This is a genomic window from Chromobacterium sp. Ag138 (assembly GCF_055181315.1).
The window spans coordinates 4,492,620-4,548,209 of record NZ_JBUPWA010000001.1 but is presented as its reverse complement, the minus strand read 5'-3'; the positions used below and the strand labels follow the sequence as shown (position 1 = coordinate 4,548,209).

Annotated in this window: 52 protein-coding genes (1 of these 52 cut by a window edge); 24 read left to right on the top strand and 28 right to left on the bottom strand. The window is 67.1% G+C overall.

The annotated features are described in order from the left end of the window. The 3 genes from astA to ACY3GB_RS21215 all read right to left on the bottom strand — a co-directional run. Positions 1-135, bottom strand: partial view of an arginine N-succinyltransferase gene (gene astA, locus ACY3GB_RS21225; protein ID WP_463090480.1) — the beginning only. 909 nt of this gene lie to the left of the window's left edge; 135 of the gene's 1,044 nt are visible here — the first part of the coding sequence; the start codon lies at positions 133-135; its stop codon lies beyond the left edge, outside the window. Between the two features lie 12 nt (positions 136-147). Then, complete coding sequence (gene aruF / locus ACY3GB_RS21220) at positions 148-1,167, bottom strand: arginine/ornithine succinyltransferase subunit alpha (RefSeq protein WP_463090479.1); 1,020 nt, start codon at positions 1,165-1,167, stop codon at positions 148-150. 140 nt (positions 1,168-1,307) lie between these two features. Continuing rightward, on the bottom strand, positions 1,308-2,522 hold the full coding sequence (locus ACY3GB_RS21215) for an aspartate aminotransferase family protein (protein ID WP_463090478.1): 1,215 nt from the start codon (positions 2,520-2,522) through the stop codon (positions 1,308-1,310). Positions 2,523-2,929: 407 nt separating this feature from the next. On the opposite strand from ACY3GB_RS21215, the gene ACY3GB_RS21210 reads away from it, so the two are divergent. From ACY3GB_RS21210 to ACY3GB_RS21185, 6 genes are read left to right on the top strand one after another with little or no spacing between them, the layout of a single operon-like run. Continuing rightward, positions 2,930-4,423 (top strand): carbohydrate porin, encoded by a 1,494-nt coding sequence (locus ACY3GB_RS21210; protein ID WP_463090477.1) that lies wholly within the window; start codon positions 2,930-2,932, stop codon positions 4,421-4,423. A gap of 33 nt (positions 4,424-4,456) precedes the next feature. Beyond that, positions 4,457-5,578, top strand: coding sequence for an NHL repeat-containing protein (locus tag ACY3GB_RS21205; protein ID WP_463090476.1), 1,122 nt, complete (start codon positions 4,457-4,459; stop codon positions 5,576-5,578). After that, entirely contained in the window at positions 5,575-6,864 is a 1,290-nt protein-coding gene (gene efeB, locus ACY3GB_RS21200) for an iron uptake transporter deferrochelatase/peroxidase subunit (protein WP_463090475.1), read from the top strand. The genes ACY3GB_RS21205 and efeB overlap by 4 nt, the downstream gene beginning before the upstream one ends. A gap of 24 nt (positions 6,865-6,888) precedes the next feature. Continuing rightward, positions 6,889-7,893 (top strand): iron ABC transporter substrate-binding protein, encoded by a 1,005-nt coding sequence (locus tag ACY3GB_RS21195; protein ID WP_463090474.1) that lies wholly within the window; start codon positions 6,889-6,891, stop codon positions 7,891-7,893. Next, complete coding sequence (locus tag ACY3GB_RS21190) at positions 7,894-9,513, top strand: ABC transporter permease (protein WP_463090473.1); 1,620 nt, start codon at positions 7,894-7,896, stop codon at positions 9,511-9,513. Then, on the top strand, positions 9,501-10,610 hold the full coding sequence (locus ACY3GB_RS21185) for an ABC transporter ATP-binding protein (protein ID WP_463090472.1): 1,110 nt from the start codon (positions 9,501-9,503) through the stop codon (positions 10,608-10,610). Before ACY3GB_RS21190 ends, ACY3GB_RS21185 begins: the two co-directional genes overlap by 13 nt. A 150-nt stretch (positions 10,611-10,760) precedes the next feature. Here the strand turns inward: ACY3GB_RS21185 and ACY3GB_RS21180 are convergent, their stop codons facing one another. From ACY3GB_RS21180 to ACY3GB_RS21165, 4 genes are all read right to left on the bottom strand, one after another. Then, complete coding sequence (locus ACY3GB_RS21180; RefSeq protein ID WP_463090471.1) at positions 10,761-11,528, bottom strand: substrate-binding periplasmic protein; 768 nt, start codon at positions 11,526-11,528, stop codon at positions 10,761-10,763. A gap of 150 nt (positions 11,529-11,678) precedes the next feature. Beyond that, positions 11,679-12,014 carry a lipocalin-like domain-containing protein gene (locus ACY3GB_RS21175; RefSeq protein WP_463090971.1) on the bottom strand — a complete coding sequence of 112 codons (336 nt, stop codon included), beginning with the start codon at positions 12,012-12,014 and terminating at the stop codon, positions 11,679-11,681. A gap of 220 nt (positions 12,015-12,234) precedes the next feature. Then, complete coding sequence (locus ACY3GB_RS21170; RefSeq protein WP_463090470.1) at positions 12,235-12,711, bottom strand: c-type cytochrome; 477 nt, start codon at positions 12,709-12,711, stop codon at positions 12,235-12,237. Between the two features lie 233 nt (positions 12,712-12,944). Further along, positions 12,945-15,575, bottom strand: a complete 2,631-nt coding sequence (locus tag ACY3GB_RS21165; protein WP_463090469.1) for a family 20 glycosylhydrolase — start codon at positions 15,573-15,575, stop codon at positions 12,945-12,947. A 492-nt stretch (positions 15,576-16,067) separates the two neighbouring features. Between ACY3GB_RS21165 and ACY3GB_RS21160 the strand changes: the two genes are divergently transcribed. The 12 genes from ACY3GB_RS21160 to ACY3GB_RS21105 all read left to right on the top strand — a co-directional run bounded on the left by ACY3GB_RS21160 (position 16,068) and on the right by ACY3GB_RS21105 (position 31,459). Next, on the top strand, positions 16,068-18,170 hold the full coding sequence (locus tag ACY3GB_RS21160) for a TonB-dependent receptor domain-containing protein (RefSeq protein ID WP_463090468.1): 2,103 nt from the start codon (positions 16,068-16,070) through the stop codon (positions 18,168-18,170). A gap of 115 nt (positions 18,171-18,285) precedes the next feature. Beyond that, positions 18,286-18,567: a DUF2218 domain-containing protein gene (locus tag ACY3GB_RS21155; protein ID WP_463090467.1), complete on the top strand. Its 282-nt coding sequence runs from the start codon at positions 18,286-18,288 to the stop codon at positions 18,565-18,567. A gap of 10 nt (positions 18,568-18,577) precedes the next feature. Continuing rightward, a complete protein-coding gene (locus ACY3GB_RS21150; RefSeq protein WP_463090466.1) occupies positions 18,578-19,687 on the top strand; it encodes an ABC transporter substrate-binding protein in 1,110 nt (369 codons plus the stop codon). Continuing rightward, entirely contained in the window at positions 19,684-20,751 is a 1,068-nt protein-coding gene (locus ACY3GB_RS21145) for a FecCD family ABC transporter permease (protein ID WP_463090465.1), read from the top strand. The genes ACY3GB_RS21150 and ACY3GB_RS21145 overlap by 4 nt, the downstream gene beginning before the upstream one ends. Further along, positions 20,748-21,515 (top strand): ABC transporter ATP-binding protein, encoded by a 768-nt coding sequence (locus ACY3GB_RS21140; RefSeq protein ID WP_463090464.1) that lies wholly within the window; start codon positions 20,748-20,750, stop codon positions 21,513-21,515. The genes ACY3GB_RS21145 and ACY3GB_RS21140 overlap by 4 nt, the downstream gene beginning before the upstream one ends. A 156-nt stretch (positions 21,516-21,671) precedes the next feature. After that, positions 21,672-25,574 carry an amino acid adenylation domain-containing protein gene (locus ACY3GB_RS21135; RefSeq protein ID WP_463090463.1) on the top strand — a complete coding sequence of 1,301 codons (3,903 nt, stop codon included), beginning with the start codon at positions 21,672-21,674 and terminating at the stop codon, positions 25,572-25,574. A 196-nt stretch (positions 25,575-25,770) separates the two neighbouring features. Next, complete coding sequence (locus ACY3GB_RS21130; RefSeq protein ID WP_463090462.1) at positions 25,771-26,949, top strand: isochorismate synthase; 1,179 nt, start codon at positions 25,771-25,773, stop codon at positions 26,947-26,949. Beyond that, positions 26,946-27,398 carry an AMP-binding protein gene (locus ACY3GB_RS21125; protein ID WP_463090461.1) on the top strand — a complete coding sequence of 151 codons (453 nt, stop codon included), beginning with the start codon at positions 26,946-26,948 and terminating at the stop codon, positions 27,396-27,398. Before ACY3GB_RS21130 ends, ACY3GB_RS21125 begins: the two co-directional genes overlap by 4 nt. A 2-nt stretch (positions 27,399-27,400) precedes the next feature. Then, on the top strand, positions 27,401-28,552 hold the full coding sequence (locus ACY3GB_RS21120; RefSeq protein WP_463090460.1) for an AMP-binding protein: 1,152 nt from the start codon (positions 27,401-27,403) through the stop codon (positions 28,550-28,552). Between the two features lie 5 nt (positions 28,553-28,557). Further along, positions 28,558-29,436, top strand: a complete 879-nt coding sequence (locus ACY3GB_RS21115; protein ID WP_463090459.1) for an isochorismatase — start codon at positions 28,558-28,560, stop codon at positions 29,434-29,436. Between the two features lie 2 nt (positions 29,437-29,438). Further along, positions 29,439-30,203, top strand: a complete 765-nt coding sequence (dhbA, locus tag ACY3GB_RS21110) for a 2,3-dihydro-2,3-dihydroxybenzoate dehydrogenase (protein ID WP_463090458.1) — start codon at positions 29,439-29,441, stop codon at positions 30,201-30,203. Between the two features lie 152 nt (positions 30,204-30,355). After that, positions 30,356-31,459, top strand: a complete 1,104-nt coding sequence (locus ACY3GB_RS21105) for a 3-deoxy-7-phosphoheptulonate synthase (RefSeq protein ID WP_463090457.1) — start codon at positions 30,356-30,358, stop codon at positions 31,457-31,459. 32 nt (positions 31,460-31,491) lie between these two features. Here the strand turns inward: ACY3GB_RS21105 and ACY3GB_RS21100 are convergent, their stop codons facing one another. The 13 genes from ACY3GB_RS21100 to ACY3GB_RS21040 form a co-directional block, all read right to left on the bottom strand. Then, complete coding sequence (locus ACY3GB_RS21100) at positions 31,492-32,682, bottom strand: anthrax toxin-like adenylyl cyclase domain-containing protein (protein ID WP_463090456.1); 1,191 nt, start codon at positions 32,680-32,682, stop codon at positions 31,492-31,494. A gap of 188 nt (positions 32,683-32,870) precedes the next feature. Next, positions 32,871-33,911, bottom strand: a complete 1,041-nt coding sequence (locus ACY3GB_RS21095; RefSeq protein ID WP_463090455.1) for a TyeA family type III secretion system gatekeeper subunit — start codon at positions 33,909-33,911, stop codon at positions 32,871-32,873. Then, complete coding sequence (locus tag ACY3GB_RS21090; protein ID WP_463090454.1) at positions 33,904-34,569, bottom strand: hypothetical protein; 666 nt, start codon at positions 34,567-34,569, stop codon at positions 33,904-33,906. The genes ACY3GB_RS21095 and ACY3GB_RS21090 overlap by 8 nt, the downstream gene beginning before the upstream one ends. Next, positions 34,566-35,120 carry a type III secretion system domain-containing protein gene (locus ACY3GB_RS21085; protein WP_463090453.1) on the bottom strand — a complete coding sequence of 185 codons (555 nt, stop codon included), beginning with the start codon at positions 35,118-35,120 and terminating at the stop codon, positions 34,566-34,568. Before ACY3GB_RS21085 ends, ACY3GB_RS21090 begins: the two co-directional genes overlap by 4 nt. Further along, a complete protein-coding gene (gene sctJ, locus ACY3GB_RS21080; RefSeq protein ID WP_463090452.1) occupies positions 35,117-35,818 on the bottom strand; it encodes a type III secretion system inner membrane ring lipoprotein SctJ in 702 nt (233 codons plus the stop codon). Before sctJ ends, ACY3GB_RS21085 begins: the two co-directional genes overlap by 4 nt. Beyond that, positions 35,815-36,066, bottom strand: coding sequence for a type III secretion system inner rod subunit SctI (gene sctI, locus ACY3GB_RS21075; RefSeq protein WP_463090451.1), 252 nt, complete (start codon positions 36,064-36,066; stop codon positions 35,815-35,817). Before sctI ends, sctJ begins: the two co-directional genes overlap by 4 nt. Next, entirely contained in the window at positions 36,063-36,332 is a 270-nt protein-coding gene (locus tag ACY3GB_RS21070) for an EscG/YscG/SsaH family type III secretion system needle protein co-chaperone (protein WP_346789821.1), read from the bottom strand. The genes sctI and ACY3GB_RS21070 overlap by 4 nt, the downstream gene beginning before the upstream one ends. Before the next feature lie 5 nt (positions 36,333-36,337). Continuing rightward, on the bottom strand, positions 36,338-36,556 hold the full coding sequence (gene sctF, locus ACY3GB_RS21065) for a type III secretion system needle filament subunit SctF (RefSeq protein WP_463090450.1): 219 nt from the start codon (positions 36,554-36,556) through the stop codon (positions 36,338-36,340). 15 nt (positions 36,557-36,571) lie between these two features. Next, entirely contained in the window at positions 36,572-37,291 is a 720-nt protein-coding gene (locus ACY3GB_RS21060; protein WP_463090449.1) for a helix-turn-helix domain-containing protein, read from the bottom strand. A 66-nt stretch (positions 37,292-37,357) separates the two neighbouring features. Beyond that, entirely contained in the window at positions 37,358-37,597 is a 240-nt protein-coding gene (locus ACY3GB_RS21055) for an EscE/YscE/SsaE family type III secretion system needle protein co-chaperone (protein ID WP_463090448.1), read from the bottom strand. A 13-nt stretch (positions 37,598-37,610) separates the two neighbouring features. Then, entirely contained in the window at positions 37,611-38,795 is a 1,185-nt protein-coding gene (gene sctD / locus ACY3GB_RS21050) for a type III secretion system inner membrane ring subunit SctD (protein ID WP_463090447.1), read from the bottom strand. An 11-nt stretch (positions 38,796-38,806) separates the two neighbouring features. Continuing rightward, positions 38,807-40,285, bottom strand: a complete 1,479-nt coding sequence (locus ACY3GB_RS21045) for an EscC/YscC/HrcC family type III secretion system outer membrane ring protein (protein WP_463090446.1) — start codon at positions 40,283-40,285, stop codon at positions 38,807-38,809. Further along, a complete protein-coding gene (locus tag ACY3GB_RS21040; protein ID WP_463090445.1) occupies positions 40,282-40,683 on the bottom strand; it encodes a hypothetical protein in 402 nt (133 codons plus the stop codon). Before ACY3GB_RS21040 ends, ACY3GB_RS21045 begins: the two co-directional genes overlap by 4 nt. A gap of 273 nt (positions 40,684-40,956) precedes the next feature. On the opposite strand from ACY3GB_RS21040, the gene ACY3GB_RS21035 reads away from it, so the two are divergent. After that, positions 40,957-41,595: a two component system response regulator gene (locus ACY3GB_RS21035; RefSeq protein ID WP_463090444.1), complete on the top strand. Its 639-nt coding sequence runs from the start codon at positions 40,957-40,959 to the stop codon at positions 41,593-41,595. Positions 41,596-41,598: 3 nt separating this feature from the next. On the opposite strand, the gene ACY3GB_RS21030 is transcribed toward ACY3GB_RS21035, so the two are convergent. From ACY3GB_RS21030 to sctR, 6 genes are read right to left on the bottom strand one after another with little or no spacing between them, the layout of a single operon-like run. Further along, positions 41,599-44,340 carry a two component system sensor kinase gene (locus tag ACY3GB_RS21030; protein ID WP_463090443.1) on the bottom strand — a complete coding sequence of 914 codons (2,742 nt, stop codon included), beginning with the start codon at positions 44,338-44,340 and terminating at the stop codon, positions 41,599-41,601. An 11-nt stretch (positions 44,341-44,351) separates the two neighbouring features. After that, positions 44,352-45,050 carry a lytic transglycosylase domain-containing protein gene (locus ACY3GB_RS21025; RefSeq protein ID WP_463090442.1) on the bottom strand — a complete coding sequence of 233 codons (699 nt, stop codon included), beginning with the start codon at positions 45,048-45,050 and terminating at the stop codon, positions 44,352-44,354. Continuing rightward, entirely contained in the window at positions 45,034-46,098 is a 1,065-nt protein-coding gene (locus ACY3GB_RS21020; RefSeq protein ID WP_463090441.1) for an EscU/YscU/HrcU family type III secretion system export apparatus switch protein, read from the bottom strand. Before ACY3GB_RS21020 ends, ACY3GB_RS21025 begins: the two co-directional genes overlap by 17 nt. Beyond that, positions 46,095-46,874: a type III secretion system export apparatus subunit SctT gene (sctT, locus tag ACY3GB_RS21015; protein ID WP_463090440.1), complete on the bottom strand. Its 780-nt coding sequence runs from the start codon at positions 46,872-46,874 to the stop codon at positions 46,095-46,097. Before sctT ends, ACY3GB_RS21020 begins: the two co-directional genes overlap by 4 nt. A 2-nt stretch (positions 46,875-46,876) precedes the next feature. Further along, a complete protein-coding gene (gene sctS, locus ACY3GB_RS21010) occupies positions 46,877-47,146 on the bottom strand; it encodes a type III secretion system export apparatus subunit SctS (protein ID WP_231153623.1) in 270 nt (89 codons plus the stop codon). 10 nt (positions 47,147-47,156) lie between these two features. Beyond that, positions 47,157-47,804, bottom strand: coding sequence for a type III secretion system export apparatus subunit SctR (gene sctR / locus ACY3GB_RS21005; RefSeq protein ID WP_463090439.1), 648 nt, complete (start codon positions 47,802-47,804; stop codon positions 47,157-47,159). A gap of 248 nt (positions 47,805-48,052) precedes the next feature. Here sctR and ACY3GB_RS21000 point away from each other — a divergent pair, with 248 nt between their 5' ends. Continuing rightward, complete coding sequence (locus tag ACY3GB_RS21000) at positions 48,053-48,493, top strand: type III secretion system chaperone (RefSeq protein WP_463090438.1); 441 nt, start codon at positions 48,053-48,055, stop codon at positions 48,491-48,493. Between the two features lie 14 nt (positions 48,494-48,507). Beyond that, positions 48,508-49,623, top strand: a complete 1,116-nt coding sequence (locus ACY3GB_RS20995; protein ID WP_463090437.1) for a hypothetical protein — start codon at positions 48,508-48,510, stop codon at positions 49,621-49,623. Between the two features lie 418 nt (positions 49,624-50,041). On the opposite strand, the gene ACY3GB_RS20990 is transcribed toward ACY3GB_RS20995, so the two are convergent. Both ACY3GB_RS20990 and ACY3GB_RS20985 read right to left on the bottom strand, forming a co-directional pair. Then, complete coding sequence (locus ACY3GB_RS20990) at positions 50,042-51,283, bottom strand: cytotoxic necrotizing factor Rho-activating domain-containing protein (RefSeq protein ID WP_463090436.1); 1,242 nt, start codon at positions 51,281-51,283, stop codon at positions 50,042-50,044. A 170-nt stretch (positions 51,284-51,453) separates the two neighbouring features. Then, the gene (locus ACY3GB_RS20985; RefSeq protein WP_463090435.1) at positions 51,454-51,711 is read right to left on the bottom strand and encodes a CesT family type III secretion system chaperone; all 258 of its coding nucleotides are present in this window, start codon (positions 51,709-51,711) and stop codon (positions 51,454-51,456) included. A gap of 281 nt (positions 51,712-51,992) precedes the next feature. On the opposite strand from ACY3GB_RS20985, the gene ACY3GB_RS20980 reads away from it, so the two are divergent. From ACY3GB_RS20980 to ACY3GB_RS20970, 3 genes are all read left to right on the top strand, one after another. Next, positions 51,993-52,370, top strand: coding sequence for a hypothetical protein (locus ACY3GB_RS20980; RefSeq protein WP_463090434.1), 378 nt, complete (start codon positions 51,993-51,995; stop codon positions 52,368-52,370). Further along, positions 52,357-54,417, top strand: coding sequence for an EscV/YscV/HrcV family type III secretion system export apparatus protein (locus ACY3GB_RS20975; RefSeq protein ID WP_463090433.1), 2,061 nt, complete (start codon positions 52,357-52,359; stop codon positions 54,415-54,417). Before ACY3GB_RS20980 ends, ACY3GB_RS20975 begins: the two co-directional genes overlap by 14 nt. Continuing rightward, a partial coding sequence (locus ACY3GB_RS20970; RefSeq protein WP_463090432.1) for a FliI/YscN family ATPase occupies positions 54,404-55,590 on the top strand: 1,187 nt, incomplete at its 3' end. The genes ACY3GB_RS20975 and ACY3GB_RS20970, both read left to right, overlap by 14 nt.

Genomic DNA, 55,590 nt, shown 5'->3' with positions numbered 1-55,590 from the left:
ACGGGCGATGCGCTTCTGCAGCCGGTCTTCGTTGATCGGCAGCGAGGTCAGGCCCACGCCGCCGCTGGCGGCGCTCCTGGCCAGCTCCATCAAGCCCGGCAGATCCTTGTGTTCAACGGGACGGATAAACATCATGGCCAGGCCTCCTTAGTCTTGCTGCAAACCGGCGACGCGCACCATGTCGCCGCTGGATACGCCGAGCGCCTTGGCCGCGTCGGGATTGATGAAGGCCACGCCGTCCACCACCGCCACGCGGGCGGCGGTGGCGGCGAAGCCGGCCAGGCGCTGGTTGCTGACCAGCTGCAGGCTGGCCTGCGCCGGCAGGCTGGCCTGGATTTCCACCGGGTAGCTGCGGCTGTGCTCCACCGTTTTCAGGCGGTCCAGCTCGGCAGTCAGCACCGCGCCGCCGTCGAAGATGTCCAGATAGTTGTCGGCTTCGAAGCCTTCCTTGCACAGCAATTGGCACACGCGCTCGAAGTGCGGATGAATCTGGCCGATCGCCTGCTGCGCCTCGTCCGGCAGCAGCGGCACGTAGATCGGGTAGCTGGGCATCAGCTCGGCGATGAAGGTCTTGCTGTGGCTGACGAAGGCCTGCTCCACCTGCAGGAAATCCAGGTTGAAGAAGCGGCGGCCGATGGCGTTCCAGAACGGCGACTGGCCGGCGTCGTCATGCACGCCCTGCATCTCGGCGATGATGCGGCGGCCGAAGCGCTCGCGCTCGCCGGCGATGAACAGCAGCCGGGCGCGCGACATCAGCTCGGCGGCGATGGCCTCCAGCCCGCTGTCGACAAAGAAGCCGCACAGCTGCACGGTGCCGGTCAGGTCGTGGCAGATGTTGAGCACGTGGACGCGGTTGTTGACCTTCAGCGCGCGGGAGGCGTGGACGGCGGTTTCGCTGCGATAGCTGTAGAACGGCTCGTCGAAGCCGGCCGACGCGCAGATCGACGCGGTGCCCACCACCGCGCCGCCCTGCTCCAGCGCGAACATGTAGTAGTCGCGGCTGGACTCGCCGCTGGCTTCGTGCTCGAAGGCGCTGACCGATTGCTGGATGCGTTCGAACAGCTTCTCGCGGTTGCTCGGCAAGCTGGTGACTCCGATGCCGCTGGCCTGGGCCAGCCGCTCGATCGCCGGCAAATCCGAAGTGCGGACGGGACGCACGGTAAACATGGGACTACCTCCCTGGGTTGGGGGCGGCCGCGCGAATCGCGGGCGCAGCCGCAGCCGCGACCCGGCCGAAGCGGGGTCGTGGCGTTGAGTCTGGGTCTAGAGAGCCGGGCGGCGCAGCCGCCCGGCAGGCCTTGCCTGGCTTACTTGGCGGACTGCAGATCGGCGATGGCGGCGTCGAGGCGCTTCAGGCCCTCGTCGATGTCCGTATCGCTGATCACCAGCGACGGCGCCAGGCGCAACACGCTCAGGCCCGCCACCAGAATCATCAGCTGCTGCTTCTCGGCAGCCTTCAGGAATTCGCGCGCGCGCCCGTTGTATTCGTCGGTCAGCACGCAGCCGATCAACAGACCCTTGCCGCGCACCAGCTTGAACACCTTGTATTTGGCGTTGATCGCTTCCAGACCGGCCACCAGGCGGTTGTGGCGCGCCTCGACGCCGGCGAGCACCTCGGGAGAGCTGACGATGGACACCACCTTGTGGGCCACCGCACAGGCCAGCGGATTGCCGCCGTAGGTGGAGCCGTGGCTGCCGATGCCGAAGCTCTTGGCCACTTTCTCGGTAGTCAGCATCGCGCCGATCGGGAAGCCGCCGCCGATGCCCTTGGCGGAGGACAGGATGTCCGGCGTCACGCCGTACTGCTGGTAGGCGTAAAGCGCGCCGGTGCGGCCCATGCCGCTTTGCACTTCGTCGAAGATCAGCAGCGCGTTGTGCTGGTCGCACAGCGCGCGCGCGGCCTTCAGGAAGGCCGGATCGGCCGGCAGCACGCCGCTCTCGCCCTGGATGGGCTCGATCACCACCGCGCAGGTCTTGTCGGAAATGGCCGCCTTCAGCGATTCGATATTGTTGAATTCGAAATGATCGATGCCGCCCGGCACCGGGCCGAAGCCTTCGGTGTACTTGGGCTGGCCGCCCACGCTGACGGTGAACAGCGTGCGGCCGTGGAAGGAGTTGACGCAGGACAGGATCTGGTTCTTGTCCGCGCCGAAGTTGTCATGAGCGTATTTGCGCGCCAGCTTGAACGCGGCCTCGTTGGCCTCGGCGCCGGAGTTGCAGAAGAACACGCGCTCGGCGAAGGTCTTCTCCACCAGCAGGCTGGCCAGCTTCAGCGCCGGCTCGTTGGTGAACACATTGGACACGTGCCACAGCTTGCCCGCCTGCTCGGTCAGCGCGGACACCAGCTCGGGGTGGCAGTGGCCCAGCGAGTTGACGGCGATGCCGCCGGCCAGGTCGACGAATTCGCGGCCGTCCTGGTCCCAGACGCGGGAGCCTTCGCCGCGAACCGGAATGAAACCGGCCGGGCCGTAGTTGGGCACCATGACCTGGTCGAAATCAGCGCGGGTTACCGAATTGCTCATTGATGGTTTTCCTTCCTTGTTCTGTCTTGCGCCAACGCTTTTTCCGCGCGGCTGTTTTTACATGCTCGATCGATTCTAAAGGAAGCGGACGAGAAGTCACTATCCTGTTTGCGACACCGCCGTACAAAAAGCATTCATTAAAACATGGTTTCGTGTTTGACAATCAGCAATATCCATTTCTTGCGCCACTCTTACGCCCCATCCGCCGCCTCGACGGCTGTTTGACAAAAAAAACCAGAAATGCAGTCAACCATTGAGAATGATTTTCGTTTTTCTATGCTGAAACAGTCCACTGCCGTACAACGGCGGCGGTCATGGCTTCGCGGCCGGCGCGCTCCGGCCGAATAACGAGAACGATACGCATTAATCAGGATGCAATGGAACCCCTGTTAGGGAGAAGTGACACTGTGAAACGATACGCACCACCCCGCCGCCGGTTGCTGGCCTGCGCCGTCGCCTCCAGCCTGCTGCTGGCCGGCCACGCCCGCGCCGCCGACAGCGCCGACGCCGACGTCAATCCCGCCGACCTGCCCGAAGCCGACCAGGCGATCACGGCCAAGCCCGATAGCCAGTGGACCGGCTGGTGGAACCGCTCCACGCTGCTGGGCGACATGGGCGGCCTGCGCTCCGCGCTGGGCCGCAACGGCGTCACGCTGGGCCTGGCGGAAAGCAGCGAATACCTGCGCAACGTCAGCGGCGGCACGCGATACGGCGGCGCCTACCAGGGCCTGTCCACGCTGACGCTGGGCTTGGATACCCAGCGCGCCGGCTGGTGGAACGGCGGCAGCTTCAACGTCAGCGTGCTGGATATCCACGGCAAGCCGTTCAGCGCCGACCACGTCGGCAGCATCCAGAGCGCCAGCGGCATCGAGGCCGACCGCGCCACCCGGCTGTGGGAGGCCTGGTTCCAGCAGCAGCTGGACGGCGAGCGGCTGGATGTGAAGATCGGCCAACAGAGCCTGGACCAGGAATTCATGGCCACCCAGTACGGCGGCGCCTTCATCGGCACCATGTTCGGCTGGCCGGCGGTGCCGTCCGCCGACTTGCCCGCCGGCGGCCCCGCCTACCCGCTGTCCGGCCTGGGCGTGCGCTTGCGCGGCAAGATAGGCGACAACCTCACCTGGCTGGGCGGCGCCTTCGCCGGCGACCCGACCCGAGACGTCAGCCAGAATCCGGCCGATCCGCAGCAGTTGAACAAGCACGGCACCACCTTCAGCCGCCACGGCGGCACGCTGTTCATCGGCGAGCTGCAATATGGCCGCAACCTGCCGTCCAACGGCGCGCTGGAAACCCCGCGCCCGCTGAACGGCATCGGCGGCCTGCCCGGCACCTACAAGATCGGCTTCTGGTATCTGAACCAGAAAACCGCCGATACCCGTTGGGACGTCAACGGCCAGCCGCTGGCGCTCAACCTGGCCAGCCCGCAGCTGCACAGCGGCAACTACAGCGTTTACGCGGTGGCCGACCAAACCGTGTGGCGGCCGGCCGAGGACAGCGCGCGGACGCTGAACGTGTTCGCCCGCGTGATGGGCGCGCCCGGCGACCGCAACCTGGTCAGTTTCTCCGCCAACGCCGGCGTGACGCTGACCGCGCCGTTCGCCGGCCGCGACAACGACACCGTCGGCCTGGCCTTCGGCTACGTCAAAGTGGGCAACCACGCCGCCGGCAACGACGCCGACACCGGCATCGCCAACGGCAACCCGGCCTATCCGGCGCGCGGCGATGAAACCCAGGTCGAAGCCACCTATATCTATCAATTGACCCCGTGGTGGCAATGGCAGGCCGACGTGCAGTACGTGCGCAACGTCGGCGCCGGCGTGGTGTCGCCGAACGACCCGAGCCAAACCCAGCGCATCCCCAACAGCTGGGTGGTGGGCCTGAAGACCAACATCACCTTCTGAGCGCGGGCCTCCGCCCCATTGGAGAATGCAACGATGAAACTGGAATTTCCGCAGCGCAAGCTGCTCGCCGCCGCCTGCGCCCTGCTGGCGCTGGCGGGCGGCGCCCAGGCCGGCGACGCCTTCCTGGCCGGCATCAAGCGCCACACCGTCTTGACCAACACCGTGCCGGACAACGGCGACCAGAACCCGTACGCCATCGTCGTCTCGCCGATCACTTCCGGCAAGATCAAGGCCGGCGACGTGCTGGTGGACAACTTCAACAACGCCGCCAACCTGCAAGGCATGGGCAGCACCATCGTCGACTACCACCCGGACAGCAAGAACCTGACGCTGTTCGCGCAGATTCCGCGCACGCTGGCGCAGTGCCCGGGCGGCGTCGGCCTGTCCACCGCGATGGCGGTGCTGAAGAGCGGCTGGGTGATCGTCGGCAGCACGCCCAGCAACGACGGCACCACCGACACCAAGGGCGCCGGCTGCCTGATGGTGCTGGACACCGAAGGCAAGCTGGTGGACGTGTGGTCCGGCCCGGACATCAACGATCCCTGGGGCAATATGGCGGTGATAGACAACGGCGACAAAGCCACGCTGTTCGTCAGCAACGCCGGCTTCGGCGTCGGCAGCGCCAAGGGCGCGCCGCCGGTGATCAACCAGGCCACCGTGCTCAGGCTGGATCTGGAGATCCCGGCCGGCAAGCCGCCCAGGATCGCGGGCCGCACCGTCGTCGCCAGCGGCTTCGGCGAGCAGGCCGACAAGGGCGTGTTCCTGATCGGCCCCACCGGCCTGGTCTACGGCAAAGACGACAAGCTCTACGTGTCCGACGCGCTGGGCAACCGCATCAGCGAGATCTGGGACGCCGCCAGCCGCACCACCAGCGCCGGCGTCGGCCGCACGCTGACCCACGACGGCCTGCTGCTGCGCCCGCTGGCGCTGACCGCCACGCCGCAGGGCCACCTGTTGGCCACCAACGGCTCTAACGGCAAGGTGGTGGAAATCGACCCGGCCACCGGCGAACAGCTGGGCGCGCGCTGGATAGACGCCAACAAGGCGCAGACCCCGCCCGGCAACGGCGACCTGTTCGGCATCGCCTTGACGCCGGAGGGCGACGGCTTCTACTACGTCACCGACGACAACAACAATCTGGTGCTGGCGAAATGAGCGATAGCAAAGCGCCCAAGCAATCGACCCGGCGCGGTTTTCTCGCCGGCGGCGGCGCGCTGGCGCTGGCCGGCTGGCTGGGCGGCGCGCCGGGCATCGCCCGCGCGGCGGCCGTCCGCGCCAAGGCCGCGCCGGCCAAGGACCAGGAGCCCTTCTACGGCCCGCACCAGGGCGGCATCCTCACCCCCCAGCAGCAGAACAGCTACTTCGCCGCCTTCGACCTGGCCGACACAGCCAAGCGCGAAGACGTGATCGCGCTCTTGAAAGCCTGGACCGAGGCCGCCGGCCGCCTGACGCGCGGCCAGCCGGCTCGCGCACTGAGCGGCCAGGCCGACAAAGCGCCGCTGGACTCCGGCGAAGCGGTCGGCCTCGCCGCCGCGCGGCTGACCCTCACCTTCGGCTTCGGCCCCGGCCTGTTCAGCAAGAACGGCGTCGACCGCTACGGCCTGGCCGCGCGCCGGCCGGAAGCGCTGGTGGACCTGCCCAAGTTCAACGGCGACCAGCTGGTGCCGGAGAAGAGCGGCGGCGACTTGTCGATCCAGGCCTGCGCCGACGATCCGCAGGTGGCCTTCCACGCGGTGCGGCAGCTGGCCGCGCTGGCCGACGGCGTCGCCGCCGTGCGCTGGGTGCAGACCGGCTTCGCCAGCGGCGCGCCCGGCGGCGGCACCCCGCGCAACCTGATGGGCTTCAAGGACGGCACCAACAATCCGTCGCCGAAAGACCCGGCGCTGATGAGCCAGTTCGTCTGGGTCGGCGACGAAGGCGGCTGGATGAAGGGCGGCAGCTACCTGGTGGCGCGCCGCATCCGCATCGCGCTGGAGCACTGGGACAAGACCGAGCTGGGCTTCCAGCAGGAAGTGGTGGGCCGCTACAAGGACAGCGGCGCGCCGCTGGGCCAGCGGCATGAGTTCGAGCCGCTGAAGCTGGACGCGACGGACAAGGACGGCAACCCGGTGATTCCGGACACCGCCCACTCGCGCGTGGCCTCGCCGCAGGAGAACGACGGCGCCCGCATCCTGCGCCGCGCCTACTCGTACAACGACGGCGCCAACTTCACCGCCGAGCGCTGGCCGCCCTGGCGCCAGGGCATCGAATACGATGCCGGCCTGTTCTTCCTCGCCTACCAGCGCGACCCGCGCACCGGCTTCATCCGCATCAACAAGAAGCTGGCGGCGATGGACATGATGAACCAGTACATCACCCACGTGGCCAGCGCCATCTTCGCCTGCCCGCCCGGCGCGCGCCCCGGCGGCTATATCGGCGAAACGCTGTTCGCCGGCCTGTAACCCCCGCTTGCAAAGGAAAGACAAATGAACACGAAAAAACTGATCGCCGCGCTGCTCGCCGGCGGCCTGCTGGCTGCCAGCCAGCTCTCTCTCGCCGCCAGCCTGGTGCTGTACAACGCCCAGCACCCGCAGACGGTGAAGCTCTTGGCGGACGACTTCGAGAAGATGAGCGGCATCGGCGTCAAGATCCGCTCCGGCGAGGGCCCGGAGCTGTCTGCCCAGCTGCTGGCCGAGGGCAAGGCCTCGCCGGCCGACGTCTACTTCGCCTCCAACTCGCCGGAGCTGATGCTGCTGGAAGGCAAGCAGATGCTGGCCAAGCTGCCGGCCGCCACCCTGTCGCCCATCCCCGCGCGCTTCAGCTCGCCGCAGGGCGAGTGGGTGGGCGTGATGGCGCGCGAAAACGTGCTGGTCTTCAACACCAAGCTGGCCGCCGGCGCCCAGATGCCGGCCTCGCTGATGGATCTGGCCAAGCCGCAATGGAAGGGCAAGCTGGCCATCGCCCCGTCCGACGGCGACTTCCTGCCGTTGGTCAGCGCGGTGCGCGCGCTGAAGGGCGAGCCGGCGACGCTGGCCTGGCTGAAGGGCCTGCGCGACAATGCCCAGACCTTCGACGACAACGAAGGCGTGGTGGCGGCGGTGAACCGCGGCGGCGTGGCCGTCGGCATCATCAACAACTACTACTGGACCCGCCTGCAGATGCAACTGGGCAGCAAGGGCATGCGCAGCCAGCTCTACCACTTCGGCAACGCCGACGTCGGCGCGCTGATCAACGTGTCCGGCGCCGGCATCCTGAAAACCGCGCATAACGCCGACGCGGCGCACAAGTTCCTGGCTTACCTGGTCAGCCCGCGCGCCCAGCAGCTGATCGCCAAGAGCAACATCTCGTTTGAATACCCGCTGCTGCCGAGCGTGGCGCCGGCTCCGCAGCTGAAGCCCTTCAACCAGCTGAACCCGCCGCCGCTGGACATGCAGAAGCTGGGCGACGACAGCCAGTCGGCCAAGCTGCTGCGCCAGGCGGGGCTGCTGTAAATGAACGCCGCGGTCCTGCGCCTGGCCGCCGGCGCCCGCCGGCGGCCGCTGGGCCTCACCGCCTGCGCCGCGCTGGTGGCCGCGCTGGTGCTGCTGCCGCTGGGCTTCACGCTGTGGCAGGCGATCAGCTACGGCGGCGGCGCCGCCGCCGAGCTGCTGTTCCGCCCCATCGTCGCGCGGCTGGCCGGCAACACCGTCTTGATCGTGCTGGCCAGCACCGCCAGCTGCGCCGCGGCCGGCACCGCCTCGGCCTGGCTGGTGGAGCGCACCCGGCTGCCGGGCCACAAGCTGTGGGCGCTGCTGTGCGTCGCGCCGCTGGCCATCCCGCCCTTCATCACCAGCTTCGCCTGGGTGTCGATCAGCCCGGAGCTGCAGGGCTTCTGGGGCGCCTGGCTGGTGCTGACCACCGCCTACACGCCGCTGGTCTATCTGCCGGTGTCGGCGGTGCTGCGCAATATGGACCCGGCGCTGGAGGAAACCGCGCGCGCGCTGGGCTTGTCGCCATGGTCCTGTTTCCTGCGGGTGACGCTGCCGCAGTTGAAGCCGGCGCTGTTGGGCGGCATGCTGCTGGTGGCGCTGTCCACGCTGTCCGAGTTCGGCGCCTTCATGCTGCTGCACTTTCACACCTTCACCACCGAGATCTACGCCGAATACCGCGCCAGCTTCGACAGCGCCGGCGCTTCGCTGTTGGCCAGCGTGCTGATGGCGGCAGGCGTGCTGATCCTGCTGGCCGAGCTGCGCGTGCGCGGCCAGGGCCGCTACCAGCGGCTGGACCGCGGCGCGCGCCGCGCCGCCGGCCGGCTGGAGCTGGGCTGGAAACGCTGGCCGGCGCTGGCCTGGCTGCTGCTGCAAGCTTCCGCCACGCTGCTGGCGCCGATCGCCACCATCCTGTACTGGACGCTGCAGCCGGGCGCGGACGCGGTGACGCCGGCCGAGGTGTCGCCGCAGTTGCTGCTGTCCGCCGCCGCCTCTTCGCTGGGCCTGGGCCTGTCCGCCGCCGCGCTGACCACGCTGCTGGCGCTGCCGCTGGGCTACCTGCTGGCGCGCCATCCGGGCCGGCTGGCACACCTGCTGGAACGGGTGGTGTATCTGGCTCAGGGCGTGCCCGGCATCGTCATCGCGCTGGCCCTGGTCAACCTGGCCATCCAGTGGCTGAAGCCGCTGTACCAGACCGCGGCCATGCTGGCCCTGGCCTACGCCATCATGTTCCTGCCGCTGGCCCTGGTCAGCGTCAGGAGCGCGCTGCTGCAGGCGGAAAGCCGGCTGGAGGAGCTGGCGCGCTCGCTGGGGCTCAACTGGTGGCAGGCGCTGTGGCGGGTGGTGCTGCCGCTGGCCGCCCCTGGCCTGGGTGCCGCCGCCAGCCTGGTGTTCATCTCGGTGATCACCGAACTGACCGCCACGCTGCTGCTGGCGCCGATAGGCACCGAGACGCTGGCCACCCAGGTATGGGCCGACACCGCCGCGCTGGCCTTCGCCGCCGCCGCGCCGTACGCGGCCATCCTGATCGCGCTGTCGCTGTCCGCCACCTGGCTCTTGATGTCCTGCCTGGGACGCGGCGCGGTGCTGGGCGGCCAGGCGCAACCATGGAATCAACAGGAAGAGCCGCCATGTCGGAACTGAAGATAGAGAATCTGGGCAAGCGCTTCGGCGCGCACCGGGTGCTGGACGACATCAGCCTCACCGTGGAGCAAGGCTCGCTGCTGGCGCTGCTGGGCCCGTCCGGCAGCGGCAAGACCACGCTGCTGCGGCTGTTGTGCGGCTTCGAGCGCTGCGACGAAGGCAGCATCGTCATCGGCGGCAAGCTGGTCAGCAGCCCGCAAGTCCACCTGCCGCCGGAAAAACGCCAGATCGGCTACGTGCCGCAGGAAGGCGCGCTGTTTCCCCACCTGTCGGTGGCCGACAACATCGTGTTCGGCCTGCCGCGCGCCGAGCGCCGCGAACGGCGCCGGGTGGCGGAGCTGTTGGACATGGTGGGCCTGCCGGCCGATTTCGCCGGCCGCGCGCCGCAGCAGCTGTCAGGCGGCCAGCAACAGCGGGTCGCCTTGGCGCGCGCGCTGGCCCCCAAGCCGGCGCTGGTGCTGCTGGATGAGCCGTTCTCCGCGCTGGACGCCGCGCTGCGCGCCGAAACCCGCCAGGCGGTGGCCGACGCGCTGGCCGCCAGCGGCACCACCGCGCTGATGGTCACCCACGACCAGGCCGAGGCGCTGACCATGGGCCGCCGGGTGGCGGTGCTGTGGCAAGGCCGGCTGCTGCAGGTGGCCGCGCCGCTGGCGCTGTACCAGCGCCCGGCCAGCCCCGAGCTGGCGGACTTCGTCGGCGACGCGGTGCTGCTGCCCGGCCGCGCCCACGGCGGCGAGGCGCAATGCGCGCTGGGACGGTTGCCGTTGCTGGACGGCATGCCGCAGGGAGACGTGACCGTGCTGCTGCGGCCGGAGCAGATCAGCCTGCTGCCGGCCGGCGACGCCGGCGTCCAGGCCAGGGTGCTGGATGTCAGCTTCTACGGCCACGACGCCAGCGTGCGGCTGGCGCTGGAAGACGGCTGCCTGCTCGCCGCCCGCGTCCCCGGCCACCGCTGCCCGCAGCCGGGCGAGGCTGTCGCCTTGCAGGTGGAAGGCGCGGCGGCCTGTTTCGCGGCGGCCGGCGGCTCAAGCAGCGGCGGCGGCATCGCTACTGCCCGGCTGCAGCACAGCACGGCATTGTTTCGGCAGAGGGAGTGAGGCTTTCACTCTCTACCGAGAACGAAGCCAACGCTCGTAAAAAAAGCCTTCCCGATGGGAAGGCTTTTTCATTTCTGCCGCTAGAGTGTAAAGAGGGTTCCTCCAAGAGCGCAGCTTGGGCTTTGCAAGCTCAGCGCAACAGCACTTAATTCATTGAGCTGTTTTGTCAGTCAGTCTGTACTTTCTCTTGAGCTCCATAACCAAAGACTGGTTTTTTTCAAGAAATCCATTGAATTGCTTGATCACATCGCCTTGCCGAATGCTGGAAAGCGAGAAATCATTGCTTTCAAAGGGAAGCTTTCTATCAAAGACCAGCGCGCCTGGCTTGTGAACAATCTCATCAAGGTAGTAATTGATCACTATCGGGCTGGCATAGATGGCGTCGTAGTGTCCGGTCATCCCCAAGCTGATCACCTTGCTGAATGAATCCTCCTGATAGACTCGAATCCTTCCATTATTGACCTTTTGCCGCATGGCCTGCTCAAGAGGCCAAGGCGTGAATCCTCTCATGGTCACGATAGCTTGAAGGGACGCCTCTGATAGCTGATTGACTTTCTCTGGCTTGACTAGCAACCCTTCAATGACATTGATGACTGGATCGCTATAGATAACAGATTTCCCTTTTTTCAGGTCGGCTTGCCAGTGCGGATTATCTGGATATTTAAAATCAATCGAACTGTCGTTCAAAAAGGTATGAAACAGTCTGGAGACCGGAAGTGACACGTAAGTCAATGTATGGCCGGATTGCTTGGCAAACGCATCAAGCAAATCCCTGCCATACCCGGAAAATTTTCCATTGATGCAGCTATGCAGCGGATAATAGTCAATCTCTTCGACGCCCACGACAAAGGAGCTGGCAGCAGCGGTGCCAATGAATGCCATACAAAAGAGTGCCATCGATATTAATGTCAATTTCATCTTCATCTTCATACCGCACAGTCACATCCATTTGCATTAAACAACGCGAACAACCCTACCAGCTTAGAGCTTGCTTATTGCTTATCACTTTAGTGCAAACGGCCAAACGCTGGCCCAGAAAATAGCTGGTGGCCCACTCAGCGCAGCCAGCTACTCACTCGCAAACCCAAGCACGCCTCGTCGCATTGCATTGCCCGCCGCCAAGGGATTCGGCATCCTGGCGGCGAAGACTTCCAGCGCGTCGCCAACGAGCTGGTAAAAACGCCGCTGCTCGGTGCCGTTCCAGGCTTCGTTCCAGCAGGCATCCACCTTGACGATGAAGCTGTTCCCGTACATCCAATGCCGTCCGGTATAGGCCATCAAGGTGCGGCTCAGCGCCGCCTGTTGCGCGTCGAGATTACTCGGCTCCCGCGTCTGAGCGGTCATCAGCGCCATCATCCACCCGTCGACGCCGAAAATCAGGTAGCCATTGGGGTCCGCGCCCAGGGCTGGACACGCTCCTGGGAATCCTGCGACCCCATCTCGAAAGAAACCAACCGCCAGCTGCCGTGCAGCTTGATGCCGAGCTCAGACATATTATTTCCCCCTCGCCGCTCGCCTGAGCGTGCCCATCCGTCGACCGTCCCTCAACATCCGCAATCCCCCAGCCGCCATTCAATGATGCGGGCGCTCAAACTTGAGGCTAGTCCAAAGCGCCTTGAACGCCTCATTTCTTTGCAATCAGGGCCGCCATGTATTCATTCAAGTCGCGCAGATCGTTAATCATCCAGGCGTGCGGCGGCAGCCTGACGCCATTCTCCCGCAAAGTTCTTGGAATCAAGTCGCCGTTTGGACGCAGTATGACTGACGAAACGATAACGCCAGGGTAGTCATTGAGCCGTTTTCTGAAAGCGGGCGTGGCAAGATTGGGCGTGGGAGGATTGCTCTTATTGGCCAACGGCCCTGTGCCCTTCGCGCTCTCTCCATGGCACATCGCGCATCTCGTCAAATAAATACTCTTCCCATTATTAGCATTCGCAAAAGATAACGATGTCTGGAAAAACAAAAAGCCTGATAAAGCAATAAGGATTATGTTCGCCTTCACGTCTAACTCTTCCTGACAGTTTTTAATAATGCATCCAGCCACGGCCTGCGCACTGGAAACCCCATTCGGAGCGCAAGCATGAGGCGATTTCCATCTCATGAACCCTATCCTCATCTCGCTTCTGACTGAGCGCCGCCCATATTAGCACAAAGGCATAATAGGATTCTTTGACCCGAAACCCTTGCCGACAGCCTGGCTAAGCCGATGCTGAACACCCATGCCAATGAAAACGGCGAGCCCGAGGCCCGCCGTTTTTCTTTTCAAGCCGCCCAGGCATTCAAACCGCATCGGCGCGAAAAGCCACTGCCTTCAAATGCCCGCGTCCATGTCGCTCACTGTCCGGACAGAACCTCCGCCCTGCCGGCGCGGCGGCCGTCCTGAGTGATGCCGCGCCAATAGCGCGCCTGCACTTGCAGGCCGGGTAGATAGTTCTGCCAGCTGTGGCCATCGGACGAATACTGCAGGCGCGCGCCCGGCCATTCGGTCGTCACCGAGATGCCGTTGGCGTCCGGCAGCACCGCTGGCATCGATACCCGGTAGCCGATGCCGGCGCGCTCCAGCTTGCCGGCCTCGCGCCAGCCCAGCACCGCGGCGAACTGCTGCCAGTCGGCGTTCAGCGCCGCCTTGTCCACCAGTTTGGTGACGCCCAGTTGGTAGGTCTCGCCCACCTTGTACGGCCGCTCCCATCCGGCCTTGTGCCAGGCGCGCTCGGCCAGCGCCAACAGCCGCGGATAGACCATGGTTTCGAACTCGGCGTCGGTGCGCATCACCTCGGTCCAGGCCTGCCCCTGGATGCCGGCGTACTGCGCCGGCGCGGCGGAGCTGGTCACCGCGAACGGCTGGCCCTGGCGGTCCGGCATCACTTCGGCGTTTTGCGGCAGGTTGTCCGGCGCGAAGCTGAACACCTTGTAGCTGTCGGTATCGCGCGAGGCCCAGTAATAGCCGTGTTCGCGCGGGTTCAGCTCGTAGGGGAAGTCGAAGTACAGGTAGTCCGGCAGCGCCAGCACGGTCTTGAAGCCCTTGGCGGCATAGCCGTTCACCGCCTGCGCCGCGCCCCAGTACAGCGTGTCCCATTCGGTGACCATGGTGTTGCGGGTAGCGAAATCGGACGCGCCGCTGGAGCCGGCCACCCCGTCCTGCCACGCCGCCATCGTCGGGATGCCCTGCTGGGAGACGATGCGGCTGGCCTCGCGCGCGAAGCGCAGCGGCAGGTCGTCCACGCTCTTCAACTTGCCTTTGGCGATCTGCGCCTGGCAGGCCGGCGAGCGGCCCCAGGGCTTGTCCTGCTGCGCCATATTGACCTTGCCCTTGGCCGGATCGCTGCCGCTGGCGTCCTGGAAGCCGGAGCCCAGCAGGATGTTCTTGGCTTCGTCGCCGCCGAAGTGCCAGGTCTGCAACGGCTGGCCGGCCTCGCGGTGCATCTGCGCCACCTCGGCCACCAGCTTGGACACGAAGCGCCCGCTGCCCGGCACGCAGGGATTGAAATAGGTGCGGCGGTCATAGAATTGCACCGACAGCGTGTTGGACTGGTCTTGCGGGTCCAGCAGCCGGTATTCGGCCGCCGCCTGCGGCTGGCCCTGGGCCATCAGCTTGCGGTAGCGCGCCTCCATAGCCACCACCGCGGCGCGGGCGTGCGCCGGCATGTCGAACTCCGGAATCACCTCGATGAAACGCGCCTGGGCGTAGCTCACCAGCGCGATGTAGTCGGCGCGGGTCAGATAGCCGCCGCCGGACTGGTTGGTCGGGCCCGAGCCCAGCTGCGGCACCAGGCACTGGGTTTCGCTCAAGTCATGGCAGCGGCGCGCGCCGACGTCGGTCAGCTCCGGCAAGCCGGGAATCTGCAGCCGCCAGCCTTCGTCGTCGGACAAGTGCAGATGCAGCTTGTTGAGCTTGTAGGCAGCCATCTGGTCTATCAGGCGGCGCACCGTGGCCGGCTGCTTGAAATTGCGCGCCAGGTCGGCCATGAAGCCGCGATGGGCATAGCGCGGCGCGTCCTCCACCGTCATCCAGCGCGCCTGGCCGCCGCCCTGCGGCAGCAGGCCCAGCAGCGTCTGCACGCCGTAGAACACGCCGGCGGCGTCGAAGCCTTCCACCTTCACGCCCTGCTGGCCGATCAGCAGCCGGTAGCCGCCGGACACCGCGATGTCGGCCGGCAAGCGGGCGCCGACCACCCCGCCGCTGACATTGACGCCCTCGTTGCGCAGGCCCAGCTGCGCCGTGCGCTGCGCCAGCGCGTCCCGCTGCGCCGGGCTGACGCCGGACAGGTTCAGGTTGAGGCCGCGGACCAGCAGCTCGCCGCCGCCCAGTTGCTGGCGCAATGTGGCCGGGATGACGCGATTGGCCGCCTGCGCGGCGGACAGCTGCGGGCCGCGCTGGCTGAAGGCGCGGTAGCGCTGTTCCGGCGTGGCCAGCGGCCGCAGCTCGCCGGCCGGATTTTTCCAGTTGTCGCCGGCCAGGGGCAGCAGATAACTGGCCTCGTCGCTGCTGTCGTGCTGCAACAGCGCCGGCGGCTGGCCGTCCACCGTCACATAGGGGCGGGGCAGCACGTCGCTTTCCTGCAGGATCCAGTATTCGTCTATCAGCGGCAGTTCGAGCTTCTGGCCGGGCGCCAGACCCTGGAAGGCGGCGGTGGGGGTGATCTGGTAAAGGTCGCCGGTGATGTGGCGGAGGGAGAACTGCGGCGTGTCCAGCTTCAGGATGCGGCGGATGCTGTGCAGATACAGATTCCAGCCGCCGCCCGGCGCCACTGTCTGCCCGCCCTTGTTCTCCAGGATCAGCCTCCCCTTCAGGCAGGACGCCCAGTCCGCCCCCAGGTCGGAGCACGGCGCGCCGGCGGCCGCGCCCTTATTGGTGTCCACCGCAATCTTCAGCGACAGGCTCTGCCCCAGCGCCGCCGCATCCGGCTCGGCCCACGCCCATGCCGACAAGGCGGCCAGCACGGCCGCGCCCAGTAATCGCTTCATGCTCATCGTCCACTCCCTTGCTGTCCACCATGGCGTTCCGGGCGCGCGCGTCCGGAGTTCACGCCGCTGCCCTGCCATGCGCGATGCAAACGGCATTGGTATTTAATTGGTATTCTCAATGGCGCGCAAGCGGTACTGCCAATTAGGACTGCTGCAATGCAAACTTTGCGCAATGGGCTTGCGCGGATTCAGCAAAAACGCCGTTGCGATGTCATCTTCTTGCAACACGGTGGAATTTCACGCCGATCGCCAACAAATTCATGCGCTTGCGCGCGATCGATGCGCTTGCTAGGCCCATCATGCGCGATCTTCATGAGAATAAAAACGATTCCTATTTGTGTTGAGAATAAGTCGATGTGATAATGGTCCGCTCAATTGACATTCATTGCGCAAATCTAATCCGGCGTCATGATCGGAACGGCTAGCGACGCGCCAGCCGGCTTGCCAATTGGATATGCGTTCCGTGATGAACACTCTGGGTATGACTAGATAATGAAAAACAAACGCTCTCCGCACCTCGCGCGCCCGGCATTCCGCCTGGCCATGCTGTCCGCGGCCGTCGGCGCCCTCTATCTGCCCGCCGCGCACGCCGCCGAAACGGTGCTGCCCTCGGTGGTGGTGACCGCCACCGGCTACGAGCAGAAAATCAAGGAAGCCCCGGCCAGCATCTCGGTGATCACCCGCGAGGACCTGGAAAAGAAACCGTTCACCAATTTGGCCGACGCGATCCAGGATCTGGAAGGCGTCAGCATCAACGGTTCCGGTCCTGGGGACAAGGACATCTCCATCCGCGGCCTGCCCGGCGAATACACGCTGATCCTGGTGGATGGCCGCCGCCAGAACACTCGCGAAGCCCGCAGCCGCGGCACCAGCGGCTTCCAGCAATTCCAGATTCCGCCGATGGAGGCGATCGAGCGCATCGAAGTGGTGCGCGGCCCGATGTCGTCGCTGTACGGCTCCGACGCGATGGGCGGCGTGATCAACATCATCACTCGCAAGTCGCCCAAGGAGTGGCACGGCTCGATGACGCTGGGCGGCACCATTACCGAACACTCCGCTGAAGGCAATACTGGCCAGAGCAGCTTCTGGGTCGGCGGCCCGCTGATGAAAGACGTGCTGTCACTGCAAGTCTATGGCGCGCTGAGCAACCAGGCCGAAGACAACATCTTTTATGCCAATAGCGGCGACGGCGGCAAAGTGGGCACCCACTTGTCCGACATCAATGCCAAGCTGAGCTTCACGCCCAATAAAGATCACGAGATCATTTTTGAAGCCGGCCACAACAAACTGCGCCAAACCACTACACCGGGCAAGAGTGTTGCATTCGATGACACCAAGGACGATTACTTCGATGTTCGCGACCATTGGAGCCTGAGCCATAACAGCAAGTACGGCATCGTGCGATCCAATCTGGCGCTGTATCAGGAAATCGAAAAACCCAACCACAGTGTCAACAATATCGATGATGGCAAGGGCATCAAGCTAACGAATACCACGCTGGATGGACAGCTCACCTTTCTGTTTGATCGCCATACTTTCAAGGTGGGCAGCCAGATCGGCCAGCAGGTTGGCGATAACATGGCCGCGCAGGAAGCATTGCTGCCGCCGCTCAAATACACCGGCGCGCCCAATCCGAACAAAGTCACGGTCAACACCTGGGCGCTGTTCGCCGAGGATACCTACGACATCACCGACAGCCTGAAACTGACCGGTGGCGGCCGCCTCGACCACCACAGCGTATTCGGCAGCCACTTCACGCCGCGCATGTACCTGGTTGAGCAACTGAACTCGCAATGGACGCTGAAAGGCGGCATCGGCAAGGGCTTCAAGGCCCCGACCATCCGCCAGAGCACCGACGGTTACTGCATGCGCACCGGCAAGCAACTCGAAACCGGCCTGCTATGCGGCAATTCCAAGTTGAAACCGGAAGAAAGCACCTCCTACGAGGCCAGCCTGCATTTCGACAACAACCAGAATCTAAGCGCCAACGCCACGCTGTTTTATAACCAGTTCAAGAACAAGGTTGTCAGCTACGGCACGGACCAGTTCTCAACGGAGCTGATCGGCAAAGGCGGCAAGCCTGCTCGAATTTATGTTTACGACAACGTGGACAACGTTAACATCCACGGTCTGGAGCTTTCCGGCAACTGGACATTCGCGCCGCGCTGGACCGTATCCGGCAACTACACCTACACCAAGTCCAAACGCCATGGCGGCAAGGAAACCAGCTACTCCGGCCAATCGCTGGAAGGCATGCCGCTGGACAAGACGCCGGAGCACGCCGGCAACGTCAAGCTGGCCTGGAACCCGGTAGAGAAGCTGGATCTGTACACTCGCCTGAACTTCGAAGGCAAGCAGTACTACACCGGCTTCCGCAATGGCGCCAACGTCGCCCGCACCCGCGGCGGCTCCAGCACCTGGGATCTGGGCGGCACTTACCGCATCAACAAGACCTTCGACGTCAATTTCGCCGTGTTCAACGTCGGCGACCGCAAGGTAGCCATCGACGACCGTGCCCGAGATGGCGGTCTGGACGGCAACTGGATGGTCGACGAGGGCCGCCGCTATTGGCTGACCCTGACCGGCAAGTTCTAAACCCCGCGCTCCCCGTCCGCCCCGCAAAAGCGGGCGGGAAGCTACGCACGGCAGTTGCCGGACCCCTTTGGTCCGCCAACTGCCTGTTCCCGTTTAAAAGAATGGAGAAAACATCATGCTCAGCAGCCGCGCTTCCCTCACCACCGCCAACGCCGACAAGGTGCTGTACAAGCTGTGCAAGCACTACGCGCTGAAGGTGCCGGTGGATTTCGACACCGAGCGCGCCCACGTGCAGTTCCCCATCGGCACCTGCGACATCCTACGCGCGGGCGACACGCTGGACATGGTGTGCGCGGCGGACGCGGCCGACAAGCTGGCCAAGATCGAATTCATCATGGACGAGCACCTGGGCCTGATGGCCAAGCAGCCGGAACTCAAGCTCGACTGGCAAAAGTAAAGGACGCCCGATGAAGACCGTATTCTCCCGTCTGCTGGCCGCCGCGCTGATCGCCGCGGCCGCGCTGTCGGCCCAGGCCGCGACCGTCACCGACATCGCCGGCCGCAAAGTGGAAGTGCCGGCCAAGGTGAACCGCATCCTGCTGGGCGAAGGCCGGCTGTTCTATTCCCTGGCGCTGCTGGAAGGCAAGCAGCCGCTGGCCCGCGTCGCCGGCTGGCAGGGCGACTTCCGCCAGCTGGACCCGCAAACCTACGCCCAGTACAAGAAACGCTTTCCCGAGATCGACCGCATCCCGCTGATCGGCAAGACCAGCGAGAACTCGGTCAGCGCCGAGAAGGTGCTGACGCTGAAGCCGGACATCGCCATCTTCAGCATTTCCGGCCACGGCCCAGGCCTGAACAACCCCATCGTCCAGCAGCTGCAGGCGGCCAAGGTGCCGGTGGTGTTCGTCGATTTCCGCAACGCGCCGCTGGAGCACACCGTGCCCAGCCTGCGCATCATGGGCAAGGCCCTGCAGCGCGAGGCCGAGGCCGAGCGTTTCATCCGCTTCTACCAAAGCCGGATCGACGCCATCCGCAAGACGGTGGCCGCCATCCCCGCGCAGCAGAAGCCCAAGGTCTTCCTCGATCTGCGCGCCGCCGCCTTCCCCAACGTCACCAGCGCCGGCAAGGGCAGCCTGGGCGAGCTGGTGGACGCCGCCGGCGGCGTCAACATCGGCGACAAGCTGATTCCCGGCGCGGTGGGCGAGGTGAACATGGAGCATGTGCTGGCGTCCAGACCCGACTGGTACATCGGCACCGGCACCGCCGACGCGGCCGACAAGATCGGCGTCCAGTTCGGCGCCGACATCTCGCCGGCGCAAGCACGCGCATCGCTGGCCCGCGCCGCCGCGCGCAAGCCGGTGGGCGCGCTCGACGCCGTGCGCGACGGCCGCACCTTCGGCGCCTGGCACCACTTCTATAACACGCCCTACCACATCGTGCTGCTGGAGGCCTTCGCCAAGACGCTGCAGCCGACGCGCTTCGCCAAGCTGGACCCGGACGCCAGCTGGCGGCAGCTGCACCGCGACTTCCTGGCGATAGCGCCGCAGGGCACCTACTGGGTCAAGGGAGGCAAATGAGCGAGTCCGCCCTGCCCCCGCTCACCGCCGCCGCGGTGAGCGGCGACTACCGCCGCGCGCTGCTGCGCCGGCTGCTGCTGGTGGCCGGCCTGCTGGCGCTGCTGGCGCTGTCGCTGTCGCTGGACGTCACCACCGGCGCCAGCGGCATGCCGCTGGCCGAGTTCTGGCGCACGCTGCTGGAGCCGTCCGCCGCCGATCCGGCCACCGCCGTCATCGTCTGGGACATCCGCCTGCCTTACGCGCTGATCGCCGTCGGCGCCGGCCTGGCGCTGGGCCTGGCCGGCGCGGAGATGCAGACCGTGCTGCACAACCCGCTGGCCGACCCGTTCACGCTGGGCCTGCAGCCGGCCGCCGCCTTCGGCGCGGCGCTGGCGCTGCTGCTGGGCATCAGCCTGCCCGGTGTGCCGGCGTCGTGGATGCTGCCGGTCAACGCCTTCGTGTTCGCGCTGGGTTCGGCGCTGCTGCTCGACCTGGTGGCGCGCTGGACGCGGATGGCGGCTAGCGGCGTGGTGCTGTTCGGCATCGCGCTGTTCTTCAGCTTCAACGCGCTGGTGTCGCTGCTGCAATTCGTGTCCACCGCCGACGCGCTGCAAGACCTGGTGTTCTGGCTGATGGGCAGCCTGTCGCGAGCCGACTGGCCCAAGATCGGCCTGATCTTCGCCGCCTTCGCGCTGATCCTGCCGTGGTCGCTGGCCAATTCCTGGCGGCTGACCGCGCTGCGCCTGGGCGAGGACCGCGCCGCCAGCTTCGGCATCAATGTGCGCCGACTGCGGCTGACGTCCTTGCTGCGCGCCAGCCTGCTCACCTCGCTGGCGGTGGCCTTCGTCGGCACCATAGGCTTCATCGGCCTGATCGCGCCGCACATCGCCCGCAAGCTGGTGGGCGAGGACCACCGCTTCTACCTGCCGGTGAGCGCGCTGACCGGCGCGGCCATCCTGTCGATGGCCTCGGTGGTGACCAAGAACCTGATTCCCGGCGTCATCGTGCCGGTGGGCATCGTCACCGCGCTGGTGGGCATTCCCTTCTTCATCGTCATCGTCTTGCGCAACGGAGGCCGGACATGAGCGAGCAGCTGTCCATCGAGAACCTGTCGGTCAGCTACGGCAAGCGCCGCGTCATCCATCAATTGTCCGTCCCCTGTATGCGGGCGGGCGAGGTCACCGCCCTGCTCGGCCCCAACGGCAGCGGCAAGTCCACCCTGCTGCGCGCGCTGGCCGGCCTGCAGGATGGCGACGGCCTGGTCCGCCTGCGCGGCAGCCCGCTCAGCCGCCAGCGCGGCGAGGTGGCCTACCTGCCGCAGACGCTGCCGCCCTGCGTGCATCTGACGGTGTTCGAATCGCTGATGGTGGCCGGCCAGGCCACCGCCGCCGGCCTGTTCCGCCGCCACGACGACCAGCAGGTGTTCGCGCTGCTGCAGTCGCTGGGAATCGACCACCTGGCGCTGCACTTCCTCGACCAGCTCTCCGGCGGCCAGCGCCAGCTGGTGGGCATCGCCCAGGCGCTGATCCGCGAGCCCGCGGTGCTGCTGCTGGACGAGCCGCTGTCGGCGCTGGACCTGAACTACCAGTTCCACGTGATGGACCTGCTGCGCCGCGAGACCCGCCGCCGCGGCATGGTGACGGTGATCGTGCTGCACGATCTGAACGCGGCGCTGCGCCACGCCGACCGGGCGCTGATGCTGAAGGCCGGCCAGCTGCTGGCCAACGGCGATCCGGACCAGGTGATAGACGCCGCCACGCTGCAAGCGGTCTACGGCGTAAACGGCCGGGTGGAGCGCTGCTCGCAAGGCGTGCCCCACGTGCTGGTGGACGGCCTGGCACCAGGCTGACCCTGCCGGCGGGGCGGCCAGCGCCGTCCCGCTGGATTGAATTCTCCCTTTTTCTCACGCGATGCGATTGAAACTGATACTCAATCGCATTTATGATGTCAGCCTTCGCCCACGCGCCGGCCAGCCGGCCGGAAACAATAACAGGCAGACATCCTCATGACCGAGACCTCCACCCGCCTTCCCGTCAGCTACGCCCAGCACGGCATCTGGATGGGCCAGCGCCTGGCGCCCGACAATCCCAGCTACTGGACCGCCGAGGCCATCGAGCTGAAAGGCCCGCTGGACGCCGGCATCCTGCGCGCCTGCGCCGCCGAGGCGCTTGCCCATTGTCCGGCGCTGAACATGCGCTTCGAATTCGACGGTGAGACGCTGTGGCAGCATCCGCGGCGCAGCTCCCCGCAGCCGCTGCCCTGGCACGACCTGAGCGGCGAATCCGATCCCGAAGCCGCGGCCGCCGCCTGGATGCGCGGGGCGCTGTCCCAGCCCTGCGATCCGGCCGTCGATCCGCTGTACCGCAGCGCGCTGCTCCAGCTGGGGCCGCGCCATTTCCTGTGGTACGTGCAAACCCATCACATCGCGCTGGACGGCTTCGCCTACGGCCTGCTGAGCAAGGTCGTGGCCGCGCGCTACAACGCCGCGCTGCGCGGACAGGACGCGCCGCCGCTGCCCGATTGGCGGCTGGAGCCGGTGCTGGCGGAAGACCAGGCTTACCAGGTGTCCGAACAGCGCGAGCGGGACCAGGCGTTCTGGACCGCGCGGCAGCAAGCCTTTCCCGCCGCCGCCACCCTGGCCCCGCCCCAGCCGCTGGCCGACGGCGTGCGCAAGGCTGGCCGCGCGCTGACTTCCGGCCAGATCGACGCCTGGCAGCGCGCGGCCAAGGCCTGCGGCGTCAACTGGGCCGCCTGGCTGATGGCGGCGGCGGCCGCCTGGCTGGCGCGGCACGGCGGCCAGCGCGCCATCACGCTGGGCCTGCCGGTGATGAACCGCATGGGCTCGGCCGCGCTGGCCGTGCCCTGCATGGCGATGAACATCGCGCCGCTCAGCCTGAGGCTGGACCCGGCCCGCAGCCTGGGAGAGCTGGCCCGGCAGGCCGCCGCCGGCCTGCGCGACATCCGCCCCCACCAGCGTTACCGCTACGAATGGCTGCGCGGCGATCTGGGCCGGCTGGACGGCCGCCAGCGGCTGTTCGGCCCGGTGCTCAACCTGATGCCTTTCGACCGCCACGCGCCGTTCGACGGCCTAGCAACCCGCATCCGGCCGATCAGCTCCGGCCCGGTGGAAGACCTGTCGATCAACATCAGCCTGCTCAACACCGAATGGCGGCTCAGCCTGGAAGCCCATCCGGACGCCTATCCGGCCGAGCGGCTGGACGCGCTATGGCATGACCTGCCGCAGTGGCTGGACCAACTGGCCCATGCCGAGCCCGGTACGCCGCTGGCGAGCTTGCTGCCGGACTTGCCGCCGCTGTCCATCTTGCAAGGCCCGGCGCTGGAGCAGCCCGCGGTCCCGGTGATGGAGCGGCTGGCCGCGCAGGCCGCCGCCCAACCCGATGCGATCGCGCTGGAAGGCGAAGGCCAGGCCCTCAGCTACCGCGCGCTGCTGGACCGCGCCCGCGCGCTGGCCGGCCGCTTGAAGGCCCAGGGCTTGGAGGACGGCGAGCGCGTCGCCATCCTGCTGCCGCGCTCGGTGGACGCCATCGTCGCCATCCTCGGCACGCTGTGGGCCGGCGGCTGCTACGTCCCGCTCGATCCGCTCGGTCCATCGGCCCGCCTGGCCATGGTCCTGGACGACGCCCGCCCCAGGCTGGCGCTGACCCATCGCCGCTGGGCGGCGCTGTGCGGCGACGCGCCGGCGCTGTGCCTGGACGAAGCGCCGGGCGAAGACGCGCCGCGTCTGGACGCCTGCGCCGCCGGCGTCGACAGCCCGGCCTACCTGCTCTACACCTCCGGCTCCACCGGCAAGCCCAACGGCGTGCTGGTCGGCCACCGCGCGCTCGCCCACTTCGTCTCCAGCGCCGGGCAGTTCTACCGCGTCCAGGCCGGCGAGCGCATCCTGCAGTTCGCGCCGCTGCACTTCGACGCCAGCATCGAAGAGATCTTCCTGGCGCTGTGCCACGGCGGCACGCTGGCGCTGCGCGACGACGCGATGCTGGAATCGATGCCGGCCTTCGCCGACGCCGTCGCGCGGCTGAAGATAGACGTGCTGGATCTGCCCACCGCCTTCTGGCACGAGCTCGCTTACGCGCTGACGCCGGAATTGGCCGGCCGGCTGTCCCGCGTCCGCCTCGCCATCATCGGCGGCGAGGCCGCGCTGCCCGAGCGCGCGCGCCGCTGGCGCGAGCTGCTGCCGAACGCCACGCTGCTCAACAGCTACGGCCCCACCGAGGCCTCCATCATCGCCACCGGCGCCGCGCTGACGGGCCCGGACGCGGTGTGGGACGGCGGCGACGACATCCCCATCGGCCTGCCGCGCCCCGGCGTGGCCGCCGCCATCGTCGACGCCGGCCTGCAGCCGGTGGCTCAGGGCGAGGAAGGCGAGCTGTGCCTGCTGGGCGACGCGCTGGCCATCGGCTACCTGGGCCGCGACGAGCTGACCGCCCGCCGCTTCGTGGCGCTGGACGCGCTGCCCGGCGCGCCGCGCGCCTACCGCACCGGCGACCGGGCCGTCTGGCGCGATGGCCAGCTGCGCTTCCTCGGCCGGCTGGACCACGAGCTGAAGATCAGCGGCCTGCGCATCGACCCGGCCGAAGTGGAAAACGCGCTGCTCGCCTGCCCCGGCGTGCGCGAGGCCGCGGTGATCGGCCTGCCGCTGGCCGGCGGCGGCTACGCGCTGGCCGCCTTCCTCGCCTCGGACGCGGAACGCGACGCCAGCGGGCTGCGGCGCCAGCTTGCCGAACGGCTGCCCGCCGCCGCCATTCCCGACCGCTGGCAATGGCTGGAGCAGCTGCCGCGCAACGTCAACGGCAAGATAGACCGCAAGCAACTGGCCGCGCAGGACGACGCGCCGGGCCTCAACGCGTCCCCGGCCGCCGAGGCCACGCCGCTGGAGCGGCAGATCATGGAAGTGTGGAGCCAGGTGCTGGGCCGCATGCCGGAAGGCCCGCACGCCAACTTCTTCGCGCTGGGCGGCAAGTCGCTGCAGGCGATCCAGGCCGCCAACCGGCTGGCCCAGCTGCTGCAGCGCGAAGTCGCCGTATCGGCGCTGTTCAGCTACAACACCGTCGCCGCGCTGGCCCAGGCGCTGAGCGCGCCGGCCGCCCACCGCCCGCCGGCGGCCAGCCAGGGCGGGGAGTTCGCGCCGCTGCTGACCATCCAGCCCGGCGCGCTGCCGGCGCTGTTCTGCCTGCACCCCGCGGAAGGCTTGTCCTGGTGCTACCTGGGACTGGCGCGCCACCTGCCGGACACCGCCATCTACGGCCTGCAAGCCGCCGGCATCCAGGGCGAGCCGCCCGCCAGCTTCGACGCGATGGTGGCCGACTACGTCGCCCGCATGCGCGCCGTCCAGCCGCGCGGCCCATACCGGCTGCTGGGCTGGTCGCTGGGCGGCGCGCTGGCGCAGGCGATGGCCGCCGCGCTCGCCGACGCCGGCGAAACCGTTGAGCTGCTGGCGCTGATGGACAGCTACCCGGTCAGCAGTTGGCAAGGCCGGCCCGAGCCGACCCTCCACGACGCCTTGGTGACGGTGCTCAGCGTCAACGGCGAGGTGGACGCCGACGCCGACGGCCTGCCGCTGGACAACGACGCCATCTACCAGCGCCTGCTGCGCGCCGGCAGCCCGCTGGCGCCGCTGGGCCGCGCCGCGCTGGAAAAGCTGGGCCAGGCCTCGCTGCACGGCATGCGGCTGTTCCGCGACAGCCGCACGCCGGCCTACGCGGGCGACATGCTGCTGTTCCGAGCCGGCCGGCACCTGGCCAACGCGCCGAAGGTTGCCGACTGGCAACCCTATCTGCAGGGCCGCCTGGACTGCGTCGAACTGGATTGCGACCACTTCGGCATGAGCGATCCGGAACCAATGCGCCGCATCGGCGAGGAACTGTCGCGCCGGCTGAACCGCGCCTGAAGCCCCACGCCCGGCGCGCGCGCCGGGCTTCGCCCCTCCCCTGTGTCGGCAAAATGGATTTTATTTTCCATTCAAGCCCGATTGCGCAATTTTTCGATATTCCCAAGGCATGAACAGGGGTATTCGGCGATTGACAGGCGATTACTTTGAATATACATTGAACGATAATTATTATCATTATCATCGGAGTTAAGCCATGCACACCCAGTCGGCCACGACCGGCAACGCCGAAGACGGCGAGTTTTATTTCATGTCGTCTCACCGCAGCCTGAAGGCCGGCGGTGTACATGCCCGCATCCATACTCCGGCCCGCGGCGCGCTCGATCCGGACAGCGCCTTCTCCCGCGAAGTGGCGGAAGCCTTCGCCCGCGCCCGCGCCGACGGCATCGCCTCTCCGGTGCTGATGGGCGCCATTCCCTTCGACATCGACCAGCCCTCCGAACTGTTCATCCCCGCCCGCCACGCCTTCTTCGACCGCCAAGAACGCTTGCAGGCGGCCGCCCAGCGCGCCGGCGACGGCGGCAAGGTGGTCGGTTCGCGCAGCATCCCTGACGAGCAAGGCTTCAAGGCCGCCGTCAGCCAAGCCATAGAGCGCTTCGGCCGCGGCGAGATCCGCAAGGCGGTGCTGTCCCGCGTGCTGGAAGTGGACTTCGACCGCCCGGTGTCGGCGGAACGCGTGTTCGACGCCGTGTGCGCGCAAAACCCCAACGGCTACCAGTTCCAGCTGCCGCTGGCCGACGGCGGCCGCCTGGTGGGCGTCAGCCCCGAGCTGCTGCTGCAAAAGGAAGGCGCGCGCGTGCGCACTTTCCCGCTGGCCGGCTCCGCCAAGCGCCAGAGCGAGCCGGCGGCCGACGCCGCCGCCAGCGCCAGGCTGCTGGATTCGTCCAAAGACCATTACGAGCACAGCCTGGTCATCGACGACATCCAGAACGTGCTGGGCCCCTATTGCGCCGAGCTGTCCATCCCGTCCGCGCCGTCGCTGCTCAGCACCCGCGCGATGTGGCACCTGGGCTCGCAGATAGACGGCGTGCTCGCCGACGCCTCGCTGCCGATCTTGCAGCTGGCCTGCCGCCTGCACCCGACGCCGGCGATCTGCGGCTTTCCCACCCAGGCTTCCCGCCAGCTGATCCGCGAGATCGAGCCGTTCGAGCGCGGCGTGTTCAGCGGCATCGTCGGCTGGTGCGACGAGCATGGCAACGGCGAATGGGCGGTGACCATACGCTGCGCCACCGTGGCCGATACCCGCGTGCGGCTGTTCGCCGGCGCCGGCATCGTCGCCGCCTCCACTCCGGAATCGGAATGGGCGGAAACCCAGGCCAAGCTGGGCACCATGCTGGGCGCCTTCGGCCTGTCCGGCCAGGAGGCGGCGGCATGAGCGTAGCCTTCACCCGCTGGCCCGACGACCTGGCGGCGCGCTACCGCGCCGCCGGCTACTGGAACGACCAGCCGATGACCGAGATGCTGGCGCGGCAATGCCGCGAGCGTCCCGACGCGCCGGCCGTGCTGTGCGGCGAGCGCGAGATCAGCTACGCCGAGCTGGACCGCCGCTCCGACAACCTGGCCGCCTGGCTGCTGGCGCGCGGCGTGGCCCGCCACGACACCGCGCTGGTGCAGCTGCCCAATGTCGCCGAGTTCTACATCGCGCTGTTCGCGCTGTTCAAGATCGGCGCCGCCCCGGTCAACGCGCTGTTCAGCCACCAGAAGCTGGAGCTGTCGGCCTACGCCCGCCAGATCCAGCCCAAGCTGCTGATCGCCGACCGCCGCCACCCGCTGTTCGGCGACGACGCGATGGCGGCCAGCTGGCCGCCATCTCGCCGGCGCTGAGCGTGCGCCTGTTCGCCCACGACGAGCTGGAAGCCGTGCTGGAGCGGGACTGCGGCGGCCTGCCGGAACAAGCCGGCCCCAGCGCCGCCGACGAAGTGGCCTTCTTCCAGCTGTCCGGCGGCAGCACCGGCACGCCCAAGCTGATTCCGCGCACCCACAACGACTACTTCTACAGCGTGCGCCGCAGCGCCGAGATCTGCGAGCTCGGCCCGCATACCCGCTTCCTGTGCGCGCTGCCGGCGCCGCACAACTTCCCGCTCAGCTCGCCGGGCGCGCTAGGCGTGTTCCACGCCGGCGGCGCGGTGGTGCTGGCGCCCAATCCGGAGGCGCTGGCCTGCTTCGCGCTGGTGGAGCGCCACCAGGTGGACATCGCCGCGCTGGTGCCGCCGGCCGTCGCGCTGTGGCTGCAAGCCGCCCCCGGCCGCGAGGCCCAGCTGAAGAGCCTGAAGCTGCTGCAGGTCGGCGGCGCCAGCTTCGCCGAAGCCACCGCCCGCCAGGTGCCGGAAGTGCTGGGCTGCAAGCTGCAGCAGGTGTTCGGCATGGCCGAAGGCCTGGTCAACTACACCCGCCTGGACGACGGCGACGACATCGTCTATGGCTGCCAGGGCCGGCCGATGAGCGACGCCGACGAAGTGAAGGTGGTGGACGAAGCCGGCCATCCGGTGCCGACCGGCACGCCGGGCATGCTGGCCACCCGCGGCCCCTACACCTTCCGCGGCTACTACCTGGCCCCGGAACACAACGCCCGCGTGTTCGACAACGAGGGCTTCTATTACTCGGGCGACGTGGTGGTGGCCGACGAGCGCGGCTACCTGCGCGTGGTCGGCCGGGTGAAAGACCAGATCAACCGCGGCGGCGAGAAGATCGCCGCCGAGGAAATCGAACACCTGCTGCTGCAACACCCGAACGTAGCCCAGGCCGCGCTGGTGGCGATGCCCGACGCGATGCTGGGGGAGAAGAGCTGCGCCTTCATCGTGCCGCATGGCGACGGTCTGAAGTCGGTGGCGCTGCGCCGCTTCCTGCGCGAGCAGAGCGTGGCCGACTACAAGCTGCCCGACCGTTTCGAACTACTAGACACCCTGCCGCTGACCCACGTCGGCAAAATAGACAAACAAGCGCTGCGCGGCATGCTGGCCGCCGCGGCCGGAGCCTGAACACCATGAGCATTCCCAAGCTGAACGCCTACCCGCTGCCGCAAGCGGCCGACTTCCCCGCCAACAAGACCGCCTGGCGCGTGGAGCCCAAGCGCGCCGCGCTGCTGATCCACGACATGCAGCGCTACTTCCTCGCCTTCTACGGCGAGGACAGCGCGCTGGTCGAGGAACTGGTATCCAAGGTGGAGGCGCTGCGCCGCTGGGCCGACAGCCACGGCGTGCCGGTGATCTACACCGCGCAGCCCACCGAACAGAAACCGGAAGACCGCGCGCTGCTGAACGATATGTGGGGGCCGGGCCTGACCACCGCTGATCCGGCGGTGCAAGTGGTGACACCGCGGCTAGCCCCGCGCGAGCAGGACACCGTGCTGGTCAAATGGCGCTACAGCGCCTTCCAGCGCAGCGACCTGCAGGAAAGAATGCGGGCCTGGGGCCGCGACCAGCTGGTGATCTGCGGCGTCTACGCCCACATCGGCTGCATGATGACCGCCTGCGACGCCTTCATGCGCGACATCCAGGCCTTCATGGTCGGCGACGCGGTGGCGGACTTCAGCGAGGAAGAGCACAAGATGGCGCTGCGCTACGTGGCCACCCGCTGCGGCGCGGTGATCGCGCAGTCCGACCTGGCGGTTGCCGGCGGCGACGCCGCGCTGACCCGGGAATGGCTGAAGGCCCAGGTGCTGACCGTGCTGGAAGACGGCGACGACAGCCTGGCCGGCGGCGACAACCTGCTGGATTACGGCCTGGACTCCATCCGCGTGATGGAGCTGGTGGCGCAATGGCAGAAGCTGGGCCTGGAAATCGGCTTTGAAGATTTGGCGCAGGACCTGACGCTGGACGGCTGGTGGGCCGCCATCCAGGCCAAGCTGCCGCAGGAGGCCTGATCATGGTCGGACTGGATTTCACCGGCCAATGCGTGTGGGTGACCGGCGCGGCCCAGGGCATAGGCCAGGAAGTGGCGCGCCGCTTCGTCGAGGCCGGCGCGCGCGTCGTGGCGCTGGACTTGCAGTTCCAACAACCGGCCGCCCATTGCGGCGTGATGCGCGAGCTGCCGCTGGACATCCGCGACGCCGACGCCGTGGCCGCGCTGTGCCGCCGGCTGGCTGAAGAGGACGCGCTGCCGGACGTGCTGGTCAACGCCGCCGGCGTGCTGCGCCTGGGCGCGTTCGACGCGCTGTCGGTCGACGACTGGCAGCAGTGCTTGGCCGTCAACGTCAGCGGCCCGTTCTACCTGCTGCGCGCGCTGATGCCGCACTTCAAGGCGCGCCGCGCCGGCGCCATCGTCAACGTCGCCTCCAACGCCGCCCACGTGCCGCGCATCGACATGGCCGCCTACGGCGCGTCCAAGGCGGCGATGGCCAGCCTCAGCCACAATGCCGCGCTGGAGCTGGCACCGTACTGCGTGCGCTGCAACGTGGTCTCGCCCGGCTCCACCGACACGCCGATGCTGCGCGGCATGTGGCAGGACGAGCACGGCGCCGCCCGCACCATCGCCGGCAAGCCGGAAGCGTTCCGCCTGGGCATCCCGCTGGGCAAGTTGGCCACCCCGGCCGACGTCGCCGGCGCGGTGCTGTACCTGGCTTCCGACCTGGCCGGCCACGTCACGATGCAGGACATCGTGGTGGACGGCGGCGCCACCCTGGCCGCCTGAGCATGCGGCCCGCACGACAGGGAGAGGCTGGACGCGCCGTCGGCGCGCGGCCGCCCTGTCGCCGACATCGGGGCCAGGCCTTGACGCCGGCCCTGCCGCAAACGACGGGCTGAATCCGCGGCTCGTTTGCGGATCATCCTGTGGAGAACATCATGACAACGCTTGCCAGGCCGGACCACGGCCTACTCGCGCCCGAACACGGCCACGCGCCGCCATCCAGCCAGGCCGATTACCGCTCGATGGCCAGCCCCGCCGAACTGCTGCGCAGCCTGCCGGCCAGCGCGCGCGCCAGCGCCTCGGTCCACGCCGGCCGCGACGCGGTGAAGCGCGTGCTGAGCGGCGACGACCCGCGCTGGCTGGTGGTGGTGGGGCCCTGCTCCATCCACGACCCGCGCGCCGGACTGGACTACGCCGCCCGGCTGGCTGAGCTGGCCGCCGAACTGAACGACACGCTGCTGATCGTGATGCGGGCCTACTTCGAAAAACCGCGCACCAGCGTGGGCTGGAAGGGCCTGATCAACGACCCCTACATGGACGACAGCTACTGCGTGGACGAGGGCATGCACATCGCCCGCCGCTTCCTACTGGCCGCCGCCGAGCTGGGCCTGCCGCTGGCCGGCGAGGCGCTGGACCCGATGTCGCCGCTGTATCTGGCCGACCTGTACAGCTGGATGGCCATCGGCGCGCGCACCACCGAATCGCAGATCCACCGCGAGCTGGCGTCGGCGCTGGACAGCGCGGTGGGCTTCAAGAACAGCACCGACGGCTCGCTGGACGCGGCGCTGAACGCCATCGTCTCCGCCAGCGCCCCGCACGCCTACCTGGGCATGGGCAAGGACGGCCGGGTGGCGGTGGTGAACAGCCGCGGCAACCCGCACTGCCACCTGGTGCTGCGCGGCGGCGGCGGCCGGCCCAACTATGATTCGGTGAGCATTGCGCTGGCCGAACAGGCGATGAAGAAGCACGACATCCCGCCGGCCATCATGGTGGACTGCGCGCACGCCAACTCGTGGAAGCAGCACGCGCTGCAGCCGCGCGTGCTGGCAGACGCGGTATCCCAGATCCGCCACGGCAACCGCAGCATCCGCGCCTTCATGCTGGAAAGCTTCATCGAGCCCGGCAACCAGGCCATCCCGGCCGATCTGTCGCAGCTGCGCTACGGCTGCTCGGTGACCGACCCCTGCGTGGACTGGCACACCACCGCCGACATCCTGCGCGACGCCCGCGCCAAGCTGCGGCCGCTGCTGGCCGGCTGAGCCCCGCCCGCCTGTCCGATGCCGGCGTCCGCTCACTCTCCGCCCAAGCGGCGGCGGGCGTCGACAAAGCTTTCGCGCCTGACGCCGCTCACTTCTTTTTCCCACAACGGGTTCAAGGGCAGATGGTAGCCGCTGTCCTTGGCTTGCTTCACCAGCTCGGCCAGCTCCTCCTTGTTCGCGATCACGCATATTTCGTCGAAGCGGCCGATCCTGGCCGGCAAGGCGAAGGTGGCGGGGTAATTCGCGTCCGGGTCCGTCGCCGGGCTGCCGGAATCGGCATTGTGGTGCACCACGCGCTCGCCATCGCCGACCAAGGCCTGGTTGATGACGGGAATCATGTCGCGGATGCGCGCCGAGGCATTGCCGATTTCCGCATCCTCGCGGCGATAAAAGCTCTTGGGATTCAGATAAGCGTCCAGCAGGCCGGCATTGGCCGGAATCCCGCGGTAATGGTCGATCCGGTCGCGGAAGACCTGATGCGCGACATCCGGCACCGGCAGATTGTCCTGCGGCCCGACATCGCTCAAATGCGGGCCGATGAGCAACAAGTCGTAATCGGCGGTGAGGGGTTTCGCATCGGCGTTGGGCGCCAACACTTCAATCGGCGCGCCATCGTGGCGGATCTCATACGCCTCCTCGCCGCCGGACTTGCGCGCCGCCTCGAAGACATATTCCTTGCCGCTGGGCGCTTTCGCGGTGAACGTGCGCACGCCTTCAGCGTTTTCCCGCGACAGATCGTTCAGCACGCCGGCCTGCAGCAGGCTGGACAGGCGCGAAGCGGAGATCGTCAACGGCACCGCCGCCGCGTCGCCGTCGCGGATGCACTGCCGGGTTTGGGAGTTGAATTTGGCGATGCGGTCGGCTGAAGCGTTTTCCAGCTTGCTGAAGCGCTGGTCGACGCAGATCAATCCGGCCTGCGCGCCCCAGGACGCGCTTTTGCCCTTGATGTGAAAGCCCTTGGTGGGATGCCCGGTTTCGATCAGCTCGGTGGCCAGCCTATCCACCGGCCGGATGCCGATGATGCAGTTATGCTCGCGCGCGACCTGCTGCAGCGGAATCAGGTGCGAGGCGACCATCCCGGTTTTGTCCTTCACCGCCTCAACCAGCCCTCCCAGGCCCAGCGGCTCGCCGCTTGCGCCCGGCGCCTGGTTCGAAATGGAATCCAGCTGGGATTGGCCGACATTGCCCGGCGTGATCGCCGCGCGATTGAATTGAATGGTCATGTGGTTTGGACTCGCAAATTGCCGACAACTCGATGGGACATGGCGCGCGCCGCCAGCCGACCGGCTTGGCCGGAAGCCGCCGCGCGCCAGCGGAGACAATGGCGGCAACATATCAGCCGGCGCGGCGACCGGCTTTCAGAAAACCGCATATCCTTCGGTTTTTGACACTGCGATGCCGCGCGGGCCGGCTATTCCAGGCTGCGGTCGCGCAGCTCCGCCACCGCGGCCTCCAATTGCGCCTTCTGCTCGGCGTCGCCGAAACAGTCTTCCGGCAGCAGCTGCGCCAGCCGGCCAAGCGCGTGGGCAAGCCGATACTGCTGCTCGGGAGCCACCGGCGGCAGCGCTTCCGCCACGCTGTCCGCGTTCACCCATACCTGCTCCAGCAGCGACACCACGCCGCGCAGCAGGGTCTCGCCGTCCAGGGTCGGCAAGTCCAGCGCCGCAGCGGCCTGGTCGCAATGGGCCTCCAGGCCCAGGATGCGCAACAGCTGCCGGAGGTCGCCGATCACCGCGGCCAGATGGCTGCCGACGATGGCCTGGCCGCTGGCCGACAGCTCGTAGGACAGCACCCGCAGCATGGTGCGCAGCTTGCGTTGCCGCCCATCCCGCTCGCCCAGCGACGCCAGCCACTGCGACAGTTTCTGCCGGGACGCTCCGGCGCGGTGGTAAAGCCGCAGCAGTTCCTGGCGCAAGGCCGGCGTCGTCGCGCCGTACTCCAGCGCGCCGAATAGGGACAAGGCCAGGGTGTCGTCGGCGGTCAGCGCCGCCAGCGCCTCTTCCATGCGGCGGCGCAGCTTGGCGTCCGGCCTGCCCTTGGCCAGCCAGGCGGCCAGCTGCAGGGCCATGCGGCCCGGGTCCGGGGTCTGCGCCTGCATCGCGGCCAACAGTTGCGGCGCGCGCTGCCAGTCTTGCGGGCCGCTCAACAGGCTGTCCAGATCGGCGGCCTCCACCGCGGCCAGCTCCGCCACCAGCTTCTGTGCCAGCACCCGGCCGCGCGCGCCGTCCTGGCCGATGCCGCCGCGCCGGTTGTCGCGCAAGCGTCCTCCCAAGGCGAAGCCCAGGTCTTCCTGGGTCTCGGTCAGCGCGTCGCTCTGAAATTCCAGCAGCTCGGCCTGCGCCAGCGCCAGCACCGACTCCGCCGCCGGCGGCCTGCCCATCGGCTGGGCGGCGATGCCGTCGTCCACCCCGCCCAGCGCCGTTCCCGCCGTCACCTGGTCCAGCCTAAGCATGGGCCGCCTCCCGGGCATCGCCCCTCAGTTGCTCCAGCACCCGCGCCTGATGCGCGGGCGTGTCCAGGTGGATGCGCACCAAGCCGTTGTCCAGCCTGGCCTGCCCGACGGACAGCGCGGCGTCAGCCAGCACCGCCACCCCAGGCACGTCGGCGTAGGCCTGCTCCGCCGCCCTCAACGCCTGCGGCGCGACATGCAGATTGACGCTGCCGCGCGGCAGCAGCCGCGCCACCTGGCGCTCCACCCGGCGCAGCAGCAGCTCGCTTTGATCACAGTTTCCCAACAATGCCTCCAGCACTCCGGCAGTGATGCCGCGCCAGCGCAGGGCCAGCTGGCGCGCGATCAAGCCTTCCATTTCCTGTTCGCAGCACAGCCAGCGCACCGCGTCGGCCACCGCCTCTTCCCGCGCCAGGACCGCTTGGCGCTCGCCCTCGCGCCTGGCGGCCTCGCGCAGCGCGTCCGCGTCGAGCCGGGCCTGTTCCAGTTCGGCCTGGGCCTGGCGGCGCAGGGCATCGGCGTCGTCGCGCGCCGCCGCCCTCTCCGCCTCCAGCGCGGCGGAGATGTCCTGCCTGGCCGCCAGCTCGGCGGCCGAAATCACGGTTGCCGCCGGCAATGGCCCCGGCAGAACCGCCACGGGGATTTGCAGCGGATTATTCATAGCCACCTCGACAATTTTTGCAGCGCCGGCTCAAGCGGCGCCGCCGGCGCGGCCTGCGCGGAAGGCGCCCACAGCAGGCGGCACAAGCGCAGCGACGGCTCGGCCGCGTCCGCCAGCCAGGCGGCGCCCAACGCGCGGGCGGCAGCCGGCAGTTCGGCCGGCGCCAGCTCCGCGGCGGCTGCGCCCCGGGGCAGCAGCGCCTGCAACTGCGTCTGCGCGCGCGCGTCCAGCACAGCCGACAGCGCCTCGCGGTAAGGCTTCAACAGCAGATAATCGGGGCAGCGCAAGGCCCACAGGCCCAACGCCGCGCACAGCGCTTCGCGGCGCATGTCGTCCTCCAGCAACGCCTCCGCCAATGGCGACCGCTCGGGCGCGCCGCCCGCATGGCCCAGGCGGCTGGCGATCAGGCGGTCCAGCGCCGGCCGCGTCAGCGCCTGGCCGGCATAGGCGGCCCGCCAGCCGGCCAGGCCCAGCTTGTCCCACCAGCCATCGGCCATTTCCCGGCCCGGCCGCCGCCACAGCGCGTGCAGCCGCCGCAGAGCCGGACTCATCCGACGGCCTCCGGCCGGCGCCGCCACCACAGCGCGGCGAGACACAGGCCGCCCAGCGCAAGGGTTCCCCCTCCCGCGGCGATGGGCAGCCAGGGAATGGACCGCGCCTTCGGCTCTGCCGCGGGCTGGTAGCGATATTCCGCCCGTTGCAGGGTGATGCTGATGCGATCGGCGGCCAGGCCGGGGATGCCGTCCCGCACCAGCGCGCGGATTTCCGGCTCGCGCGCGGCCAGGTTGACCTCCGGGCTGTACTTGATGAACACCGCGGCCGACGCCGGCGGCGGCGCTTCGCCGTCGACGCCGCGCGGCTCGGCCACCGACACTTCGGCTGCGACCACGCCGTCCATGCTGGACAGCATCTTTTCCAGTTGCTGGCTCTTCAGATAGCTGAGCTTGGCTTCCTCCTGCTCCGGCGACGACACCAGCTGGCCGCTGGGGAACAGGTCCTGCATGGTCACCGTCTTGCGCCGCGGCAGGCCGTTCTGGCGCAGCACCTCCACCGCGTCGACGAAGCGGTCGCGCTCCACCTTCAGCGTCACGCCGTCCTTGGCCGTTTCCTTGTCGGCGGGGATGTGGTTGTACATCAGCAGCGCCAGCATCTGGTTGGCCTCGCTCTCGTCCAGCTTGCTGTAGAGCTCGCTCTTGCAGCCGGCCAGCAGCAAGACGCTCAGCAGCAGGACCCAAGGCGCGATTTTCATTGCATGCTGACCAGCTTGTTGATCGACTGGGTCAGCGAGCCCGCCACTTTGGCGGTCAGCTCGGAGCCGACGGTGAGCTCGCTGAGCGCGCTCTGGGCGGCGAACAGCGCATCCGGCGAATCGGCGGCTTTCTGGCTGTCCAGCAAGGCCGCGAAACGCTGCTGGGAAGAGGCGTCGGGCGCCGGCGCCTCGCTCTGCCCCAGCGGAGTAAGGGCGGCGAGGGCGTGGGAAATGGCTTCTATGCTCATGATTTTTCCTCCGAGGAAGTCGCGTTCAGCAAGGCGCGCAACGGGGCGCAATCGTCGTCCGGCAAGGCGGCCAGCCGGGCGGCGGCGGCCCGGCGGCGGCCCAGGCCGAACAGCAATACGGCCTCGCAGCGCGCCAGTTGGGCTGGGTCGTCCAGCCAGTCGGGCAAGGCGGCCAGGATGTCGTGCATCTCGGCCCGCAGGCCATGGTTGACGGCGGCGAAGCCGGCCTCGATCACCAGGCGGGAAATGGGGGGTTCTGCGCGCATGCTCGTCATCCGATCTTGGAGATGATGCCCATCATCATGTCCTTGACCGCCTTCATCACCGAGCTTTCGTAACCGATCATCACCGAGTACTGCTGCAGCGCGTACTGCGACTTGAGCATGCTTTCCGGGTTGTTCTGCACATCGCTGTTCATGGCGGCCTCCGCGTTGCTGGCCGCCTGCGATATCTGTCCGCCGATCTGGGAGACGATGGAATCGATGTTCATGGAGGGCTCCTTGGCTCAAAACAGCAGGGACGGCGCGAGCGGCACCGTCGGCGCCTCCCGCCTGACGTCGCTGGGCGACATGCGGAAATGGCGGCGGAAGCTGTCGGAAAAGTGCGCCGGATTGCCGAAGCCGGACTCCAGCGCCACGTCGATCACTTTTTTGGTGGTGGTTTCCAGCAAGCCCCTCGCGTACTCCAGCCGCTGCGCCAGCAGCCAGTGCTTGGCCGACACGCCGTACTTTTCCTTGAACAGCTGGTTGAACTTGCGCAGCGGCAGCCCCAGCGCGTCGGCGTAGCGGGCCACCGGCCACGGCTGCAGCCGGTGGCGGTGGATGAAATCGAACAGGTCCAGGTCGGCGGCCACCAGGTAGCGCAGCAGGGCCGCGCAGTATTCGCCGTCCACCGCCAGGCAATACGACAGCACGAAGCGCAGCATCGCGCAGCGGTCGGCCTCGGCCAGCTGCCCCGCCGCGCGCAGCACCCCTTCTTCGGCGGGGATGTTGCGGGGGATGTCCAGCATCGCGCCGCGGCCGCCGGCCGGCAGCAGCTGCTGCATGTCGCGGTAAACCAGTTGCAGCTCCATGGCGGAAACGGGGTAGGCCCGCCCCGCCGCCGACAGCTGCGGCGTCGCCGTTCCCGCCATCAGCAACAGGCTGGGGCCGAGAACCGGATAGCTTTGCCCGGCAACGCGTACCATGTCGTCTTCCGTTGTCAGGATGATGTGCAGACAAGTCATCGCGCGCTCCTTTTGTTCACCATGTGGCCATCATCGCGCCGGGATCCAGCCAGCTCCATCAGGTCATCACCTGAGTTGGGCGGCCGCGCGATGCCGCCTATGCCAGACGGTGTCGACCACCCGCATCGCCGCCAGGCAGGCCAGCCGCTGGCGCTCCAGCTTGGCGTAGGCGGCGGCGCTTTGCGGCTGGCGCTGCCTCAGTCCCAGATCGGCGGCCTCCGCGGCCAGCGCGGCCAGCAGTCGTCCCAGATCGCGGCCGTTCGGGTCGGCCGCCAATGTGTCTTCCAGTTCGGTCAAGGTATGCATGCAAACTCTCCGTTCAGCCGTGCAAGGGCAGGAACACCAGTTGTCGATTGCCGGCGATGGAGACGCCGGCCGGCGTGATCGCGACGATGCGCATGCCGCGCTTGAGCGGGCTGCCGGGCTGCAAGCGCATGCCGTTGGCCAGCTCCAGATAGGGCGCCCGGGCATTGCCGCCCACCCCGGAGATGGCGGCGGGCAGGTAGTCGGCCGGCTGGGCGGTGCTGGCGGCGCTGATGAAGCGGAAGCGCCCGCTCTTGCCGGCTTCGGCGTTGAACCGCCCCAGCAGCGCGTCCAGAGCGGCCTGGCGCGCGGCGTCCAGCTGTCCGGACAGCACCCAGCCCTGATCGGTTCTGGCCGCGCTCAACCCGGACAGCAACCCGGCCTGCCGCAAGCGGGCCAGCAGCGCCGCCAGGGCGTCGGCGCCGCGATCGGTGAAGCGCCAGCCCTGCAGGCCCGGCAATTGATCCAGCGCGGCGGAAAGCTCGGCGAAACGGGCGTCGCTCTCCACCTGGCCGTCGATATCCGCCCGCCCCTGCGCGTCCAGCGACACCGTGACGTCCGGATAGCCGTAGCTGCCCAGCAGCGCGCGCACCGAGCGCCGCAATTCGTCGTCGCACACCGTTTCCTGGCGCAGGCGCACGCCTGCGGCGCGCAGCCTGGCGGTCAGCGCGGACAGCTTCTCGCTGCTGCGGCAGCGCCCGGACAGCCGCAGCCCGCCGCCGTCCAGCCAGCGCGCCGACAATCCCGGCTCGGCGGCCAGCGCCTGCGGCAGCCAGACCCGCGGCCCGGGGGCCGCCGGCGGATCGGCGGGCATCGCCGCCCAGGCCAGGGCCGCGGCCAGCGCCAGCGTGGCGGCCAGGATGATGGCGGCGGAACGCTTCAGGTTCCCGCGCGGCGACGCCTTCGGCGCGCCCAATTCGGCGTCGGCCGGCCCCAGCACGAAATGCAGCCCCGCCATGTCTATCGCCGCATTCGGCGGCAAAGGTCCGGGCGGATGGCTGCGGCCGCCTACCCAGCAAGGGGTCCGGCTGCCGAGGCTGACCGCGTCGGCCGAGACTTCCAGCGTGGCGACGGCGCCGCCTTCCAGCGGCAGCGAGAGGTCGCTGTCGCCGCCGCCTACCGTGAACGGGCCGAGCGGCAGAAACAGCTCGCGTCCGGCCAGCGGGCCGTTCAGCAGCTTGAGCTTGAAACTGGCGTCCATGATCGTTTCCCCTATAGCTGCCGCGGCTCGGCCTTGATCAGGAACAGACGCACCACATTGCGCTCGCTCTTGGTCGTGCTGCGGAACAGGCCGCCGATCAGCGGCAGATCGCCCAGCAATGGAATCTTGCGCACGCCCTCCACGCTTTCGTCCTGGACAAAGCCGCCCAGCAGCAGCGCCTGGCCCAGATTGAGCCTGGCCTGGGTGGCGATCTCGGCGTTCTGCACCTGCGGCAGCGATTCGGCGCGGCTGATCGGCTTGTCCTGGCGGCCATCCTGGATGTTGAGGGTGAGCAGAACCTTGTCGCCGTCGGTTTCGTGGATCAGCCGCGGCGTGACGCGCATCAGCGCTCCGGCCGTCACCGACTCCAGCTTGGCGTTCTTCTCGCTCACCAGCTTGGTGTAGAAAGTGACGCTGCGGTCCAGCACCGCCTGCACATTGTCCAGCGTCACCACCGACGGGCGGGAGACGATCTTGGCCTTGGACTTCTGTTCCAGCGCGGAGAGCCGCAGCATGAAGTTGCCGGAGTTGGACACCAGCGACGAGAAGCTGTCGGATGCCAGGCCGCCATCGCTGTTGAAGCTGACCGTGCCGCCGCCGATGCGGGCCGATCCGGACCAGTCGATGCCCAGCTCGTTGATGTCGGCGGCGTCCACATCGATGATGGCCACCGATATCTCGATCAGGCCCGGGCGGCGGTCCAGCTTGGGAATCAGGTCGGCGTACAGCGGCATGTTCTTCTTTCGGTCGCGGACCAGCACCGCGTTCTGCCGCGTGTCGGCGGAAAACATCGGCAGCCCGCTGGCGTCGGCGGGCGCCGGCGTCTTGTTGTCGGGCAGCGGCAGCGCCCTGCCCTGCGCCATCTCGCGCAGCACCGACACCACGCCGGGCACCACCACGTTCTGGCTGCGGTAGGCGTAGCTGCTGTCCCCGGCGTTGGCGTACTTGAGCGGATAGATGGCGATGGTTTCCTTGTTCTGCTCCTGGTTGAGATTCTGCTCGTCCAGCTGCTTGGCCAATGCCGCCACCCGGGTCAGGCACACCGGCACGCCGTTGACCTGCAGCGCGTTGGCGCCGCCCACCTGGCGCAGCCGGCAGGCGGCGCCGTCCAGCAGGCGGCTCTGGCGGATCAGCCCCTCCAGTTCCGTCCCGCTCAGATAGGCCGGCGTCAGCAGCGCCTGGTCCATCTCCTGCGCCTTGTAAACGTACAGCGTGTTGCCGTCGTAATACGGCAGCAGCTGATACAGCCGCGACAGCTCGGACAGCGCCTTGCCGCGCGGGCTGTCGCTCAGCTCCCCGGCATAGGCCTCGGTAATCCTGGGGCTGACCACCACCGGCAAGCGGTAGTTGGCGCCCATGTCCTTCAGCACCGAGGCCAGCGGCGTATTGCGGCTGGAAACGAAAAAGGGCGGTCCGCGCCAGGGAATGGGTTGGGCCGCGGCGGCGCAGGAGGCCAGCGCGCCGGCCATCAGCAAGGGCAGGCATTTCATGCGTATCTCCCGGCAATCGGCAAAACAAGGGGGGGAGCGCGGTCACGCCCGGCCAGCAGCGCCGCCAGTGCCAGTTGTTGCTTGAGCAGCAGGTCGAACTCCACCTCGGTCAGCCGTTCGGGAAAACGGCGCAGCAGCCACAGGCGGTCGTCGGCCAGGTATAGGGCGTCGTCGCAGGCCTCAGGGGTGGAGGCCAGCAGCAGGCAGGCTTCCGGCGCTTGCGATACGGGCCGATCCAGGGTCAGCGCCACGGTCAGCCCCGCGTCGAAGCTGCGCGCGCGCGCATGGCGCTCGCCCAGCATGCCGGTGGCGACCGACCCGGCGGCGGACCAGCGCGGCTGTGCCAGGCGCGCGGCCAAACTGCGCAATGCGGAATGGGGATCGAGTGCTTTTTTCATGCCCCCATGCTGCCAACAGGCGCTATCGTGAAATATCCGGCCTACACCTGAATTTCACGCCGCGCCGCTCCACGCCGCCTCCCGGCGGGGGCGACGGCGGCGGCATGCCGCGCAAGAGAAACGATGGCTTGATGGCTCACGGATATAAACCTAATTGGGCATGTCAAAGAACTTATTAATGACTATGATTTGCCCCATAGGCTTATTGTGAATTCTGCTGCCGCAGAGAAAATTTCAATTAAAATTAACACTTTATTTACAAGGCCTAGCCAGATGAGTTCACTCCCCCTGCGCGTCCTTATCGTTGAAGACCACTCGCTGCTGATAGACGGCATCCGCTCTTTGCTGGCGGACCGGCCGCGTTACGAGGTTGTCGGGGCCGTATCCGACGGGCTGGCCGCCTACGAAGCCTGTCAACAGCTCAATCCGGATTTGGTGCTGCTGGATCTGGGCTTGCCAGGCATGGACGGCATCGATGTGATTCACCAGTTGCGCCGGCGTTGGCCGGCGCTGCGCGTGGTCGTATTCACCGCGTCGAACGAGGAGCACCGCGGCCGCGCCGCGCTGACCGCGGGCGCGCTGGCCTATGTGCTCAAACAGAGCCCGCAGCAAGTGCTGCTGGCCGCGCTGCAGCACGCGGCGCTGGACAAAACCTATATCGACCCCGCCCTCAAGCTGGAAACGCTGGACACCACCGAGCGCACCCTGGGGGAGACGCCGCTGACGCTGCGCGAGCGCCAGGTGCTGAAACTGGTGGCCGAAGGCCGCCGCAACCGCGACATCGCCGAGCTGCTGTCCATCAGCCTGAAAACGGTGGAGACGCATCGCCTCAACCTGATGCGCAAGCTGGACGCGCACAACGCCGCGGAGCTGAGCAACTGGGCCCGGCGGCTGGGCGTGCTGGAGTTCTGAGCCCTACAACACGCTGTCTATCAATCTTCCCAGCGCCTGCCACGCGTCTTTGCGCAATCCGGCCCCCTGCTGCAGCTGCGCCTCCCAGTGCTCCACCGCCTCGCACACCAGATGCAGCCCGGCCTGGCCCGCCAGCCCCTTGAGCGCATGCAGCAGATCCAGGCTGGCCGCCTGATCCTGCGCCGCCACGGCCTCGCCCAGGCGCAGATAGCGCTGGCGCAAATCCTGCTCCAGCCGCCGCAGGAAATCCGGGTCCCGCGCCAGGATGGGCTGGTCGCAGCCAGCGTTGGGCTCCAGCTCCATGCCGCGCGTCAGCTGCAGATCGGCGACGAAGTCCAGCACATGCGCCAGCATGGCCGGCGTCACCGGCTTGGTCAGATATTCGTTGAAGCCGGCGGCCAGCAAACGCTCCCGCTCCCCCGGCTGGGCATTGGCGGTGAGCGCCACGATGGGGCAATCCGGGTCCAGCATGCCGTTGGCTTCCTCGCGCCACAGCGCCGTCGTCTGCCCGCCTGACAGGCCGGGCATGCGCATGTCCATCAGCACCACGTCGAAAACATGCGAGCGCCCCAGCGCCAGCGCGTCCTCGCCGCTGGACGCCTCCATGGTGTGGTGGCCCTGCAGGCGCAGCATGCGCCCGACAATGTCGCGGTTGGTGTCCACGTCATCCACCACCAGCACCTGCAGCGACCAGACCGAGACCGGCACGTCGCCGTCGTCCACCCGCGAGCCCGGCGTTCCGTCAGGGTCCAGCCACTGGCGCAGCCGCGCCGGCAGATACGCCAGCTCCGGCGCCTCCAGCGCCGCGTTGGCGCCCGCTTCCGGCCGATAGCCCCAGGCGCGCAACTGCTCATGCAGGCGCTCCGGGGCGACGATGGGGCCAAGGTCCGGCACCATGTCGGCGCACACCTCGCCCAGCGGCAGCTCCAGCTGGAAGCAGGCGCCGCGGCTGGCCGGCGTCAGATACAGGTCTCCGCCCAGCAAGCGCGCGAGGCTGCGGGCGATCGGCAAGCCCAGGCCGCTGCCGGAAACATGGTTGTCCAGCTGATGGAAGGCGGAAAACACCTCGGCCCGCTTTTCTTCCGGGATGCCCGGCCCGGTGTCGTGGACGCTGAAATACACCCGCCCCTCCATGCTCCAGGCGCGCAGGACGACGCCGCCGCTCGAGGTGAACTTGACGGCGTTGCCCAACAGATTGATCAGGATCTGGCGCAGGCGCAGGCCATCGGTATGCAACCGCCGCGGAAAGCTGGTCGCCGCCTCGGTCTGCAGCGACAGCCCCTTCTCCAGCGCCTGCAGCTGCACGGTGAGCATGGCCTGGTCTATCAGTTCCAGCGGGTCCAGCAAGGCGGGCGTCACCACCATCTGCCCGGACTCGATCCGCGAGAAATCCAGCAAATTGTTGATGATCTCCAGCAGATGGCCGGAGCACTTCAGCGCGGTGTCCACCAGATCGTGCTGGCTGGCGGTGCCGCCGGTGCGGTTGAGCAGCATCAGCGCACCCACGATGCCGTTCAGCGGCGTGCGGATTTCATGGCTGATGCTGGTGAGCTGCTCGCTCTTGTTGGCGCTGGCGCGCTCGGCCCGGTACCGGGCCTCCTCCAGCGCCGTCGTGCGCTCGGCCACCTTGGCCTCCAGCTCGGCGTACTGCGCCTGCACCACGTCCAGCAGGCGGTTGTAGGCGCAGGCGATCTGCCCCAGCTCGTCCTCGCCCGCTTCCGGCAGGCGCTGCTGCGCGCTGACATCCGCCTGGGGACTGATGGTGCGGACGAAGTGGCTGAGCGTCCGGCCCAGGCTGCGCTGCAGCACCGCGTACAGCAGGCCGACCAGGGACACCAGCACCAGCAGCGCCATGGGCAAGTGCCGGGGCAGCGCCGCCAAGGCCCTGTCGGTCAGCACGTCCGCCGGATAGAGCAGCACCATGCGCCAACCCGGCGGCTCCACATTGGTGCAGATGGCGCGCACGCCCTCCACCCGCCGCGAATACGGCACCACGCAATCCGGAAGCGCAGCCGGCAAGCCGGGAGGCGTCCACGGCGGCAGCGGGGTCAGCGCCCGTCCCGCGCCATCCAGCCAGGCCAGCCAGCCTTCGTGCAGCACATCCAGCTTGTCCAGGCCGAAATTCATCGACAGTTGCACCGTGATGCCTATCAGGTCGTTGCTGGCGGCGTCCTGGGCGGCCACCACCATGCACCACTTGCCGCTGTACGACTGATAGGGGCGGCCCCAGAGCACGCCGTCGCGCACCGGCTGGCCGCGCAGGCTGCGCAGCTGGGACAAATGCCGCTGGCTTTCGATTTGATGCTTGGGGCCGTTGGCGCTGGACAGCACGATGCCCTTGTCCATCACCACGAAGGTATTGACCAGATTGCCCAGGCCACCGCTGCCGAAAGCCTCGACGAAGGCCAGCGCCCGCTCGACGCGCGGCGGCGCGTCCCGGTTCTTCTCGTCGAAAGGGATGTAGTAGGCGCTCAGGTAGCTGCCGCTGCCCACGCTCTCCGACAAGCCGCGCCAGCTGCTGAGCAGGGTGCGCACGTCGCGCGACACGCCTTGCAGCTCGGCGCTCTCCTGCGCGGCCCGGTTGGCGGTTTGCGCCTCCAGCCGCTCCACCAGCTCGCGGCGCGTGTCCTGATAGTCCAGAAACAGGGTCACGCCGGTGCCCAGCAGCCAGAACAGCGCGATGGCGCCGCTGAGAACCAGGGACAGGCGAAACGGCAGCGAGGCGCGCCAGGGCAGATTGGGCATGCTGATCCTAATCAAAGTCGGGCCGCCGGAGGCCGCGGGGAGCCGCCGGTAAAAAGCCGCCAGAATTGTTCCATGTCGCCAATGCCGCCCGCGGCGCGGCGCGGCCGGCGCGGCGCGGGCACGGCCGCGGCATCCGCCGCCGGCGCCGCGCCCGCCTCGCCCTTCAGGCCGGCGTAATGGGCCATGACCTTGCGGACATAGTCCCGGGTTTCGGCATAGGGGGGGATGGCGTTGCCGTAGCGCGCCACCGCGCCCTCTCCCGCATTGTAAGCCGCCAGCGCCAAGTCCAGGCGGCCGCCGAAACGATTCATCAGCCAGTCCAGATAGGCGGCGCCGGCCTGCAGATTGGCGCGGGGATCGTACAGCGCCGTCTGGCCGAAACGCGCCGCCGTGGCAGGCATCAGCTGCATCAGACCCACCGCTCCCTTGCCCGACACCGCCTCCGGCCGGTAGGCGGACTCCACCTGCACCACGGCGTGGATCAGCATCGGGTCCAGCGCATGCTGGCGCGCCACGTCGTCGATCAGCGGCCGATAGCGCTGGGCGGAAGACGGCAGCGGCTTGGCAGCGGCGGATGCAGGCTCAGCCCGAACCGCCGGCGCAACCACCGACGGCGCGGCTTCGGCCGGCACCGCGTACCATTGCAGCGCCTCCGCGCCGGCCGGCGCGCAAAGCAGCGGCCACAGCAGGACGCTATACAGTGGCTTCATCGTCGTCCTCCTCTTGCAAACGGTCGCGGATCAGGCTCAACACCTGCGCCACGGCGGCGAACAACGGCTCGGGAATGTAGTCGCCGGGCCGGGTGGACGCCACCAGCGCGCGCGCCAGCGGCACGTTCTCCACCACCGGAATGCCCTGCGCCTCGGCCAGCGCCACGATGCGCCGCGCCAACTCGTCCCGGCCATACTCCAGCACCTGGGGCAGCGGCGTGTCGTCGGCCTCGTAGCGCAGGCAGACGGCGATATGGGTGGGGTTGCGCACCACCACCGAGGATTTGGCCACCTTGCCGGCCAGGCTGCCGCTCTGCACCTCGCGGTGCAGCTCGCGCCGGCGCTGCTTGACCTCCGGGCTGCCCTCGGAATTCTTGAACTCCTGCTTGATGTCCTCGCGCGACATCATCAGCTGCTTGCGCAGCTGGTGGTGCTGCATCGCGTAATCCGCTACCGCGAACACCGCGGTGAAGGCCAGCAGCACCGCCCACATCCACTGCGCCATCTGCACGCACACCATCAGCCCGGCCTCCAGCCCGGCTTGCGGCAGATGGGCGAACGACGCGGCGTAGCGCTTGATCAGATAGGTGAAGGTCAGCCCCAGCACGCCGACCTTGAGCAGCATCTTGCCCAGCTCGAACAGCGTGCGTGCCGACACCATCTGCTTGACGTTGGACAAGGGGTTGATGCGCTCGCCCGACGGCATCAGCGCCTTGGGCGCGAACAAAAAGCCCGACTGGATCAGCCCGACCAGCAGCAAGGCCACCGTCAGCAATCCGGCCAGACCGAAAACGAAGCGCAGCATCAGCGCGGCCGTTTCACCGACCAGCTGCGCCAGCGCCGCCTGCAGCGGCAGATTCGACACCGCCACCGCCGACGCCATCAGCCCGCCCAAGCCCCGCAGCAGCGCCGGCCCTTCCGCCACCAGCCACAGCAGGATCAGCCCCAGCTGCGCCACCGCGGCGATTTCCTGGCTCTTGGCCACCTGCCCTTCTTCGCGGGCGTCGCGTATCCGCTTGGCGGTGGGTTGCTCGGTCTTCTCGCTCACCGTCCCGGCTCCAGCACGCGCGCCAGGCCGCCGTCGAAGCCTTCAAAGCTGGCAATGACGTCGGACAGGCCGAATTGCAGGCCGATGATCAGCATCAGCAAGGCCACCAGGCTCTTGATCGGCATCGACAGCGAAAACACGTTCAATTGCTGCACCGAGCGGTTGATCAGGCCCAGCGCCAGATCCACCAGCACCATCATCACCAGCGCCGGCATGGCGAAACCCAGCCCCAGCGTGTACAGCAGCTGCCACTGCCGCTGCAGCAAGGGGACGAACTGGCTGGACCAGTGCCAGCCCATGCCCGGCGGCAAGTGCTGGTAGGAGGCGTACAGCGCCGACAGGAAGGCATGAAAGCCGCCCAGCGCCATGAACAGCACCGCCGCCAATTGCGAAAACAAGGCGCCCATCGGCGACGACTGTCCGCCGATCAGCGGATTGAGCACGCCGGCCATCGACGCGCCGCGCAGCGTGTCCAGCGCGAAGCCGGCCATGTCCACCGCCCAGAACGGGATGGCGGCGGAAAACCCCAGCAACAGGCCGACGGCGAGCTCGCTCGCCAACAGCAGCGCATAGGCGGCCGGCGCCTGGATCGGGTCCGGCAACGCCAGCTGCGCCAACAGCGGCAGCGCCGGCAAGGTGGCCATCAGCGCCAGCGCGTTGCGGATCAGCGCGCTGCCCAGCATCGAAGGGCTGAACAGCGGCAACAGCAGCATCGCCCCCAGCGGGCGCATCATCGCCGCGCCCAGCAACGGCCACCAGGGATTGAGCGAGTCCATGCTCAGCTTCCCATGCGCGAGATCAGATCGAAGCTGCGCTCGGCGTAGCGCAACAGCGCCTGGCCCATCCAGTGGTGGGTCAGGGCCAAGGTGATGCAGGCCGCCACCAGCTTGATCAGAAACGACACGGTCTGGTCCTGCACCTGCGTCAGCGCCTGCACCAGGCCGACCAGCACGCCGACCACCGACGCGACCACCACCACCGGCAGCGACAGCATCAGCACCAGCCACAGCAACTCGCTGGCCAACTGAACGATCTGGGCTTGTCCCATGCCACTCTCCTCAACGGTAGGACAGCAGCAGCTGGCCCAGCAGCCGGTCCCAGCCGCCCACCAGCACGAACACCAGCAGCTTGAACGGCATCGATATCGTCATCGGCGACACCATCATCATCCCCATCGCCAGCAAGACGTTGGAGACGATGAGGTCGATGGCGATGAAGGGCAGGAACAGCAGCAGGCCGATCTTGAACGCCTCGATCAGCTGGCTGACGGCGAAGGCCGGCATCAGCAGCAGCAGCGAATCGTCGCTCACTCGCGCGCGGACGGCTTCGGGCCAACTCTTGCGCGCCGTGTCGCGGAAAAAGCGCAGCTGCGCCGGCGCCGCGTGTTTTTTCAAAAACTGGCAGTACGGGTCCAGGGTGTCGTCAGACAGCCGCGCAAGCAGGCTGGCCTGCGGCTGGGCCGGCGAAACCGCCAGCTTGTCCTGCACCGCCATCCCCACCGGCGTCATGATGAACAAGGACAAGATCAGCGCCAGGCCGTAGAGCGCGATGTTGGGCGGAATCTGCTGGATGCCCAGCGCGTTGCGCAGCAGGGAAAACACCACCGCCAACTTGAGAAACGACGTGCCCATCACCACCAGCAGCGGCAGCAGCGATAGCGTCGCCAGCAAGGTGATCAGTTGAACCGGTTGGTCTGTGAGTGCCATGGTTGCGCTCCCGAGGAATCATGGCGCCCATTGTCTGCCCGGACCGTCCCTTCCCCCATCAGGCCAACACCTGAACCCGGCGGCCAGGCATCTGCCCGATGAACGCCGCCCCACCGCACACCCTGGCATTTCCCAGCGTCCGCCTGTCTGGTCGTTTTGCCAAAGATCGCCACTTTTTGCCAAAGCAGCGCGTCGCCGGACCTTTCACCATTGCCCTAGCCTGTCCAACCCATTTTTAAGAGCACGCCATGCAAACCCAACATCTGCTTGAGCAATTCGCCGCCGGCATCGGCATTCCGGGCGCCCGCTTCGATCATGATGGGCTATGCCAGCTGACCGTCGATTGCGACTTTGACGTCGCGATCCGCCAGGACAGCGACGATACCCTGACATTGATCGGCGTCGTCGCTCGCGACTTGCCTCGTGATCTTTCCCCTGCCATTCAAACCGAGCTGTTGGCTGACGCGCTCAACCCGCTGAAACGGCAGGCACCCGGCCTGGGCATCGAAGCCCAGACCCGCAGCCTGCTTCTTTACTGGACCCTGGAAGTCGCGCGCAGCGACCTGGCAGACTTCCATGACCGCTTTTCATTGCTGATCGAATCCATGCGCGACTGGCGAATGCGCCTGAGCCGGCACGGCGACGATCAGCCGCAGCCGCAGCCATCGCCCCACCACAATCTGGCCTGACAAGGAGACACCTCATGGAAGCCAAACTCTCCATTAAAATCGGCGGCCTGGGAGAAGTTAGCCACGCCGCGCAATTTCCCGGCTTTGAGAAAATTGGCCGCATGGACATCAATGGCCAAACCTATAAGATCGAATACCACGGCGAACAAGCCAGCGCGCAACGCGATGCGAATCTCGGCGTCGGCTCCCGCCTGAAAGAATTCATCGTCTCCGCCGGAGAAGATGCCAGCCTGTTTTCTCACCGTGCGAGCCGTCTTGCCCAAGCCCTCCCGTTCAAGGCCGAACTGCCCAAACCCGGCAGCGGCGAACCCATTCGCTGCGCGCTATACGGCGGCACGCATATTCGCGGGCAAATGAGTGAAAAGCTCACGCAACTGCAAGTCACTCAGGACGTCAAGCTCGAAACCATAGACGAGTACAACAGCGCGCTCGGAATCGCCTGGCCCCTCACTGCGGAGAGCTATTTCGACGCTCTGGACCGTATGGAAAACGGTACGCTTGCCGCCAACATCGATCCGGACAAGCTGGAGGCATTCGCCAAAGGCTATCCAGGCAACGCCCCTGAGGACCAGAAAATACAATGGCAACGCGATCGCTTGGCCGGCTGGACAGATTTTCTGCGCGACCACAGCGGCAAGTTGGATATTTTCAGCAAGCAGCAAGGCAAAAGCAATTCTGAAATCCATGCTTTTCTCGCCAAGAACACGCCGCCGGCTTATCTGGAGGCACTACAAGATCCTCGCACGAAAAAAAACGGCGAAGGCGACTTCACCACTTTCGCCAACCGGCTGGGACAACTCTCCGCGCTCCCGCGTCCCGAGCAAGGGCAGTTTCTCCAGGATCGCTTCACGCCCTTTGAACAGGACATCGTCGAGAAAGCGCTCAACACCGCCTTCTTCCGGCAGACCAGCAAACTGGGGCTGGAATACTTCCAGTCCTCAGGCGCCAAAATCGCCTTCGCATGGCAGGACTTCTCCGGAAAAGAGATGACGGATAGCGAGCTGCAGCGCAAGCCCTGGAAAACCGGCCAGACCCGGAGCGCCGACTTCAACGAACCCATCACCCTCTCGGAAATGCGCCACGTCGCGCGTCACCCCGAGCTGGACGTCACCCGCTTCAAACTAGCCTGACCATCCTTTCGCCTCATGCCCGGCCGTTATCATGCCGGGCATTTTCCGTCCTCGTCCGGCGCTGAAGCCTTCATCGCGCCGCCCCCCCGAACAGACCTCAGGTCTCGATTCCTCGCCCCTCCGCGCTGCAGCAAGATCAGGCCAACCCGGCACGCGGCAGGCATTTCGATAACGACGAAGCTGAATCCGTTAAAAAATACATGATAGGCAACTACAACAAAGACCATCCCCATCGTCATTAAGGGAAAAGCCTGCGCATCTTGAAATGCACAGGCTTTCATTCAATCAAGAATCCATTCACAACCGTTCCTTACACTTCAGCGCGCCATCCGATATACCCCGAAAGAAGCCTCTCCCTCACCGGGTTACCGGGTCCGGGAGGGCGCGTCCATGCCATCAACAGGGCCAGTCAAAACTGTCACCGCCCAGATACCCATCTTGTCGTCCGGCAATCCAGAGACTGAATATCGCTGCCCTGCAAGCCGATACTCATATCATCATTCAGGGTTTCAAAGCTGAGCACGCCATCCTTTTTCATCAGCAGTGCCGCGGAGTTTCCTACACGGACAGCGCCGCCTGCATCACGACCGTTGTAGTTAAAACTTACAACTCGACTGCCATTATTTTTGACAATGGAATCCGGCCTGTCATCATGACCGCAATAGCCCATGACCGCATAATCAAAACTGCCTTGCAGAAAATCAAGCAAGGCCTGATTGCCAAACACTCCGGCAGGAGCCTGGCCTCCGGCAAACTGAGCGTGTGTTTCCATGATGGAACGGGCGCCATCGGTGCAGGTGGTCCAGCCATCATCTTCCCTGGTTGCTTTCCCGGCATGATACGCATAAAAATGACCGTCCTTGATGCCATACACCATGGTGCAGCCAGACAGCGCCCCGCCGTTGATCAGCAGCGGGATATTTTCAGGAATATCGTCAAAATTTATCCTGATACCCAGCGTTCCCTTATCCCCATTATCCACCCCAATGATCTTCAAATCAGGCCCGAACGCATGCTTGTTGAAATAATTGCCATAGGGCGTGCCAGGCAGTTGCTCATCCGCCTTTGCATGCGCACCATCATAGACATACAATCCCTTTGGCCGGTCTTCACTCCGCAAAGGAAACTCGCTGCCGCCTGTCATATTGACATTCTTGTCATGCATGATGAAATCAAACTTGACCGGCAGCGTATCCAGCAATGATGAAGGGGCAACGATGCCGCAGCCCTGCAACGGCCGAATGCACCCATCCAGCACTTGTCTTTTATCAGAATCAAACCGTTCAGCTTCAGCAGGCGTGCAGGTATTCACAACATGGTTGAAGCGGGGATCATTTTTGAATTTATCCCCTGCATGGATATCCGCTGCAACGAAGCTTGCTGACACGTCTCTCCTTCTCGCCTGGACAAGCAGGTCCGCCAGTAGAGGAAATGACTTTTCTGCCATATCGCCGCCCATATTTTCCGCCAGGAAATCCTTAGCCTGACGCACCTGATTTGGATGAAGCAAAAAATCAATGCCCGTATAAACGACCAGATCGCCATTCTTATGCAAGCCGATATGCGCCTCCCCCAACTTGGCGCCATCCTTTCCCTTCAGCGCATTCAGGCTGGGAAAATTGGCATTGAATACATTCAAACCCGTTTCAAAAACACTCATACGACACACCTCCCTCCATCTCCCGCATCAAATACGGGAATTTACAGACAAGCCTGAATGCAGCAATGGCTTCACACTATCCAGCAGGGCATCGAAAGCCGAAACCACGATAGGTAGATCACATTTATTCCCAGGCAAAATCAGGTGCAGACAAAGGCAATTTTTTTCATTCAGGGACGCACCAGAGTCGTCATCTGGTTATGCCGCAAGGCTTGCAGCAGCAATGCGCATTCTTGGGCCGAGACGCATTCGCCCAGCTCCGCCAGCAAAAACCACCGTTCGCCATCCACGCAGCCAAAATGAACGAGAAAACGCTGTTCCAGCGTCAAAGTCATCACTTCTTGATCTTCCAGCATGACATGTCCCTGAAAGCCGATATGCGCCATCAAGGCCATGGCGCAGCCATGAAATCCGGACAAATCTTTCATATCATCCTTAATTTGTTTTCAAAACTCTCTGGCAAGAAGGCCCCGCTCGCGGCGGCAAGACCCGAAGAGGGGGACAGATGGCAATTCGAATTCTTGCATTGATGAAGTGAGGATCAACTCAGGCAAACACCTTAAGACCCGCGCAGCCGACCCCTGATCCGGCGTTGCGCTTCCTTGCCGCGCCGCCTGGATGGAAGCCAAGGCTCGACCTCAGGTATTCACCCGATATTCCCCCACCGGCCCCTGCCGCAAGATGCGGCCATAGCAAAGGGGAAGCCGTCATGGATCTGCAATGGCAAAGACAAACCGAGCTCTGGCTGCGCCTGATGGGCGAGAGCGCCATCCCGGCCGCGCTGCGGCTGTCGCTGCGCCAGGGGCAGGACATGTTCTATCTGGAATCGCTGGACGGGCGGGCACTGCTGTCGCTGGCGCGTCCGCTGCCGGAGGCCAGGCGCCGCCCCGCCTTGCTGCGCCTGCTGGCGCTGCTGCAGCCGGAGGCCGGCGACGGCGTTCCGCTGCGCGCCTGGCTCGCGCGCGGCTGCCTGTGGCTGGCCGCGACCATGCCGCGGGACAGCGGCGCCGAACAATGGGCCCGGATGTCCCGCCAGCAGCGCCGGCTGCTGGACCGCGTCGCGGAGGGCAGCCATGAAGCTCAATAACTGGCTGCAAGGCCTGCAGGCGCGCCAGGACGTAGTGCTGGCCGCCATGCTGCTGCTGGCCATCTTCATGATGATCGTGCCGCTGCCCACGCTGCTGGTGGACGTGCTGATCGCCATCAATCTGGCGTTGTCCATCACGCTGCTGATGATGGCGGTGTACATCCGCGAGCCGATGGAATTTTCGGCCTTTCCCTCGGTGCTGCTGATCACCACCCTGTACCGCCTGGCGCTCACCATCAGCACCAGCCGGCTGATCCTGCTGCAGCACGACGCCGGCGAGCTGGTCTACACCTTCGGCAACTTCGCCGTCGGCGGCAATCTGGCGGTGGGTCTGATCGTGTTCGCCATCATCACCATCGTCCAGTTCATCGTCATCACCAAGGGCTCGGAACGCGTGGCCGAAGTCAGCGCGCGCTTCTCGCTGGACGCGATGCCCGGCAAGCAGATGAGCATAGACGGCGACATGCGCGCCGGCATCATAGACGCCGGCCAGGCGCGGCAGCAGCGGCTCCTGGTGCAGAAGGAAAGCCAGCTCTACGGCGCGATGGACGGCGCGATGAAGTTCGTCAAGGGCGACGCCATCGCCTCCATCATCGTCATCCTGGTCAACATCTTCGGCGGCATCGCCGTCGGCGTGTTCATGCATGAAATGAGCGCCGGCGAAGCCGCCGCCACCTACGCCATCCTGTCGGTGGGCGATGGCCTGGTGGCCCAGATTCCGGCGCTCTTGATCTCCATCGCCGCCGGCATCATCGTCACCCGCGTGCCGGGAGAAACCCGCCGCAACCTGGCGCAGGAGCTGTCCTCGCAACTGATGCGCCAGCACCAGGCCTTGTGGATCGTGGCGGCGGTGCTGGCGCTGTTCGCCTGTCTGCCCGGCTTCCCCGCGCTGGTATTTCTGCCGATGGCCGCCATGGTGGCCGCCGGCACCGCCTGGGTGACCCGGCGGGCCAAGACCAGCGAGACGGCTGGCGGCTTCGGCAGCGACGCCGGCAGCGGCGGCCAGGACGCCGGCGACGCCGCCGCGCCGCCGCCGGTCGGCGCCATTCCGCTGCTGCTGCGCGTTCATCCCGAGCTTGGCCGCGACGCTGCCCTGGCGCGGGCGCTGGCCGAGCTGCGCCAACAGAAGCTGGAGCAGCTGGGCCTGCCGCTGCCGGACATCTTGCTGCAAGTGGACGCCAGCCTGCCGCCGCGCCATCTGTCCTTCCTGCTCTACCAGGAAGCGGTGCTGGAACTGGAACTGCGCCCGCTGCCGCTGCTGGATGCCGCCAGCGCGCCCGTGCCCCAGGCCGCCGCGCGCGACGCCCTGCCCTTCGGCGGCCTCACCCTGCAATGGGTGGCGCCGGAACAGGCCGCCGGCCTGGCCAAGCTGGGTCTGACGGTTCACCGCGACCACGAACGCGTCGTCCACTTGGTATCGCTGGCGCTGGACCGCTACGCCGCCGAGCTGATCGGCGTGCAGGAGGCGCGCTACCTGATGGACCAGATGGAGCAGCGCTACGGCGAGCTGGTGAAAGAGCTGCAGCGCCAGCTGCCGGTGGGCCGCATCGCCGACGTGCTGCAGCGGCTGGTGGCCGAGGGCGTGTCCATCCGCGACCTGCGCGCGGTATTCGAGGCCCTGGTGGAATGGGCTCCCCGCGAGAAAGACCCGGTAATGCTCACCGAATACGCCCGGCTGGCGCTGCGCCGCCACATCGTCGGCCGCCAGCGCCGCGGCCAGCCCTGGATCAGCGCCTGGGTCATCGGCGGCCACATCGAGCAAACCATACGCGAATCCATCCGCCAGACCTCGGCCGGCTCCTACTCGGCGCTGGGGCCGGAAGAGAACCAGGCCATCGTCGGCGAAATCCGTTCCGCGCTGGAGCAAAGCGGCGTCGGCGGCGCCGCGCTAGTCACCGCGATCGACGTGCGGCGCTTCGTGCGCAAGCTGATCGAGCGCGATCTGTTCTCCGTGCCGGTGCTGTCGTTCCAGGAGCTGGGCGACGAGGCCGAGCTGAAGATCCTGGGCCACGTCGAACTGATAGGAGAAGGCCATGCGCCTGCCTGACTACTACGCCATCCTGGACGCCATCGAGCCTCCTCCCCCGCCCGCAGGCGGCGATTGCCGCCTGGAAGGACGCCTGTCCGAAGTCGGCGCCACCCTGCTGCGCGCCCATCTGCCGGGCGCCGGACTGGGCGAGCTGTGCTCGCTGCCCGGCGGCGCCCCGGCCGAAGTGGTGGGGCTGGACGGCGACGAGGCGCTGCTCTCTCCCTACCGCGAACCGCTGGGCCTGTCTTGCGGCATGCTGGTCCAACCCAGCGGACGCCGCGCCGACATCGGCGTCGGCGACGCGCTGCGGGGCCGGGTGCTGGACGCGCTGGGCCGGCCGGCGGACGGCCTGCCGCCGCCGCGGGTAGAAACACGGCGCGACATCGACGCCGAGCCTCCCGATCCCATGCAGCGCCAGGCGATAGACACCATCCTCCCCACCGGCGTGCGCGCCATCGACGCCACCCTCACCGTCGGCGTCGGCCAGCGCCTGGGCATCTTCGCCCCAGCCGGCTGCGGCAAGAGCACCTTGCTGGGCATGCTTTGCGCCGGCAGCGAAGCCGACATCGTCGTGCTGGCCCTGATCGGCGAGCGCGGCCGCGAAGTGCGCGAATTTCTCGACCATGTGCTCAGCGCGGAAGCGCGGGCCAAGAGCGTGGTGGTGGTCGCCACTTCCGACCGCCCGGCGCTGGAGCGCATCAAGGCGGCCGCCACCGCCACCGCCATCGCCGAACACTTCCGCGACCGCGGCCAGCGCGTGCTGCTGCTGGTGGACTCCCTCACCCGCTACGCCCGCGCCGTGCGCGAGGTGGCGCTGGCCGCCGGGGAGCCTATCGTGGGCGGCGGCTATCCGCCCAGCCTGTACGCCAGGCTGCCGCGGCTGCTGGAGCGGGCCGGTCCGGCCGCCCGCGGCAGCATCACCGCCTTTTACACCGTGCTGATGGAAGACAAGGCCGACCCGCTGGCGGAAGAGGTGCGCTCGCTGCTGGACGGCCACATCGTGCTGTCGCGCAAGCTCGCGGAGTCCAACCACTTCCCGGCGATCGACGTGCTCGCCAGCGTCAGCCGCGTCATGCACCAGATTTGCGCCGGGCCCCACCGCGCCGCCGCCGCCAGGCTGCGCCAGCTGCTGGCCGCCTGGCGGGAAATCGAGCTATTGGTCCGGGTGGGGGAATACCGGCCGGGCCAGGA

Excerpts from the sequence above, each read along its gene's own strand:
- aruF (WP_463090479.1), bottom strand. The coding sequence starts at position 1,167 with ATGTTTACCGTGCGTCCCGTCCGCACTTCGGATTTGCCGGCGATCGAG.
- ACY3GB_RS21215 (WP_463090478.1), bottom strand. The coding sequence starts at position 2,522 with ATGAGCAATTCGGTAACCCGCGCTGATTTCGACCAGGTCATGGTGCCC.
- ACY3GB_RS21205 (WP_463090476.1), top strand. The coding sequence starts at position 4,457 with ATGAAACTGGAATTTCCGCAGCGCAAGCTGCTCGCCGCCGCCTGCGCC.
- efeB (WP_463090475.1), top strand. The coding sequence starts at position 5,575 with ATGAGCGATAGCAAAGCGCCCAAGCAATCGACCCGGCGCGGTTTTCTC.
- ACY3GB_RS21195 (WP_463090474.1), top strand. The coding sequence starts at position 6,889 with ATGAACACGAAAAAACTGATCGCCGCGCTGCTCGCCGGCGGCCTGCTG.
- ACY3GB_RS21190 (WP_463090473.1), top strand. The coding sequence starts at position 7,894 with ATGAACGCCGCGGTCCTGCGCCTGGCCGCCGGCGCCCGCCGGCGGCCG.
- ACY3GB_RS21185 (WP_463090472.1), top strand. The coding sequence starts at position 9,501 with ATGTCGGAACTGAAGATAGAGAATCTGGGCAAGCGCTTCGGCGCGCAC.
- ACY3GB_RS21180 (WP_463090471.1), bottom strand. The coding sequence starts at position 11,528 with ATGAAATTGACATTAATATCGATGGCACTCTTTTGTATGGCATTCATT.
- ACY3GB_RS21170 (WP_463090470.1), bottom strand. The coding sequence starts at position 12,711 with ATGAGATGGAAATCGCCTCATGCTTGCGCTCCGAATGGGGTTTCCAGT.
- ACY3GB_RS21165 (WP_463090469.1), bottom strand. The coding sequence starts at position 15,575 with ATGAAGCGATTACTGGGCGCGGCCGTGCTGGCCGCCTTGTCGGCATGG.
- ACY3GB_RS21160 (WP_463090468.1), top strand. The coding sequence starts at position 16,068 with ATGAAAAACAAACGCTCTCCGCACCTCGCGCGCCCGGCATTCCGCCTG.
- ACY3GB_RS21155 (WP_463090467.1), top strand. The coding sequence starts at position 18,286 with ATGCTCAGCAGCCGCGCTTCCCTCACCACCGCCAACGCCGACAAGGTG.
- ACY3GB_RS21150 (WP_463090466.1), top strand. The coding sequence starts at position 18,578 with ATGAAGACCGTATTCTCCCGTCTGCTGGCCGCCGCGCTGATCGCCGCG.
- ACY3GB_RS21145 (WP_463090465.1), top strand. The coding sequence starts at position 19,684 with ATGAGCGAGTCCGCCCTGCCCCCGCTCACCGCCGCCGCGGTGAGCGGC.
- ACY3GB_RS21140 (WP_463090464.1), top strand. The coding sequence starts at position 20,748 with ATGAGCGAGCAGCTGTCCATCGAGAACCTGTCGGTCAGCTACGGCAAG.
- ACY3GB_RS21135 (WP_463090463.1), top strand. The coding sequence starts at position 21,672 with ATGACCGAGACCTCCACCCGCCTTCCCGTCAGCTACGCCCAGCACGGC.
- ACY3GB_RS21130 (WP_463090462.1), top strand. The coding sequence starts at position 25,771 with ATGCACACCCAGTCGGCCACGACCGGCAACGCCGAAGACGGCGAGTTT.
- ACY3GB_RS21125 (WP_463090461.1), top strand. The coding sequence starts at position 26,946 with ATGAGCGTAGCCTTCACCCGCTGGCCCGACGACCTGGCGGCGCGCTAC.
- ACY3GB_RS21115 (WP_463090459.1), top strand. The coding sequence starts at position 28,558 with ATGAGCATTCCCAAGCTGAACGCCTACCCGCTGCCGCAAGCGGCCGAC.
- dhbA (WP_463090458.1), top strand. The coding sequence starts at position 29,439 with ATGGTCGGACTGGATTTCACCGGCCAATGCGTGTGGGTGACCGGCGCG.
- ACY3GB_RS21105 (WP_463090457.1), top strand. The coding sequence starts at position 30,356 with ATGACAACGCTTGCCAGGCCGGACCACGGCCTACTCGCGCCCGAACAC.
- ACY3GB_RS21100 (WP_463090456.1), bottom strand. The coding sequence starts at position 32,682 with ATGACCATTCAATTCAATCGCGCGGCGATCACGCCGGGCAATGTCGGC.
- ACY3GB_RS21095 (WP_463090455.1), bottom strand. The coding sequence starts at position 33,911 with ATGCTTAGGCTGGACCAGGTGACGGCGGGAACGGCGCTGGGCGGGGTG.
- ACY3GB_RS21090 (WP_463090454.1), bottom strand. The coding sequence starts at position 34,569 with ATGAATAATCCGCTGCAAATCCCCGTGGCGGTTCTGCCGGGGCCATTG.
- ACY3GB_RS21085 (WP_463090453.1), bottom strand. The coding sequence starts at position 35,120 with ATGAGTCCGGCTCTGCGGCGGCTGCACGCGCTGTGGCGGCGGCCGGGC.
- sctJ (WP_463090452.1), bottom strand. The coding sequence starts at position 35,818 with ATGAAAATCGCGCCTTGGGTCCTGCTGCTGAGCGTCTTGCTGCTGGCC.
- sctI (WP_463090451.1), bottom strand. The coding sequence starts at position 36,066 with ATGAGCATAGAAGCCATTTCCCACGCCCTCGCCGCCCTTACTCCGCTG.
- ACY3GB_RS21070 (WP_346789821.1), bottom strand. The coding sequence starts at position 36,332 with ATGCGCGCAGAACCCCCCATTTCCCGCCTGGTGATCGAGGCCGGCTTC.
- sctF (WP_463090450.1), bottom strand. The coding sequence starts at position 36,556 with ATGAACATCGATTCCATCGTCTCCCAGATCGGCGGACAGATATCGCAG.
- ACY3GB_RS21060 (WP_463090449.1), bottom strand. The coding sequence starts at position 37,291 with ATGACTTGTCTGCACATCATCCTGACAACGGAAGACGACATGGTACGC.
- ACY3GB_RS21055 (WP_463090448.1), bottom strand. The coding sequence starts at position 37,597 with ATGCATACCTTGACCGAACTGGAAGACACATTGGCGGCCGACCCGAAC.
- sctD (WP_463090447.1), bottom strand. The coding sequence starts at position 38,795 with ATGGACGCCAGTTTCAAGCTCAAGCTGCTGAACGGCCCGCTGGCCGGA.
- ACY3GB_RS21045 (WP_463090446.1), bottom strand. The coding sequence starts at position 40,285 with ATGAAATGCCTGCCCTTGCTGATGGCCGGCGCGCTGGCCTCCTGCGCC.
- ACY3GB_RS21040 (WP_463090445.1), bottom strand. The coding sequence starts at position 40,683 with ATGAAAAAAGCACTCGATCCCCATTCCGCATTGCGCAGTTTGGCCGCG.
- ACY3GB_RS21035 (WP_463090444.1), top strand. The coding sequence starts at position 40,957 with ATGAGTTCACTCCCCCTGCGCGTCCTTATCGTTGAAGACCACTCGCTG.
- ACY3GB_RS21030 (WP_463090443.1), bottom strand. The coding sequence starts at position 44,340 with ATGCCCAATCTGCCCTGGCGCGCCTCGCTGCCGTTTCGCCTGTCCCTG.
- ACY3GB_RS21025 (WP_463090442.1), bottom strand. The coding sequence starts at position 45,050 with ATGAAGCCACTGTATAGCGTCCTGCTGTGGCCGCTGCTTTGCGCGCCG.
- sctT (WP_463090440.1), bottom strand. The coding sequence starts at position 46,874 with ATGGACTCGCTCAATCCCTGGTGGCCGTTGCTGGGCGCGGCGATGATG.
- sctS (WP_231153623.1), bottom strand. The coding sequence starts at position 47,146 with ATGGGACAAGCCCAGATCGTTCAGTTGGCCAGCGAGTTGCTGTGGCTG.
- sctR (WP_463090439.1), bottom strand. The coding sequence starts at position 47,804 with ATGGCACTCACAGACCAACCGGTTCAACTGATCACCTTGCTGGCGACG.
- ACY3GB_RS21000 (WP_463090438.1), top strand. The coding sequence starts at position 48,053 with ATGCAAACCCAACATCTGCTTGAGCAATTCGCCGCCGGCATCGGCATT.
- ACY3GB_RS20995 (WP_463090437.1), top strand. The coding sequence starts at position 48,508 with ATGGAAGCCAAACTCTCCATTAAAATCGGCGGCCTGGGAGAAGTTAGC.
- ACY3GB_RS20990 (WP_463090436.1), bottom strand. The coding sequence starts at position 51,283 with ATGAGTGTTTTTGAAACGGGTTTGAATGTATTCAATGCCAATTTTCCC.
- ACY3GB_RS20985 (WP_463090435.1), bottom strand. The coding sequence starts at position 51,711 with ATGAAAGATTTGTCCGGATTTCATGGCTGCGCCATGGCCTTGATGGCG.
- ACY3GB_RS20980 (WP_463090434.1), top strand. The coding sequence starts at position 51,993 with ATGGATCTGCAATGGCAAAGACAAACCGAGCTCTGGCTGCGCCTGATG.
- ACY3GB_RS20975 (WP_463090433.1), top strand. The coding sequence starts at position 52,357 with ATGAAGCTCAATAACTGGCTGCAAGGCCTGCAGGCGCGCCAGGACGTA.